This window comes from Streptomyces sp. NBRC 110611, from assembly GCF_001590865.1.
Taxonomy (GTDB): Bacteria; Actinomycetota; Actinomycetes; order Streptomycetales; family Streptomycetaceae; genus Streptomyces.
The window spans coordinates 1-52,174 of record NZ_BBUY01000019.1 but is presented as its reverse complement, the minus strand read 5'-3'; the positions used below and the strand labels follow the sequence as shown (position 1 = coordinate 52,174).

General features: G+C 71.7%; 50 protein-coding genes and 1 pseudogene. 27 read left to right on the top strand and 24 right to left on the bottom strand.

The window, feature by feature from the left end; genetic code table 11:
- Positions 1-77: 77 nt before the first annotated feature.
- Positions 78-593, bottom strand: a complete 516-nt coding sequence (locus AZE13_RS27895; RefSeq protein WP_066937881.1) for a mycothiol transferase — start codon at positions 591-593, stop codon at positions 78-80.
- 178 nt (positions 594-771) lie between these two features.
- Between AZE13_RS27895 and AZE13_RS27890 the strand changes: the two genes are divergently transcribed.
- On the top strand, positions 772-1,506 hold the full coding sequence (locus tag AZE13_RS27890) for a L,D-transpeptidase (RefSeq protein ID WP_066937879.1): 735 nt from the start codon (positions 772-774) through the stop codon (positions 1,504-1,506).
- 89 nt (positions 1,507-1,595) lie between these two features.
- On the opposite strand, the gene AZE13_RS27885 is transcribed toward AZE13_RS27890, so the two are convergent.
- Together AZE13_RS27885 and AZE13_RS27880 are read right to left on the bottom strand one after the other, a co-directional pair.
- A complete protein-coding gene (locus tag AZE13_RS27885; RefSeq protein WP_079124440.1) occupies positions 1,596-2,279 on the bottom strand; it encodes a hypothetical protein in 684 nt (227 codons plus the stop codon).
- Positions 2,280-2,558: 279 nt separating this feature from the next.
- The gene (locus AZE13_RS27880) at positions 2,559-3,101 is read right to left on the bottom strand and encodes a DoxX family protein (protein ID WP_079124450.1); all 543 of its coding nucleotides are present in this window, start codon (positions 3,099-3,101) and stop codon (positions 2,559-2,561) included.
- Positions 3,102-3,375: 274 nt separating this feature from the next.
- Between AZE13_RS27880 and AZE13_RS27875 the strand changes: the two genes are divergently transcribed.
- Both AZE13_RS27875 and AZE13_RS27870 read left to right on the top strand, forming a co-directional pair.
- Positions 3,376-4,053 carry an AIM24 family protein gene (locus tag AZE13_RS27875; RefSeq protein ID WP_066937876.1) on the top strand — a complete coding sequence of 226 codons (678 nt, stop codon included), beginning with the start codon at positions 3,376-3,378 and terminating at the stop codon, positions 4,051-4,053.
- Positions 4,054-4,144: 91 nt separating this feature from the next.
- A complete protein-coding gene (locus tag AZE13_RS27870) occupies positions 4,145-4,888 on the top strand; it encodes a ribonuclease H (RefSeq protein WP_066937874.1) in 744 nt (247 codons plus the stop codon).
- 49 nt (positions 4,889-4,937) lie between these two features.
- Here the strand turns inward: AZE13_RS27870 and AZE13_RS27865 are convergent, their stop codons facing one another.
- Complete coding sequence (locus AZE13_RS27865) at positions 4,938-5,843, bottom strand: helix-turn-helix transcriptional regulator (RefSeq protein ID WP_066937872.1); 906 nt, start codon at positions 5,841-5,843, stop codon at positions 4,938-4,940.
- Between the two features lie 279 nt (positions 5,844-6,122).
- Here AZE13_RS27865 and AZE13_RS27860 point away from each other — a divergent pair, with 279 nt between their 5' ends.
- Both AZE13_RS27860 and AZE13_RS27855 read left to right on the top strand, forming a co-directional pair.
- Positions 6,123-7,403 (top strand): MFS transporter, encoded by a 1,281-nt coding sequence (locus tag AZE13_RS27860; RefSeq protein WP_258528030.1) that lies wholly within the window; start codon positions 6,123-6,125, stop codon positions 7,401-7,403.
- 157 nt (positions 7,404-7,560) lie between these two features.
- Positions 7,561-8,958 carry a tetratricopeptide repeat protein gene (locus AZE13_RS27855; protein WP_066937871.1) on the top strand — a complete coding sequence of 466 codons (1,398 nt, stop codon included), beginning with the start codon at positions 7,561-7,563 and terminating at the stop codon, positions 8,956-8,958.
- 34 nt (positions 8,959-8,992) lie between these two features.
- On the opposite strand, the pseudogene AZE13_RS27850 reads toward AZE13_RS27855, so the two are convergent.
- Together AZE13_RS27850 and AZE13_RS27845 are read right to left on the bottom strand one after the other, a co-directional pair.
- Positions 8,993-9,613: pseudogene (locus tag AZE13_RS27850) on the bottom strand (class I SAM-dependent methyltransferase); the annotation flags it as partial.
- A gap of 205 nt (positions 9,614-9,818) precedes the next feature.
- A complete protein-coding gene (locus AZE13_RS27845) occupies positions 9,819-10,481 on the bottom strand; it encodes an NADPH-dependent FMN reductase (protein ID WP_066937869.1) in 663 nt (220 codons plus the stop codon).
- 226 nt (positions 10,482-10,707) lie between these two features.
- Between AZE13_RS27845 and AZE13_RS27840 the strand changes: the two genes are divergently transcribed.
- From AZE13_RS27840 to AZE13_RS27825, 4 genes are all read left to right on the top strand, one after another.
- Positions 10,708-11,697 carry an ornithine cyclodeaminase family protein gene (locus AZE13_RS27840; protein ID WP_066937867.1) on the top strand — a complete coding sequence of 330 codons (990 nt, stop codon included), beginning with the start codon at positions 10,708-10,710 and terminating at the stop codon, positions 11,695-11,697.
- Positions 11,698-11,829: 132 nt separating this feature from the next.
- Positions 11,830-12,471, top strand: coding sequence for an AAA family ATPase (locus AZE13_RS27835; RefSeq protein ID WP_066937865.1), 642 nt, complete (start codon positions 11,830-11,832; stop codon positions 12,469-12,471).
- A 33-nt stretch (positions 12,472-12,504) separates the two neighbouring features.
- Positions 12,505-13,131 carry an alpha-ketoglutarate-dependent dioxygenase AlkB gene (locus tag AZE13_RS27830; RefSeq protein ID WP_066937862.1) on the top strand — a complete coding sequence of 209 codons (627 nt, stop codon included), beginning with the start codon at positions 12,505-12,507 and terminating at the stop codon, positions 13,129-13,131.
- Between the two features lie 140 nt (positions 13,132-13,271).
- Entirely contained in the window at positions 13,272-13,850 is a 579-nt protein-coding gene (locus tag AZE13_RS27825) for a hypothetical protein (protein ID WP_066937860.1), read from the top strand.
- A 65-nt stretch (positions 13,851-13,915) separates the two neighbouring features.
- On the opposite strand, the gene AZE13_RS27820 is transcribed toward AZE13_RS27825, so the two are convergent.
- Genes AZE13_RS27820 through AZE13_RS27810 form a run of 3 tightly spaced genes read right to left on the bottom strand, consistent with a single transcriptional unit; the run spans position 13,916 to position 18,131 of the window.
- Positions 13,916-15,457, bottom strand: coding sequence for an aldehyde dehydrogenase family protein (locus tag AZE13_RS27820; protein ID WP_066937859.1), 1,542 nt, complete (start codon positions 15,455-15,457; stop codon positions 13,916-13,918).
- Between the two features lie 53 nt (positions 15,458-15,510).
- Positions 15,511-16,908, bottom strand: coding sequence for a VOC family protein (locus AZE13_RS27815; protein ID WP_066937857.1), 1,398 nt, complete (start codon positions 16,906-16,908; stop codon positions 15,511-15,513).
- A 47-nt stretch (positions 16,909-16,955) separates the two neighbouring features.
- Positions 16,956-18,131 (bottom strand): NAD(P)/FAD-dependent oxidoreductase, encoded by a 1,176-nt coding sequence (locus AZE13_RS27810; protein WP_066937856.1) that lies wholly within the window; start codon positions 18,129-18,131, stop codon positions 16,956-16,958.
- Between the two features lie 383 nt (positions 18,132-18,514).
- Here AZE13_RS27810 and AZE13_RS27805 point away from each other — a divergent pair, with 383 nt between their 5' ends.
- Together AZE13_RS27805 and AZE13_RS27800 are read left to right on the top strand one after the other, a co-directional pair.
- Positions 18,515-18,862 (top strand): Ig domain-containing protein, encoded by a 348-nt coding sequence (locus tag AZE13_RS27805; RefSeq protein WP_066937854.1) that lies wholly within the window; start codon positions 18,515-18,517, stop codon positions 18,860-18,862.
- A gap of 132 nt (positions 18,863-18,994) precedes the next feature.
- A complete protein-coding gene (locus AZE13_RS27800; protein ID WP_066938068.1) occupies positions 18,995-20,227 on the top strand; it encodes an FAD-dependent oxidoreductase in 1,233 nt (410 codons plus the stop codon).
- 39 nt (positions 20,228-20,266) lie between these two features.
- Here AZE13_RS27800 and AZE13_RS27795 read toward each other — a convergent pair whose 3' ends face one another.
- The 3 genes from AZE13_RS27795 to AZE13_RS27785 form a co-directional block, all read right to left on the bottom strand.
- Positions 20,267-20,860, bottom strand: a complete 594-nt coding sequence (locus tag AZE13_RS27795) for a CAP domain-containing protein (protein WP_066937851.1) — start codon at positions 20,858-20,860, stop codon at positions 20,267-20,269.
- Positions 20,861-21,239: 379 nt separating this feature from the next.
- Positions 21,240-22,784: a cysteine desulfurase gene (locus AZE13_RS27790; protein WP_079124438.1), complete on the bottom strand. Its 1,545-nt coding sequence runs from the start codon at positions 22,782-22,784 to the stop codon at positions 21,240-21,242.
- Positions 22,771-24,153 (bottom strand): family 2B encapsulin nanocompartment shell protein, encoded by a 1,383-nt coding sequence (locus tag AZE13_RS27785; RefSeq protein ID WP_079124437.1) that lies wholly within the window; start codon positions 24,151-24,153, stop codon positions 22,771-22,773. Before AZE13_RS27785 ends, AZE13_RS27790 begins: the two co-directional genes overlap by 14 nt.
- A 481-nt stretch (positions 24,154-24,634) precedes the next feature.
- On the opposite strand from AZE13_RS27785, the gene AZE13_RS27780 reads away from it, so the two are divergent.
- Positions 24,635-24,853: a hypothetical protein gene (locus AZE13_RS27780; RefSeq protein ID WP_258528029.1), complete on the top strand. Its 219-nt coding sequence runs from the start codon at positions 24,635-24,637 to the stop codon at positions 24,851-24,853.
- Between the two features lie 78 nt (positions 24,854-24,931).
- Here the strand turns inward: AZE13_RS27780 and AZE13_RS27775 are convergent, their stop codons facing one another.
- Together AZE13_RS27775 and AZE13_RS27770 are read right to left on the bottom strand one after the other, a co-directional pair.
- Positions 24,932-25,240: a hypothetical protein gene (locus AZE13_RS27775; RefSeq protein WP_066937845.1), complete on the bottom strand. Its 309-nt coding sequence runs from the start codon at positions 25,238-25,240 to the stop codon at positions 24,932-24,934.
- 156 nt (positions 25,241-25,396) lie between these two features.
- Positions 25,397-25,897, bottom strand: a complete 501-nt coding sequence (locus tag AZE13_RS27770) for an RICIN domain-containing protein (protein ID WP_066937843.1) — start codon at positions 25,895-25,897, stop codon at positions 25,397-25,399.
- Positions 25,898-26,549: 652 nt separating this feature from the next.
- Between AZE13_RS27770 and AZE13_RS27765 the strand changes: the two genes are divergently transcribed.
- From AZE13_RS27765 to AZE13_RS27755, 3 genes are all read left to right on the top strand, one after another.
- Complete coding sequence (locus tag AZE13_RS27765) at positions 26,550-27,548, top strand: DUF1259 domain-containing protein (RefSeq protein WP_066937841.1); 999 nt, start codon at positions 26,550-26,552, stop codon at positions 27,546-27,548.
- 97 nt (positions 27,549-27,645) lie between these two features.
- The gene (locus tag AZE13_RS27760) at positions 27,646-28,131 is read left to right on the top strand and encodes a GNAT family N-acetyltransferase (RefSeq protein WP_066937838.1); all 486 of its coding nucleotides are present in this window, start codon (positions 27,646-27,648) and stop codon (positions 28,129-28,131) included.
- Positions 28,132-28,510: 379 nt separating this feature from the next.
- Positions 28,511-28,897: a hypothetical protein gene (locus AZE13_RS27755; RefSeq protein WP_066937835.1), complete on the top strand. Its 387-nt coding sequence runs from the start codon at positions 28,511-28,513 to the stop codon at positions 28,895-28,897.
- Between the two features lie 103 nt (positions 28,898-29,000).
- Here AZE13_RS27755 and AZE13_RS27750 read toward each other — a convergent pair whose 3' ends face one another.
- Positions 29,001-29,651, bottom strand: coding sequence for a TetR/AcrR family transcriptional regulator (locus AZE13_RS27750; RefSeq protein WP_066937832.1), 651 nt, complete (start codon positions 29,649-29,651; stop codon positions 29,001-29,003).
- A 198-nt stretch (positions 29,652-29,849) separates the two neighbouring features.
- On the opposite strand from AZE13_RS27750, the gene AZE13_RS27745 reads away from it, so the two are divergent.
- A complete protein-coding gene (locus AZE13_RS27745) occupies positions 29,850-30,284 on the top strand; it encodes a DUF1707 domain-containing protein (RefSeq protein ID WP_258528027.1) in 435 nt (144 codons plus the stop codon).
- A gap of 56 nt (positions 30,285-30,340) precedes the next feature.
- On the opposite strand, the gene AZE13_RS27740 is transcribed toward AZE13_RS27745, so the two are convergent.
- The 5 genes from AZE13_RS27740 to AZE13_RS27720 all read right to left on the bottom strand — a co-directional run bounded on the left by AZE13_RS27740 (position 30,341) and on the right by AZE13_RS27720 (position 34,155).
- Positions 30,341-30,580 (bottom strand): hypothetical protein, encoded by a 240-nt coding sequence (locus AZE13_RS27740; RefSeq protein WP_181690464.1) that lies wholly within the window; start codon positions 30,578-30,580, stop codon positions 30,341-30,343.
- Between the two features lie 94 nt (positions 30,581-30,674).
- Positions 30,675-31,292, bottom strand: coding sequence for a class F sortase (locus AZE13_RS27735; protein WP_066937827.1), 618 nt, complete (start codon positions 31,290-31,292; stop codon positions 30,675-30,677).
- A 164-nt stretch (positions 31,293-31,456) separates the two neighbouring features.
- The gene (locus AZE13_RS36455; protein ID WP_066937825.1) at positions 31,457-32,260 is read right to left on the bottom strand and encodes a hypothetical protein; all 804 of its coding nucleotides are present in this window, start codon (positions 32,258-32,260) and stop codon (positions 31,457-31,459) included.
- A 348-nt stretch (positions 32,261-32,608) separates the two neighbouring features.
- Positions 32,609-33,646, bottom strand: coding sequence for a hypothetical protein (locus AZE13_RS27725; RefSeq protein WP_079124435.1), 1,038 nt, complete (start codon positions 33,644-33,646; stop codon positions 32,609-32,611).
- Between the two features lie 182 nt (positions 33,647-33,828).
- Positions 33,829-34,155, bottom strand: coding sequence for a TraR/DksA family transcriptional regulator (locus AZE13_RS27720; protein WP_079124434.1), 327 nt, complete (start codon positions 34,153-34,155; stop codon positions 33,829-33,831).
- Between the two features lie 361 nt (positions 34,156-34,516).
- On the opposite strand from AZE13_RS27720, the gene AZE13_RS27715 reads away from it, so the two are divergent.
- The 4 genes from AZE13_RS27715 to secD all read left to right on the top strand — a co-directional run bounded on the left by AZE13_RS27715 (position 34,517) and on the right by secD (position 39,095).
- Positions 34,517-35,470, top strand: coding sequence for a HAMP domain-containing sensor histidine kinase (locus tag AZE13_RS27715; RefSeq protein ID WP_066937823.1), 954 nt, complete (start codon positions 34,517-34,519; stop codon positions 35,468-35,470).
- Positions 35,467-36,114: a response regulator gene (locus AZE13_RS27710; RefSeq protein WP_066937820.1), complete on the top strand. Its 648-nt coding sequence runs from the start codon at positions 35,467-35,469 to the stop codon at positions 36,112-36,114. The genes AZE13_RS27715 and AZE13_RS27710 overlap by 4 nt, the downstream gene beginning before the upstream one ends.
- 91 nt (positions 36,115-36,205) lie before the next feature.
- Positions 36,206-36,679 carry a hypothetical protein gene (locus tag AZE13_RS38435; RefSeq protein WP_066937817.1) on the top strand — a complete coding sequence of 158 codons (474 nt, stop codon included), beginning with the start codon at positions 36,206-36,208 and terminating at the stop codon, positions 36,677-36,679.
- A gap of 67 nt (positions 36,680-36,746) precedes the next feature.
- Complete coding sequence (gene secD, locus AZE13_RS27700) at positions 36,747-39,095, top strand: protein translocase subunit SecD (protein ID WP_066937811.1); 2,349 nt, start codon at positions 36,747-36,749, stop codon at positions 39,093-39,095.
- 62 nt (positions 39,096-39,157) lie between these two features.
- Here the strand turns inward: secD and AZE13_RS27695 are convergent, their stop codons facing one another.
- A complete protein-coding gene (locus AZE13_RS27695) occupies positions 39,158-41,623 on the bottom strand; it encodes an Orn/Lys/Arg decarboxylase N-terminal domain-containing protein (RefSeq protein ID WP_066937807.1) in 2,466 nt (821 codons plus the stop codon).
- 361 nt (positions 41,624-41,984) lie between these two features.
- On the opposite strand from AZE13_RS27695, the gene AZE13_RS27690 reads away from it, so the two are divergent.
- The 5 genes from AZE13_RS27690 to AZE13_RS27670 are packed head-to-tail and all read left to right on the top strand — an operon-like array spanning position 41,985 to position 46,206.
- Positions 41,985-43,451 (top strand): sensor histidine kinase, encoded by a 1,467-nt coding sequence (locus AZE13_RS27690; RefSeq protein WP_107288469.1) that lies wholly within the window; start codon positions 41,985-41,987, stop codon positions 43,449-43,451.
- Positions 43,452-43,468: 17 nt separating this feature from the next.
- Positions 43,469-43,855, top strand: a complete 387-nt coding sequence (locus AZE13_RS27685) for a roadblock/LC7 domain-containing protein (RefSeq protein ID WP_181690470.1) — start codon at positions 43,469-43,471, stop codon at positions 43,853-43,855.
- Positions 43,856-43,875: 20 nt separating this feature from the next.
- The gene (locus AZE13_RS27680) at positions 43,876-44,205 is read left to right on the top strand and encodes a DUF742 domain-containing protein (protein WP_181690469.1); all 330 of its coding nucleotides are present in this window, start codon (positions 43,876-43,878) and stop codon (positions 44,203-44,205) included.
- The gene (locus tag AZE13_RS27675; protein ID WP_066937796.1) at positions 44,186-44,806 is read left to right on the top strand and encodes a GTP-binding protein; all 621 of its coding nucleotides are present in this window, start codon (positions 44,186-44,188) and stop codon (positions 44,804-44,806) included. The genes AZE13_RS27680 and AZE13_RS27675 overlap by 20 nt, the downstream gene beginning before the upstream one ends.
- Positions 44,803-46,206 carry a cytochrome P450 gene (locus tag AZE13_RS27670; RefSeq protein WP_066937793.1) on the top strand — a complete coding sequence of 468 codons (1,404 nt, stop codon included), beginning with the start codon at positions 44,803-44,805 and terminating at the stop codon, positions 46,204-46,206. Before AZE13_RS27675 ends, AZE13_RS27670 begins: the two co-directional genes overlap by 4 nt.
- 77 nt (positions 46,207-46,283) lie before the next feature.
- Here the strand turns inward: AZE13_RS27670 and AZE13_RS27665 are convergent, their stop codons facing one another.
- Positions 46,284-47,246 carry an SAM-dependent methyltransferase gene (locus AZE13_RS27665; RefSeq protein ID WP_181690463.1) on the bottom strand — a complete coding sequence of 321 codons (963 nt, stop codon included), beginning with the start codon at positions 47,244-47,246 and terminating at the stop codon, positions 46,284-46,286.
- Positions 47,239-48,258, bottom strand: coding sequence for a terpene synthase family protein (locus tag AZE13_RS27660; protein ID WP_066937790.1), 1,020 nt, complete (start codon positions 48,256-48,258; stop codon positions 47,239-47,241). The genes AZE13_RS27665 and AZE13_RS27660 overlap by 8 nt, the downstream gene beginning before the upstream one ends.
- 885 nt (positions 48,259-49,143) lie before the next feature.
- Between AZE13_RS27660 and AZE13_RS27655 the strand changes: the two genes are divergently transcribed.
- Positions 49,144-49,950: a hypothetical protein gene (locus AZE13_RS27655; RefSeq protein ID WP_066937787.1), complete on the top strand. Its 807-nt coding sequence runs from the start codon at positions 49,144-49,146 to the stop codon at positions 49,948-49,950.
- A gap of 93 nt (positions 49,951-50,043) precedes the next feature.
- On the opposite strand, the gene AZE13_RS27650 is transcribed toward AZE13_RS27655, so the two are convergent.
- Positions 50,044-51,018: a LysR family transcriptional regulator gene (locus AZE13_RS27650; RefSeq protein ID WP_066937784.1), complete on the bottom strand. Its 975-nt coding sequence runs from the start codon at positions 51,016-51,018 to the stop codon at positions 50,044-50,046.
- Between the two features lie 99 nt (positions 51,019-51,117).
- Between AZE13_RS27650 and AZE13_RS27645 the strand changes: the two genes are divergently transcribed.
- Positions 51,118-52,056, top strand: coding sequence for an EamA family transporter (locus AZE13_RS27645; RefSeq protein ID WP_066938053.1), 939 nt, complete (start codon positions 51,118-51,120; stop codon positions 52,054-52,056).
- Positions 52,057-52,174: the final 118 nt, after the last annotated feature.

Below are 52,174 nucleotides of genomic sequence, written 5' to 3'. Positions count from 1 at the left end.
GCGCAGCGGATTCCAGCCCGCCGCCAGGCGCCACGGCGGGAAAGCCAACAACGTGGGAGGCAGGCCAAGCGCAGCGATTAGCCAAGCGCAGCGGAAAGGCCACGGACATAAGCCGCCTGCCCCGCATGCTGCAGACCATCGGCGATCACGCTGATGAGCCGGACGCCCAAGGTGACGGGTGGCGACCAGGAGCGGTCGACGATGCGGGGGAATTCCTCGTCGGCGAGGCCGGCGACATAGCGGACCGTGCTGTCGTGGACGGCCTGGTGATACCCCATCAGCAGCTCGGCGGTCAGGTCGCGTACTTTCGCCACGTTCAGGCGGGAGTGGCCGTAGCCGGTGTCGTCGGCCGCGAACGGCAGCCCGAAGCGTCCGTACCAGCCGTCCGAGGTCCAGATCTGCTCGGTGCCGGCCGCATCGGCGAGATGGTCGTCCTGGACCCTGGTGAGGTGCCAGACCAGCCAGCCGATCGAGTTGGCACCGTCGTCGGGGCGGGCGCCCAGCTCCTCGGGCCCGAGTCCGGTGACCGCCTCCTCGACGACCTCCCGGATACGGCCGAAGGCGTCGATGAGCAGGTCCGTGCTGGTGGTCATGGAGGCTCCTTTGCGGCGGCGGTCGGGCCCTGCGGGGCGCGCGGACATCGGTCCGGCGGTACGTCCATGATCCCAAGCCGGAGCGGCGAATCGGGGGAAGCCGGCGACTCTGGCCGAGTTCGTATGCCGGGCCGGGCAGGCCCGCAACCGAGGGCGCGGGTCATGGGTCATACCGGTCATGAGACGACGACTGAACCTGTGCATACGGCGGCGGTCCGGCGTCGGCCGCCGGGCGGGCGCGGCGCTCGCCCTCACGGCGCTGACGGTGCCGCTGACCGTGGCCTTCGGTTCCACCGCCCAGGCCGCCACCGCGTCCCCCTGCTTCGCGGTCCGCGGCCCCTACCAGAAGCAGGCCGAGAAGTTCCTCGGGCGCACGGTCGACGGCCGGCAGTCGGCAGCCGACTGCCGGGCCATCCGCGCCTTCCAGACCAGCCATGGCATCACCCCGAACATCGGCTACGCCGGGCCCGTCACCTGGGGCGTGATGACCCTCGTCGCGCGGCAGCGGGCCGCCGGGAACAACCCCAACAAGGACCGCAGGTGCCCCACGGACAGGGGGCGCATCGCCTGCGTCGACCTGACCCGGCAGCTCAGCTGGATCCAGGACGGACGGAGGCTGGTGTTCGGACCGGTGCCGGTCCGCACCGGACGGGACGGCTACGAGACCCGTACCGGCGCCAAGAAGGTCTACTGGCGCAACCTGCACCATGTGTCGACCCTGTACCACGTCGCCATGCCGTACAGCCAGTTCTTCGACGGCGGGCAGGCCTTCCACGCCATCGGCGGCAGCGTCTGGTCCGCGCCCGGCTCCCACGGCTGCGTCAACATGCGGAGCAACGACGCCAGGAAGTACTGGTCGCTGCTCAGGACCGGCGACGACGTCCACGTCTACGGCCGGAAGCCGGGTACCTGACCCGGTGGCACGGGCCGGAGGCCCGGCCCGTGCCGCGGCTGTGCGGCGTCGGCCGCCGGCCGCCGTTCCTGGGGTCACCCCTCAGGTCGTCAGCGCTTCTTGACGAAGGTTCGGCCCTGCTTCGCCCCGGAGGAGCAGGAAGCCATCTCCTCGTCGGTCATCTTGCGGGTCTTGACCGTCACCGCATTGCTCTTCCCGTCCGTGCCGTTGGGCGCGGGGCCGGTGACGGTGTCCGGCACGTACCAGTAGTAGTGCCCCCACTTCGGGCTGTCGTAGTGCGTCTGCCAGGTGCCCGACACGGTCTGCATGACCTGTGCCCGCGAGATCCAGCCCACTTCGCCGGGCTTCACCGTCATGTTGAGGGAGCTGCTCTCGGTGTGCGAGCTCGACCAGGTGTGGCTGTAGGTCGCGGTCACGCTCAGGTCGATCAGACCGGCGATCTTGCCGCCGGCGGTGACCGAGACGCCCGCGGAGTCCGTCGAGCCCACGGTGTCCGACCAGGTCATCGACTGGGTGGCGTCAGAAGTGGTGCAGTTGTAGAGGGAGTTGGAGACCTGGCGGAAGTCGCCGAGGTACGCCTTGCCGAGGACCGGCTCGTTGAAGCTGCACTTCCCCTCGCCGGAGGCGCAGTCGGCCATGAGCTGCTGACGGGTCGGGCCGTCGTCCGCGGCGGCCGCCGGTACGGCCATCGCCGCGACCAGCCCCAGTGCGGCTGTGGACAGCCCTATCAGCCGGCTTCCGTAGCGGAGCGTTCTGTTGTTCCTGTGCGTCATCTTGCTGTTGCCTCTCGTGCCTCTCGGCAGTTCGCACGGCCACATGGAAGCGACGGTTCCGGCGTTGAGGAGAGTCCGGATTTCGCCCGTCGCTGTTGCGTTTGAGACTGCTGTGAAACCTGAGTCAACTACACCAAGAATCGGCAAAGTTGTAGTTGATGGCGAAACAGTGCGTTTCGCGTGGAGGAAAGCGGAGGCTCCGTCAGGCAGCGGCGGAGGCTCCGCCCCGGACCGTGTCGACGGCCCGGGGGGTACGAAGCCGGTGTCGGGGGCGGCGGCTCACACGAGCGTCACGATCGCGGCGCCCAGACCGCCCAGTCCCAGGGCGAAGGCCGCGCTCGCCAGTCCGCCGTCCCGCCATCGGAAGGGCCTGTCGAGGGCGAGGCGGCCGGGGCCGACGGCGGCGATGGCGAGTGCGGCGGCCCCGATGATCAGGGGCAGTTCCATACCGCCCTCGTTCACCCAGAGGCCGTGCGGCGCGGCGAGGACCATGGCGTTGATCATCACGCCGATCAGGGCGGCGGCCGCGAGCGGGGTGAACAGCCCGACCGCGAGGCCGAGGCCACCGAGCAGCTCCGAGGCGCCGGCGATCCCGGCGAAGAGCTCGCCGGGGTGGTAGCCGTAGTCCGCGAAGGCCTTGCCGGTCCCGGTGAGCCCCGGGCCGCCGAAGAGGCCGAAGAGTTTCTGGGCGCCATGGCCGGCCATGATCAGTCCTGTCGCCAGGCGGAGGAGGAGCAGGCCGAGATCGGCGCCGGGAGAGCGAGAACGGGAGGTGTCGGACCGGGCGCTGCCGTCCGGTCGCCGCCCAGCGAGCAGTTTCATGACGGTGTCGCTTCCCGCACCGGCGGAACCCGGGACCACGGTGTCGTACACCGGCGCCGGTGCGCTCGTGGGGACCCTTACCACTGATCGTGCTACGCGGGAAGCCGTCTGCCTAGGGTTCCGGGCGGAATCGCCCGCCCTTTTCCCGCGCCCGCCCTCTCCCCGGCCCGTCCTGTCGCGGTGAGTACGGGCCTACCGGCCGGTACGCCCGCGTGCCCGCGCTCGGTGCGCCGGATGCCCGCTGCTCCGCACCCCCGATCCGTAGGCTGGTCGCATGAACAGTGATCTTTTCGACTCCGAGAACATGGCTGTGCCGGCCACCGCGCCCGGCATGACGCTGCAGAACGCGAAGTCGATCAAGTACGCGGTGAACGGCGAGTGTTACGCGCGCCAGGGCGCCATGGTCGCCTACCGCGGTGAGCTGCAGTTCGAGAAGCAGGGGCAGGGCGTCGGGAAGTTCCTCAAGCGTGCGGTCACGGGGGAGGGGCTGGCGCTGATGGCCGTGCGGGGCCAGGGCGAGGTGTGGTTCGCGCACGAGGCCGCCAACTGCTTCATCGTCGACCTCGCCCCCGGCGACGGTCTCTCGATCAACGGCCGCAACGTGCTCTGCTTCGACCCGTCCCTCTCCTACGAGGTCGGCGTCGTCAAGGGCGCCGGTATGGCCGGCGGCGGGCTCTTCAACTCCGTCTTCACCGGTCAGGGCAGACTGGGCATCGTGTGCGAGGGCAGCCCCATCGTGATTCCCGTCGCCCCGCAGGCTCCGGTGTTCGTCGACACCGACGCCGTGGTGGGCTGGAGCAGCGGCCTCCGGACCACCCTGCACCGCTCACAGAGCTTCGGGTCGATGCTCCGGGGCGGTTCCGGCGAAGCCGTCCAGCTCCGGCTCGACGGCGAGGGCTTCGTGATCGTACGGCCGAGCGAGCTCCGTCCGGAGAAGGCGTCCGGCAACTGATCACGTTCGATGCGCGGCCGCGTCCGATCCCGCCCGCCCCGCCCGCCCCGCCCGACCCCGCTCGACTTCGCTCCGTGAGCCGCCGCCTGGCATGATCCCGCTCATGGCTGAACGCGTGATTGCCGCATGTGACGGCGCATCGAAAGGAAACCCCGGGCCTGCGGGCTGGGCCTGGGTCGTCGCCGACGCACGGGAGACCGTCATCCGCTGGGAGGCCGGTCCCCTGGGCAGCGCGACGAACAACGTGGCGGAGCTCACCGCGCTGGAGCGCCTGCTGGCGGCCACCGACCCGGCCGTGCCGATCGAGATCCGGATGGACTCCCAGTACGCGATGAAGGCCGTCACGACCTGGCTGCCCGGCTGGAAGCGCAAGGGATGGAAGACCGCCTCGGGCAAGCCCGTCGCCAACCAGGAGCTCGTCGTCCGTATCGACGGACTGCTGGCGGGCCGCACCGTGGAGTTCCGGTACGTGCCCGCACACCAGGTGGACGGCGACCGGCTGAACGACTTCGCCGACCGGGCCGCGAGCCAGGCCGCGGTCGTCCAGGAGCCGGCCGGCAGCGAGCTCGGTTCCCCGGAGCCGCCCGCCTCGGCCGATGCCGTCCGGGGAGCGGGTGGTACGCGCCGTCGCACCTCGGGTCCCGGAGGGAAGACGAGTCCGGGGGCGCAGACGAAGGCGGCGAGGACGAGGACGTCGTCGCGGACCCTCAACGCCAAGTTCCCCGGTCGCTGCCGCTGCGGCCGGCCGTACGCGGCAGGTGAGCCGATCGCCAGGAACCCGGACGGCTGGGGGCACCCGGCGTGCCGCTCCGGAGCGGCACCGGCCGAGGCCTGAGAGGAGTCCGGAGGAGCTGCTCACAGGTCCGAGGAGCTGCTCAGAGGTCTCAGGTGTCCTCGGTGAGCCGGCGCACCCCGGTCTCGGCCTCCGCGTCGTCGGGCAGGTAGCACAGGAAGTGGTGCCCCGGCTCGTCCAGAGCGGCCAGCTTCACATACCGCAGGCGCAGGTCACCCACCCTCGGGTGCCGGAAGTGCCGCACCGCGGGCTGGTAGGCCGCGGTCTCCCGCCGCTCGTACCAGCGGGCCGCGTCCGGGTCCCGGGTGATCTCGTCGGCGATCTCCGCGTACCTCCGGTCCTCGGGGTGCCGGGCGGCGTGGGCGCGGAACTGCCCCAGCAGACCGCGCGCCTCGGACTCCCAGTCGACGAGCAGGGAGCGGGCCGGCGACCAACGGAACACCAGCCACGGCAGGTTGCGCTGCTTCGGTGGGAGACGCGCGGGATCGGTCAGCAGCGCGGCGTAGCCCGCGTTCCAGGCCAGCAGGTCCCAGTGCGGGTCGATGACCACGGCCGGGTTCGGCGCCACCGACTCCACCAGGGACAACAGGTTCCGGGAGACCCAGCCGGGCGGGCGGGCGGCGGCCGCGGGGGTGTCCTCGACGAAGGAGAGGACGTGCGCGGTCTCCGCCTCGTCCAGGCACAGCGCCCGTGCCACCGCGCGCAGTACCTGTTCCGACGTACGGACGCGCCCCTGCTCCAGCCACGCGTACCAGGAGCTGCTGATGCCGGCCCGTCCGGCCACCTCGTCGCGCCGCAGCCCGCGGGCGCGACGGCGCGGGGCCACCGGCAGGCCCAGTGCGGTGGGGGAGAGCCGTTCCCGGCGTGAGCGGAGGAAGGCACCCAGCTCCCCGCGGCGGGTGGTGAAGGGTCCCCCGTGGCGGGCGGGGGCGGGTTCCCCGTGGTGGGGAGGGAGGGGGCGCGCCTCGTCGTCGGCCGGTGGTTCCGTGACGCTCATCGCGTCGTCCTCTCCCTCTCTCCCGCGGTGTGGTGCGGGGCGTGCCGCGGTGTGGTGCGGGGCGTGCCGCCCCCTCCAGGCGCGCCGGTGAGCGCCCGGTCGTCGCCCACACGGTCGACCGCCGTCCGCACAGTATGTCCCGCCTGGCCCGGACGGCAGCCCGCTCAAGGTATGAGTGATCGTCACCGTTTGGCGGGCGGGGCCGGCCGCGGCGGGTGATGGGCTGGAGGGGAACCGGGCCCGGGACCGCCGGCCCGGGCGGAAAGGAGCAACCCCTCCGTGCCCGAGCAGTCCACGCCGTCCATACCGTCCATACCGTCCATGCCCTCCAAGCTGTCCACTGCGTCCACCGGATCCGGCGGACCGGACCCGTCCGCGCCGTCGCGACCGCCGGCCGCCCCGGCTCCGCCCACCCGCGCCCTCCGTCTGCTGCGGGCCGCCGGCCTGGTCAGCAACTTCGACCGGTTCTGTATCGCCCCCATGCTCGTACTCATCGCCGGCCCACTCGGCACCGGCCTGTCGACGATGGCGCTGGCCGCCGGCGTCTACTACCTCACCTACGGGCTGATGCAGCCGGCATGGGGCCTCGCCAGCGACCGGATGGGACGGATCCGGGTACTGCGGCTCTCCCTCGCGGCCGGCTCCCTCGCCGCGGCGCTCTCGGCGCTCGCACCGAACGCCCCGCTGCTGATCGTGGCCCGTGCCCTCTCCGGAGCCTGCTTCGCGGCCTGCATCCCGGCCACCCTGAGCCACATCGGTGACGTCGTCCCCGCCGAGCGGCGGCAACGCCCGCTCACCGACCTCATGACCGCGTTCTCCCTGGGCACGGCGCTGGGCACGGTCACGGCCGGCGTGCTGGCGCACTACGCAGGCTGGCGGCTGGTCTTCGCCCTGCCGGCCCTGCTCGCCGGGTACCTCTGGCACGCCCTGCGGCACCTTCCCGAACCGGCCCGCCGGCCCTCCGGCTCCCCCCTCCTGGCCCCCTTCCGGGTCGTGCTCGCCACGCCGTGGATGTGGTATGTCATGGCCGTCGCCCTGCTCGAAGGCGCCGTACTGCTGGGCTTCTTGACGTACCTGGCGCCGGCGCTGGAGGCCCGGGGAGTGCCGGCCCCGGTGGCCGGGGCGGTGTCGGCGCTCTACGGTGTGGGCGCCATGGCGTGCGCACAGCTGGTCAAGAAGCTGGTGGGCCGGTGGAGTCCCACCGCGCTGATCGTGGCGGGCGGCGCGCAGGCAGGTGCGGCCTATGCGCTCGCGGCGGTGAGCCGGTCCGAACTCGCCCTGGCGGTCACCGCGTTGCTGCTCGGCACCGGCTGGTCGTTCCTGCACACCACGGTCCAGGCGTGGGCCACCGCCGTGACCCCGGCGGCGCGGGCGACCGGGGTCGCGATGTTCGGCGTCAGCCTGTACGGCGGCAGCGCGCTCGCCGGCGGCCTGACGGCCGGCGCGGCGGGACACCATGCCTACGGCGGCATCTTCCTCGCCGCCGCCCTGCTGACGATTCCGCTGACCCTCGCGGCCGCCATCGGGCGGGCCCGCTACCGGTGTTCGCCCGCCGCCTGACGTCCGCGACAGAGCAGGGAACGACGGAACAGGGCGGGGAATGCCGGACAGAGCAGGAAACCACAGGAGGCGGCGGGAGGCAGGAGGAAACAGCGGGGTTCGGCCAGTTGCGTGACAGTGCCTGGCATCCCTCTCCAGGCCCGGCCACGATGGCGTGATGACCACAGCGGACCGCCACGGACACACCCTGACCGACACCGGCGCCGAAGCTCTTGCCCGGTACGAACAGGCGCTGGACGACCTGCTCTTCTTCCGCCCCGAGGTCCTGGACCACGCGCGGGCGGTCCTCGCCGACTCGCCGCGTTCGGTGATGGGCCGGATTCTCGTCGCCTACCTGGGCGTCCTGGCGACCGAGGAGAAGGACGCGGCAGCCGCCCGCGAGGCCTTCCTCCGCTTCCGCTCCGGCCTCGACCCCACGCGGCTGACGCCCCGCGAGCGCGGGCACACCGCCGCCGTCACGGCCTGGCTGGACGGTGACCTCCACGGCGCCGGCCGCCTCCTCGGCGACCTCTCCCTCGCGTTCCCCCGCGATGCGCTGGCGCTCTTCGCCGGGCATCAGCACGACTTCCTCACCGGCGACGCCCAGCGCCTGCGCGACCGCATCGGCGGTGCCCTCGATGCCTGGGACGAGGACGACCCCCACCACGGTCCGCTGCTCGGCATGTACGCGTTCGGTCTGGAGGAGTCGGGCCACTACGAACACGCCGAACAGGTCGGCCTGGCGGCCCTCGCCCAGCACCCCGACGACGTCTGGGGCATCCACGGCGTGGTCCACACCTACGAGATGCGCGGACGGTTCGCCGACGGCATCCGCTTCCTCGACGCCCGTACCGACGACTGGGCGAGCGGCACCCTGCTCACCGGGCACAACTGGTGGCACTACGCCCTCTACGCCCTGGAGACCGGTGACACCTCCCGGGTCCTGGAGATCTACGACTCCGCCCTCCACCACGACGGGTCGGCCGGCGCGGCGATGGAACTGCTCGACGCCGCGGCGCTGTTGTGGCGGCTGTACCTGGCCGAGGACGTGCAGAGCGCCCGGTGGGCCAGGCTCGCCGACGCCTGGGAGAGCCGCCGGGACGGCCCGTACTACGCCTTCAACGACGCCCATGCGGTGATGGCCTACGTCGGAGCGGGCCGTATCGCGCAGGCCCAGCGCCTCGTCCAGGACCGGGAACGCTGGCTGGCGACGGCGCCCGGCGTGTGCAACCGCGCGATGACGGCGGACATCGGCCTGCCGGTCTGCCGCGCGCTGATCGCCTACGGGCAGCAGGACCACGACCGGGCGGCGGACCTGTTGTTGCCGGTCCGCCACCGGCTGAACGACTTCGGCGGCAGCCACGCCCAGCGCGACGCGATCCAGCGGACCCTCGTCGAAGCCGCCCTCCGCGCGGGCCGTACCGACCTCGCCCGCACCCTCCTCAGCGAACGTATCCAGCTGCGTCCGATCTGCCCGTACAACTGGTCGGCCAAGGCCCGCCTGGAAGAACGGCTGGGGGACCCGGCCCGGGCGGCGGCGGCCCGGGCACGCGCCGCCGCACAGGCGGGAGCGTGACGACGGCGGGCCGCCGACCGGCCGAGGAGGACGGTCAGTCGCCGGGGAACGGGGGAAGGGACCCGGAGCCGGGAGGAACTCCGGGAAGTGTGCGCCGGAACAGGCCCGTCCAGAGGAAGGATTCGCCGAAGAGCGGGGATTCCGGCGGCTCGTGGCGCATCCGGCGCAGCTCGACCTCCGTCAGGCCGGCGAAGATCCCGCGCAGGGACTCCGCGCTGTAGGCGAGGCCACCGTGGAGGCGGGCCTGGCGGTAGAGGTCGGCGTCGTCGAGTTCGCAGCCCGCCTCACCGCCGGCCGCAAAGCAGGCGAGGGCGAAGTGCCCGAGCGGGGCGAGGTGCCGCTCGAGGAGGGCGAGGTCGCTGATCCGGCGGTGCGGTGGCAGGTGGTGGAAGCAGCCGGAGTCGTAGATGAGGTCGTACGGGCCGCCGAGTTCGGTGCCGGCGAGGGCGAACACGTCGCCGCACCGGAACCGTACCCCGGCCCCTTCCGCGCGGGCGCGGTCCTCGGCCCAGGCGATCGCCGCCGGTGAGAGGTCGACGGCGTCCACCTCGAAGCCCAGCGACGCGAGATGGAGCGCGTTGCGGCCCGGGCCGCACCCCACGTCGAGGGCGCGGCCCGGGGATATCAGGCCGCGGTCGAGGTACGAGACCAGGTTCCTGCGATGCTAGGGCGCGACGGGATGAAAGCCCAGTTCAGCGGGTATGTCCCCAGGCTCCTGCCGGGCGTGGGAGGGGCTCGGGCGAGGCCGGGAAGGGGATGTTCGCGGGCCGGGAGGACGGGACGCGGGTGCCCCCGCCGAAGGGCGTCACGGGGGCGATATGCACCGGGCCGGACCGGCTTTCCGTCCGCTTCGAGTCCGCTCAGTCCTCGGCCCGCTGGGTGACCGGTGCTTCGGTACGGTCGCCCAGGAACTCGTACCAGCGGCGGCGCAGACACACGTAGCGGGTGTCCGCCTCGACGAGGGCGAGGAACGCGGTGACGGTCTCACCGAGGCGTTCCTGCAGCCCCGGATCGGTCAGCTGGCCGTCGTCGGTGAAGCCCTTGTGGGCCGCGGCGAGGCTGAACATGTCCGGGTAGACCCGGGTGCCCAGGTGCTCCAGCGGGATCCGCAGGGCCCACAGCCCCCGGTTGCCGCCGACCAGCGACGGAGAGGCCGACAGCAGGAGCGCGTGCTTGGTCTTGAACGGCTGCGGCCGGACCCGCGAGACCCAGTCGACGGCGTTCTTCACCACTCCCGGCACGGACGCGTTGTACTCGGGCGAGGAGAGGACGAACGCGTCGCACCGCTCCAGCCGCTCGCACAGCGCCAGGGCACCGTCCGGCAGTCCCTGCTCCGCCTCCATGTCGCCGTCGTACAGCGGCATGTCGAACTCCCGCATCGAGGCGAGGTCCACATCGGCGCCGGAGCGGGAGAGCATCCGGGCGGCGAGCGCGGCCAGTCGCGCGTTGGTCGACTCCGTCCGGAGCGCGGCGCCGAGGACGAGTACGCGCAGCGGTCCGGCTGCGGCGGCGGTGGCGGGCATCGTCGGATCACGTCCTTCCGTCCTGTACGTCCGTCTGTCCTGGACGTCCTGCGTCATGCACGTGCGCCCGGGCGCGTCCTTCTCGTGTGCCGCACGTCCGCCGGGCATGACATCCACGACATCCGGGGCAAGTGTGACGGCGTTTCCGCTCGCCACGCGTACGCCGCGCCCGGGGCAGGGAAGGAGGAGTGAACCGATGGTGAGTGAGTGAAGGACGGTGAGAGGGATGCTGGTCCTGGCGCGCGCGGAGGTCGAGGCGCTGCTCGACATGGACGCGCTGATCGACGCCCTGGCGTCGGCGATGACGGACCTCAGCGCGGGACGGGCCTCGGCCCCGGACCGGGTCGCCGCGCCGGTTCCCGGGCGGGACGGCTTCCTGGCGGCCATGCCGGGCTTCGTCCCGTCCGCCGGGGCGCTGACCAGCAAGCTGGTCTCCGTCTTCCCGCACAACTCCGGCACACCGCTGCCGACCCACCAGGCGCTGATCGCCGTCTTCGACCCGGACACCGGTGAGCCCACGGCGCTGCTGGACGGTACGGCGATCACCACGGCACGTACCGCCGCCTGCTCGGCGCTCTCGGCGCGGCTGCTGGCCCGCGAGGACGCCTCCGTACTGGCGGTCCTGGGGACGGGCGTCCAGGCCAGGGCCCATGCCGGGGCGATGTGCCGGGTCCGCCCGATCCGGCGGATCCGGGTGGCGGGCCGGGACGGCGCCAAGGCCGCCGCCCTGGCCGACGCGCTCTCGGCCGAACTCCGGCTTCCCGTCGAGGCGACGGCGACGTACGCCGAGGCGCTCGACGGCGCGGACATCGCGGCGGCGGCCACCCACGCCGTCGACCCGGTGATCCGCCGGCCCTGGCTGGCCCCCGGCGTGCATGTGACCTCGGTCGGCTTCCACCCGGGCGGCCGCGAGATCGACGACGCCACCGTCGCCGAGGCGCTCGTCTGCGTGGAATCGCGGCAGGCGGCACTGGCGCCCTTCCCCACGGGCAGCGGCGACCTGCTCGGCCCGATCCGCGACGGCGTCATCACGGAACACCATGTCCACGCCGAGCTCGGCGAACTGCTCGCCGGCCGCAGACCGGGCCGGTCCTCGGCGGACCAGATCACCCTGTACAAATCCGTCGGGGTGGCGGTGCAGGATGCCGCGGCCGCGGCGCTCGTGGTCGCGTCCGCCCGTGAGCGGTCGGCGGGTGCGGAGGTCCGGTTGTGGTGAGGGCACGGGCGTAGGGCGGTGCGGGCGTGCCCCGGCGCGTGTTTCCGTCACGGGTCCCGGCCGTTTCCGGCGGGGGCACCCTCGAACGCCGCTGTAACGTCCGCGACGCGGCTCCCGGCGTACCGTCTGGGCATGCTTCTATGGCTCAACGGACCATTCGGCGGCGGAAAGACGCAGACCGCGTACGAGATCCAGCGGCGGCTGCCGGGCAGCGTCGTCTGCGACCCCGAGCATGTCGGCTTCGGCCTGCACCGGACGCTGCGGATGCTGCCGCCGTCCCTGCGCCGCGACTTCCAGGACCTCCGGGCCTGGCGGCAGGGCGTGTTCGAGGTGCTCGACCTGGCCCTGACCCGGTACCACGGCACCGTCATCGCGCCGATGACGGTGGTGGAGCCGGTCTACTTCCGCGAGACCGTGGGCCGGCTCCGGGAGCACGGCCACGACGTCCGGCACTTCGCGCTGCTGGCCGACCGGGAGACCGTCCTCAGGCGCCTGCGGGAACGAGGCATCGGCCACCTGGTGGGTGCCCTCGCGGGCAAGCAGACGGCGCTGCGGCGGGAGAGCTTCGCGGTGTCGAAGCTCGACCTCTGCCTGGAGCGCCTCCGCGCGCCGGAGTTCGCGGAGCACATCCGGACCGACCGGATCTCCGTCCCGCAGGTCGCCGATCACATCGCCGCCTCGGCCGGGCTGACGCTCGCGCCGAACACGGACGGAGCCCTCCACGGGCGCCTCCGCCGGGCCTGGACGGGGGTCAAGCACATCCGCTTCGACTGAACATATATTCGAATTTACGGTTACGCTGGACGCATGGGCACGCATCTTCAGGGCTCGCTCTTCGACCAGACCGACGAGATCCGCCTCGGTCCGCTGCACGGGCTGCGCCGGACCGAACTCGGCGACGGGGCCTGGATCGATCTGCTGCCCGGGTGGCTGAGCGGGGCGGACGCCCTGTTCCTGCGGCTCGTCTCCGAGGTTCCCTGGCAAGCCGAGCGGCGGCACATGTACGACCACGTGGTGGACGTACCACGGCTGCTCGCCTTCTACCACGCCGGCGACCCGCTGCCGCACCCGGTGCTGACCCGGGCCCGGGACGCGCTCTCCGCCCACTACGCCGATGAGCTGGGGGAACCGTTCACCACGGCCGGCCTGTGCTACTATCGGGACGGCCGCGACAGCGTGGCCTGGCACGGTGACCGGTCCGGCCGCGGCGCCCGGGCGGACACGATGGTCGCCATCCTGTCGGTGGGAGCGCCGCGCGACCTGCTGCTCCGGCCACGGCACGGCCATGGCACCGTCCGGCGGCCGCTGGGGCACGGCGACCTGATCGTGATGGGCGGCTCCTGCCAGCGGACCTGGGAGCACGCCATCCCCAAGACGGCCCACGCGCCGGGACCGCGGATCAGCATCCAGTTCCGGCCCCACGACGTGCGATGAGCCGCCCGCCGATCCGATCGCGACAACTTCGCCCGGCGGCTGGCCGGAAGTCGACCGGAGGGCAACGCTCGACAGCCGGCCGGCCCTCTTACCGCATGTACGCCGGTTACCTTTGTTTCCTTCTTCTGTGGGGGTGGACGATGCGACGGTTGGGGACGACGGCAGCGGTGCTGTTGCTGACGGGAGCGGGCCTGCTGGGCACGGCCGGTACGGCCGGTGCCGCGGCCGTACCGACGGGTGCGCCCGGGCCGGCCCAGGACTGTCCGACGAACTGGGGCAGTACGGTCAAGGCGGTGACGGGCTCGTACGCCGAGCCACTGCGGAACATCAGGACCGGGCGGAACGCGTGTTACGACCGGATGGTCTTCGACATCGGCGGTGCGCCGGACGGCAGGGTCGGCTACCACGTCGGCTATGTCGACGCGTTCCACCAGGACGGGTCCGGCGAGCGGATCCCGGTCCGCGGCGGGGCCATTCTGCAGATCTACGTGTCGGCGCCGAGCTACGACCCCTCGACGGGCGAGCAGGCCTACGCGGGCGAGGCGGGCAAACCGCTGCCGGGCGTCGACGTCGGCGGCTACCGGACGTTCAGGGACACCAGGTTCGGCGCGAGCTTCGAGGGCCAGACCCAGGTCGGCCTGGGGGTACGCGCCAGGCTGCCGTTCCGGGTGACACAGTCCGGCGACCGGCTCATCGTGGACGTCGCGCACAGCTGGTGACCTGACCGCACCCGGGCCCTCGGCCCGGGGCTCCGGGCGCCGCCAGGTCACCGGGAAGCCGTCGGTCAGAGGAAGTCGACACCCTGCGCGAGCGGCAGGTCGTCCGAGTGGTTCACGGTGTTCGTCGCCCGGCGCATATACGCCCGCCAGGCATCCGAGCCGGACTCGCGGCCGCCGCCGGTCTCCTTCTCACCGCCGAACGCCCCGCCGACCTCGGCGCCCGAGGTGCCGATGTTGACGTTGGCGATACCGCAGTCCGAGCCGTCGGCGGCGAGGAAGCGCTCGGCCTCCCGCTGGTCCCGGGTGAAGATGCTGGAGGACAGGCCCTGCGGTACGCCGTTCTGCAGCGCGATGGCCTCGTCGAGGGTGCGGTAGGTCAGGACGTACAGGATGGGGGCGAAGGTCTCCTCGCGCACGACGGCCGTCTGGGCCGGCATCCGGACCACCGCCGGGCGGACATAGGCGGCCTCGGGGGCGCTCTCCCGGAGCCGGCGGTCGCCGCCGGTCAGCAGCTTCCCGCCGTCGGCCCGGGCGGCGGTCAGCGCGGCGTTCATCGCCGCCAGGGCCGAGGTGCTGATCAGCGGGCCGACGAGCGTCCCGTCCTCGAAGGGGTTGCCCACGGGCAGTTGCTCGTAGGCGTGCACGACCTTCTCCTGTAGCCGGTCCACGAGGTCTTCGTGGACGATCAGCCGGCGCAGGGTGGTGCAGCGCTGCCCGGCCGTACCGGCGGCGGCGAAGACGATGCCGCGCACGGCGAGGCCGAGGTCGGCCGAGGGGGTGACGATCGCCGCGTTGTTGCCGCCCAGTTCCAGCAGGCAGCGGCCGAAGCGGGCGGCGACGCGCGGGGCGACCGCGCGCCCCATGCGCACCGAGCCGGTGGCGCTGACCAGCGCGATGCGGGCATCGTCGACGAGGCGTTCACCGGTGCCCTGGTGACCCGGCACCAGACGGTGCACCGCGGCGGGCGCACCGGTCTCCGCCGCGGCCCGGGCGAGCAGCGCGTCGCAGGCCAGCGCGGTGAGCGGGGTCAGCTCCGACGGCTTCCAGACCACAGTGTCGCCGCACACCAGGGCGAGCGCGGTGTTCCAGGACCACACCGCGACCGGGAAGTTGAACGCGGAGATGACGCCGACCACACCGAGCGGGTGCCAGGTCTCACAGAGCCGGTGCCCGGGCCGTTCGGAGGCCATGGTGCGCCCGTAGAGCTGACGGGAGAGCCCCACGGCGAAGTCACAGATATCGATCATCTCCTGGACCTCGCCCAGGGCCTCGGAGCGGATCTTGCCGGCCTCGAGGGTGACCAGATCGGCCAGGTCGTCCCGGTGCGCGGTCAGCAGTTCACCGAGCCGCTTCACCAGAGCGCCGCGCCGCGGCGCGGGCACCGTGCGCCACTGCCGGAAGGCCGCATGGGCCTGGGCGACGGCCGCGTCCACGTCCTCGTCGGCGGCGGCCGGCAGCCGGAACAGGGTGCCGCCGGTCAGCGGCGTACGGGACACCAGCTCGCCTGTGTCGCCGGGGAGCGGGACCCCGCAGCGGTGCAGGCTCCGGGTGGCCAGGGCGCGCAGCGCGGCGGTGTCCGGAAGGTGCGTGCGGGCGGTCGTGGTCATGGTGCGGGCTCCTCGTCAGTCGCGGGTGCGGGGGACCGGCGCCGCGGTCCGGGTCAGGGCCGGCCGCCGGCCGGGGGCGCGATCGCCAGGGCACGGTGCGCCGCGTGCAGCGAGCGGTCCTGCTGGGCGGTGTAGAGGTCGTACGGGTCGTGCACCGTGCGCCCGATGGCCTCGGCGAGCCATCGCGCGTCGTAGGGGGTCGCCGTCCGGGAGGCGTCCCGGGTGCCCTCGTCGGTGAGGTTGGACTGGAAGATCCCGGCCGCGGAGCGGGGCAGGAAGTCCTCGTAGACGATGGGACGGGCGGTGAGCCAGCCGTCGGCGAGCAGCGCCGCACGGCCGGTGGGCGGCCGCCGCCCGTCGCGGGGGCGGCCGGTGACCGGGTGGTAGGTGAAGAACGCCAGCCCGTCGGCGGCCAGCCGGTGTTCCTCGCGGGGGAACCGCGCCTCCCACAGGCCGCGGGCCACCTCCTGTGCGGTGGCCCCGGGCCGCTCGGCGAGCCGCCGGTCGGTCTCCGCGGCGAGCTCGTCGTACCGGGCCCGGCCGGCGCGGGTGAGGGCGATACCGCGGGCCTCGACCTCGCCGAAGCGCACCCGCAGGGACGAGGTGGTGAGGCTGCCGTCGGGCTCGCGGAACGTCCGGGGTTCGGCGAGCGCACGGAACGAGGTCTGCCGCAGCAGCACATCGGGTCCCGCCCACCGCGGCGGGCCCTGGATCCGGTCGATCATGGCGATACCGCGCCCCGCCATCAGGGCGTAGAGCCGGTCGATGTCCAGGACGCGGGGAGTGAGGTGGTTGAGGTGCGTGCCGGCCACCCCGCCGATGTCGGCGGCCACCGCGGAGACCCGCTCCAGCTCGGCGTACCAGGCCCGGTCGACGGGCTCACGGGACAGCGCGAAGGCGGCGACGGCGAGACCGAGGAAGCGCTCGGCCCGCTCCTCGGGGAGCCCGCCCTCCCGTTCGGCGTGCCCTGCCAGTTCGATCAGCTCCGGCGGGAAGAGCCGGCGGCGGGCCAGGAACGCCTCCAGCCGGGCCTGCAGACCGGCGTCGAAGAAGCGCCGGTCGGCGGGGGTGAGCAGGGAGGTGAAGACCCGGAACGGGTTACGGGCCAGCTCCTCGGTGCCGAGGGGCCGGAAGGCGGTGGACACCACCGGAACCGCGCTGGACGCCGCCTCGCGCAGATCGTAGAAACCCACCGGGTGCATGCCCAGCGCGGCGAAGACCTGGGCCGCCTGGCGCAGCTCCCCCGGGGTGCCGACGCGGATGGCCCCATGGCGTTCCGCGGTGACCCGGTCGATACCGCCCAGGCGTCCGGCGTCCGGATCCCGGCGCACGACCTCGTCGTTGACCTGTCCCGCCACGTCGAGCAGCGTGGTGTATGCGGGGACCTCGGTCCCGTACATGTCCGACAGACGGCGGGCGAACGCGGCACGCAGCCGCCAGGTGGGGACCATGTGAACCTCCTGGAGCGAGGGGCGGTGACCACGGAGCCGGCCCGCCGTCAGATGACATGGGCCTCGGGCCGGCTCCGCTGCCCGCCGAACCGGGCCGCGGAGAGCGGGGCGACATCGACCGCCGGAGCGGTGCCGAGGTACAGATCGCGGACGGTCTCCCCGACCGCGGGCGCCTGGAGGAACCCGTGGCCGGAGAACCCGGTGGCGTACAGGAACCGGCTGACCCCGTCCGCCTCACCGATCAGCGCGTTGCGGTCCGGCGTCATCTCGTACAGGCCGGCCCAGCCGCCGGTGACGGGCAGTCCGCTCAGCGCGGGCGCGCGGCGCCGGGCGGCCGCCCGGAACGGCTCCAGCCATTCCCGGGTGAACTCACGGCCGAAACCCGGCTCCTGACGGGGATCCGACATGCCCAGCAGGAGCCCGTCCGCGCCGTCGTTGTGGAAGTAGAGCGTGGAGTCCGGATCGAGGGTGAACGGGATCCGCGGCGGAGCCGGGCGCAGCGGCCCGGTGAAGGCGACCTGCCGCCGCAGCGGAGTGACCGGCAGGCTCACCCCGGCCATCGCCCCGACGGCGGCGGACCAGGCTCCCGCACAGCAGATCACGGTCCCGGTGCGTACCGTGCCGTGCGGTGTGCGCACCGCCCGGACCGTCCCGTCGGCGGTGTCGATCGCGGTGACGGGGCAGCCGCCGCGTACGGTCGCCCCGTACCGGCGGGCCGCTGCCGGATAGCCGGTCACCGCCGGCCCGGGCAGCGCCCACCCGTCACCGGGCGAGTACGCGCCGGCGACGATACCGCCGGGGTCGACGAAGGGGCACAGCCCGTGCGCCTCGAGCGGGGTGACGAGGCGGCTCGGCACGCCCAGCCCGCGTTGTACGGCGATGCTCCGCTCGAAGACGGCCACCTGCTCGGCATCACCGAGGAGGAACAGGTACCCGGCACGCTCCAGCCCGATCTCGGCACCGGGCCGCCGGGTGAAGTCGCGCCAGGCCTCCAGACTGCGCCGGCCGAGCCGGATGTTGACCGGATCGGAGAACTGCGCCCGCACCCCGCCGATCGGCTTGCCGGACGAACCGGCTCCCGGCCGGTCGCGCTCCGGCAGGAGCACCCTCCCGGCACCGGCCTCGGCCAGGTGGAACGCGATGCTCGCCCCGATGACACCGCCGCCGACGACCACCACGTCGGCGGCCCCGGGGAGGGCGGCGGAAGCCGCGGTGAGAGCCATCCCAGGCCTTCCCGTCTGCTCGTCCGGAACGGACCACACGGCCGGCGGGCACCCCGCACCCGGGCGGCCTGCCGCGCACCCGCCGGTGCACAGATCGTCGCGCGCCGCGCCCCGGGGCGTCCACCACCGGGCCCCGCGGCGGATCCCCCAGGGGCCCGATACGGCCACGGTGCAGGGAGCCGTGCGGCCAGGGCCACGCGCCGGAGTGAGGGTCCCGTCGGGCCCGGCGGGCCGCCCCCGGTGTCACCCCACCGCAGGAACTCTCCACGAACCAGCCGGTCGCACCCGGGCCCGGGACGGCGCCCTGCTTACCATCACCGCAGCCCCGGACACCCGTCCGGGCACCCTGCCGTCACCACGATCATCGAGTCGGGAGAGGCCGTATGAACGCCAGAGCGGGCTCGGTCCAGGCGCTGACCCTCCAGCCGGCCGGGGGAGCCGGGCAGCACGCCGGACGCCTGGAAGCCTTCGCCGACCCGCTGAAGGCCCGGCTCGTCGACAGCAACTCGCTGCGCCCGGTGCCCGGTGCGGAGGTGACGTTCTGCTGGACGTCCACCAGCCAGCAGGCCCTCTTCGAGGGCGACGAGATCGCCGTCACCGTACGCACCGACGCCGGCGGATACGCCGAGACCCCGCCCCTCGTGGCGGGCGACGCGGCCGGTACGGCCCTGTTCACCGCGACCGCCGAAGGCGCCGCCCCGGAGGAGTTCGCGGTCACGGTCGACCCCTGAACCCGCCCCGCCGGGAGGGGAGCGAACGGAATCCGGGCGTGGTACGGCGTCCGGGGTGGTCCGGAGTCCGTGGGTATATGTGCCGTCGTGGCCGCGCCGGATGCCCCGGAGCGGCGGAAGGGAGCGGTGGCGATGGAGCGGACCACATGCTGTGTGGTGGGCGGCGGACCCGCCGGGATGGTGCTGGCGCTGCTGCTGGCCCGGGCCGGAGTGGCGGTCACGGTCCTGGAGAAGCACGGCGACTTCCTCCGCGACTTCCGCGGCGACACCGTCCACCCGTCCACCCTGGCGCTCCTGGACGACCTGGGGCTGACCGAGCGGTTCGCCCGTCTGCCGCAGCGGCGGGTGACGACGGTTCAGCTGCCGCTCGGCCGGGACGGTTCGCTGGTCACCGTCGGGGACATCGGCGCGCTGCGCGGCAGGTTCAACTACATCGCCATGGTGCCCCAGTGGGACCTCCTCGACCTGCTGGCGGACGAGGCCGGGCGGGAGCCGTCGTTCTCGCTGCGGATGAGCACCGAGGCGACCTCCTTCCTGACCGAACGGGGCCGGGTCACCGGTGTGCGGTACCGCACCGCCGACGGCCGCACCGGTGAGCTGCGGGCCACCCTCACCGTGGCCTGCGACGGCCGGGGCTCACTGGCCCGCTCCCTGCCGGAACTGCGCCTGCGGCGGTTCACCTGCCCCATGGACGCCTGGTGGTTCCGGCTGCCCCGGCGCGCGGACGACCCGCACGGCCTGGTGGGAGGCGTCGGCGACCGGCTGCTCGCCGCGATGATCGACCGCGGGGAGTACTGGCAGTGCGCCGCGCTGATCCCCAAGGGCACCGACGCCGAGCGCCGCGCCGCCGGCCTCGCGCCGTTCATGGCCAACTACGCGGTCGCCGCCCCCTGGCTCGCCGACCGGGTCCACGCGCTCGGCTCCTGGGACGAGGTGAAGCTGCTCGACGTACGGCTCGACCGCCTCCGGCGCTGGCACCGCCCGGGACTGCTGTGCATCGGCGACGCGGCGCACGCGATGTCACCGGTCTTCGGCATCGGCATCAACCTCGCCGTCGAGGACGCGGTGGCCGCCGCCCGGTACCTCGTCGAGCCGCTGCGCGCGGGTACGGTCGGCCTGCGCGACGTACGCGCCGTCCAGCGCCGCCGGTGGCCGACGACCGCACTGACGCAGGCGCTTCAGAGGTTCGCCCATGCCCGGGTCATCGGACCGGTACTGGCGGGGGAGGCGCCCTTCGGCAACCCCCGGCGGGCGCGGCGGATGGCCGAGTGGGTCACCACCTCACGCCGGCTGAACCGGGTACCGGCGTACTTCCTCGCCTACGGCGCCGTACGGGAACGCCCGCCGGCCGCGTCGGTGCGGTGAACGCCCGCACCTGGTCCGGGCCATGGCCTTTTCCGGGGCTTAGCCCGCCGTTCCGAAGTCCTGCGTCCAGTAATCACCGGGCTGGGCGAGACCCACGCCGATTTCCTTGAAGGAACAGTCGAGGATATTGCGCTTGTGGCCCGGGCTGGTCATCCAGCCCTCCATCACGCTCTCGGGAGTGGAGTAGCCGTAAGCGACATTCTCGCCGTAGGAACTCCAGCTGTAGCCGGCCCGGGAGAGCCGCTCCTCCGGAGCGGAACCGTCGGAGCCCGTATGGGACATAGCGCGGTGCTCCGCCATGTCTTCGCTGTGATCCTGCGCGGCCTTGGTCAGCTTCGCATTCAGCTTCAGCGGTGAGCATCCGGCCTTGCCGCGCTCACTGTTGACGAGTTCGAGCACGCGGGCCGCGGCCCCGGACGCCGGGGCGGCGGATTCCGAGGTGTTCGGGGACGGGGTGGCGGCCTTCGGCGTCTGCGCCGATGCCGCGCTCTGCCACCGGCCGGGGCCTCGGCTGTCGGTGTTCCCCTCCCCGTCCAGACACGCCGTCGCGACCGACGGCACGGCCACGGCGCTGATGGCGACGGCCGCGATCGTTATCTTCCGGTAGTGCCGCTTTCTGCGGTGCTTCGTCATCGATGACCTCACTGAGCTGGGGGTATGCCGTGAGGTCGTCATTCTTGGGACCGCTTGAGGAGAGGACAAGGGAGCTCTCTACTACTCCTGTTCGTAGGAGTTTCCGCTCCTTGTCACGGGCGTATCGACGTGCTGCCGGAAACCCGGATCTCGATGTGCAGGGATGGCGCGCCGTCAGAATCCCTTGAATGGTGAAGGAGCGGGCACAGGTAAAGGCTCGGGCGCATACCGGAAGGCTGCCTGCGGGCTATTCCTCGATCAAGACGGACAAATTCCCCTATGTCGCCGGGGCGGCTTTCTACTAACGGCATTAGTTGCCGCCCGGTCCCCTATGGCAGATGTCACAAGGGGACCGGGCGGCGCGTTCCGTACCGTGGCGTCACCCGCTCTGCTGCAGAGCCTGGAGCGACGCCACCAGCTTGTCCACCTCCTCACGTGTGTTGTACAACGCGAGTGAGGCACGGGCCGCGCTCTCGAGTCCGTAGTGGGCCAGCGCCGGCTGGGCACAGTGGTGGCCGGCCCGGACGGCGATGCCGTCGCGGTCCAGCCAGTCGGCGATCTCCATCGGAGTACGGCCCGCCAGGGTGAAGGTGAGCACGCCGATCCGGTCGGGCGCCGAGCCCAGCAGCCCGAATCCGGGCACGGCCGCGAGGGCCTGCTGGGCGTACGCCATCAACGAGGTCTCGTAGGCGGCGATGGCCTCCTGGTCGAACGAGGTCAGCCAGTTCAGGGCGGCCAGCAGGCCGACGACACCGGAGATGTGCCCGGTGCCGGCCTCCAGGAGATGAGGCGCCGGGGCATAGGTGGTACGGCCGAAGCCGACCGACTCGATCATGTTGCCGCCGCCCTGCCACGGCACCATCTTCTGCATGACCTCCGGCTTGGCGTACAGGGCGCCGATGCCCGTCGGGGCGAACAGCTTGTGACCGGAGAACACATAGAAGTCGGCGTCCAGGTCCTGTACGTCGACCGGGAAGTGCGCCACCGCCTGCGCCCCGTCGACCAGGACCTTGGCCCCGTAACGGTGCGCGAGCGCGGTCATCTCGCGCACCGGCGGAACAGTGCCCAGCACATTCGACGCATGACTGATCGCCACCAGCTGAGTGCGCATGGAGAGCAGGTCGTCGAACGCGTCGAGGTCGATCTGGCCGTCCGGTTGCAGGGGTACGGGGACGACCCGGGCCCGGGTCTCCTTCGCGATCATCTGCCAGGGGACGATGTTCGAGTGGTGCTCCAGCACCGGCACGAGGATGTCGTCCCCCGGACCGAGGTGGGCCCGCCCCCAGGTCTGCGCGACGAGGTTGATGGCTTCGGTGGTGCCGCGTACGAAGGCGATGGTGTCCGGGGACGGTGCGCCCAGGAACCGGGCGACCGCGGCCCGGCCCGCTTCGTACGCCTCGGTGGCCTCCCGGGCCATGGTGTGCGCGCCGCGGTGGATGTTGGAGTTGGCGGATCCGTAGAAGCCGGCCAGCGCCTCGATGACCTGCCGCGGCTTCTGGGTGGTGGCCCCGTTGTCCAGCCAGACCAGCGGGTGACCGTTGACCAGCCGGTGCAGGATCGGGACGTCCCGGCGCGCCAACTCGGGGGAGAAGGCGGCGGGTTGGCCGCCGAGTCCGGGGACCTGGCCCGGGATTCCCGTGGTCTGGCCGGGCAGTCCGGCCGGACCGGGCAGACCGGTCGACTGTACGGCCTGGTCGGCGGCGGGCCCGGCGGTGGCGGCGGACGGGCTCGGACCCCCGGCCGCGAGGGGGTCCGTGACCGGAACCGCGGTGGCCGGCGCACCGGGCACACCGGCGGCCGGCAGCTGAGCCGGGTCGGACGCCGCCACCGGATCGGACGCCGTCACCGGATCGGGCACGGGTTCCGGCGCGGATGCCGTCAGCGGATGCAGTGCCAGGCCCTGCGTGGCGTCAGGAGTAGTCATGGTAGTTGTTGACCTCGACGTTCTGGAGCACGGCGACCGCGTCTTCCACCAGCACCGCGGCGTTGAAGTACGCCGTCATCAGGAAAGAGGTGATGCCCTTCTGGTCCATGCCCATGTTCCGCATCGACAGGCCGGGTTCCATCTCGTCCTCGATCTTCGCGGGCCGCAGACCCACCACGCCCTGCTCGGCCTCGCCGACCCGCATCAGCAGGATCTCGGTGGTGCCGACCCCTGAGCCCTCGGAGAACCGCACCTTGTCGGAGGGCAGCAGCGGCACGCCGCGCCAGGACAGCAGCGGGCTGCCGAACCGGGTGTCGATGACCGGGGGGACACCCCGGCGCGTACACTCCCGCCCGAACGCGGCGATCGCCCTGGGGTGTGCGAGGAAGAACCCGGGCTGCTTCCACACCCGGGTCAGCAGCTCGTCCAGGTCGTCCGGCGTCGGTGATCCGGTCCGGGCCTGGACCCGCTGACCCGGCGCCACATTGTTGAACAGCCCGAACTCCGGGTGGTTGAGCAGCGAGGCCTCCTGGCGCTCGCGCAGTGCCTGCGCGGTGAGGGTGGCCTGGGCGCGGACCTGGTCGATGGGGCCGTTGTACAGGTCGGAGACCCTGGTGTGCACCCGCAGCACGGTCTGGGCGAGGTTCATGTGGTACTCGCGGGGCGTGGCCTCGTAGTCGACGAACGTCCCCGGAAGGTCCGGTTCACCGACGTGCCCGGTCGCGAGATCGACCGGGAACTCCGAACCCGCCAGGGCGGCGTCGCCCGCGAGGTAGGCGTCCATAGCTCCCCGCAGCGTCGCGTCCCGGTCGCGCAGTCCGTCGAGCACACCGCGTTCGACGCACAGCGCCACACCGGGGGTGAGGGCCCGGACGCGGTACGGAATGGGCTCCGCGCGGGTCCAGGCGTCGAGGTCGAAGAACTGGCCGTCGCCGATGACCTCGAGCACGCCGTCCTCGCCGTAGCGGCCGCTCACCCGCTTCTCGGCACGGCCCTGGACGATCACCCACAGCTGGTGGTGCGCGTCGCCGTCCTGGGCGAGCATCTGCCCCGCCTCGAAGCGCACTTCCGTGAAAGCGCCGGCGAGTTCGGTGAGCAGGGCGTCGTCCACCTGCCGGAGGTACGGAAGTTCCCGCAGGTCGCCGGGGATGACCTGGTGCGAGCCGCCGTCGCTGTGGGTGCTGATGCGGTCGTCCCCGAGGACGTAGGTACGGCGGCGGTTGACACGGAAGACGCCTGCTTCCACGTCCACCCACGGCAGGGCGCGCAGCAGATAGCGCGGAGTGATACCGCGCATCTGCGGGCTGGTCTTGGTGGTGGTCGCAAGCTGCCGTGCCGCATCCGGGCTGAGGCTCAACTGGTCGTTCACGGGACCCCTCCTCATCGCAGGCATGCCGATCGGCCGGCGCGGGGCCGAAAGAGCCGACGGCATGCGGGAACGGTCCGATCGTGTTGCCGGGGTCCGCCGCCCCGCAACCAACCGTTTGCCGGTGTGAGGCCGGAATCGCTCGCTGCCCTGAACGACCAATTCCGCAAACACGTGCGACCACCCGTGGCGACAACGCCGCCACCACGCACGGAAAACCCGGGAACAGGTGCTTCACGGACGCCCGGACGCGTCACTCCGCTCCTTTCAACACCCCCGCATCCGACCAGTTTTACTCTCATAACACTGCTTTGCATTTCCTAAAGGATGGCTTATCGGTCTCCTCCGCCCCTCCCCGCGCGCGGTGCCCCCCCCCGCCACCTGCCGCAGGTTGCGGCTGCCGTGCTGGTCAGGGCAGTCTTGCGGCATGTCGCAGGTAAGGCTCGAGGCCTGGATCGGTGGAGAGTGGCTGGAGGTGGACGCGGTGAGCGTCACCGTCGGCGATTCCGCACTGACGCTCTCTTTCGAACATCAGCGGACCGAAACCGGTTACCGGAGTCTCATTTGGGAGCCACTGGAGAAATTTCTGCGTGAGTACCGCGACGAGCCGCTCGTCGTGGTACCGCTCGGCCGCAGCCTGCCGGTGATGTTCGGCCCGGGCGCCGCCGGGCCCTTCCGGCTGGCGGAGACGCCGGGCGGCTGACCGCTGCGCGGCGGTGACCCGCGGGCGGGGTACGGCGGGGCGTGGGGCGTGGCCCGGAGAGCCGGGAAGCCGGAGAGGCTATCGGAGTCCGGTCTCCGCCTTGCTGAACAGCACGCCGTCGGAGTAGAAGAACACCGCGTTGCTGGTCCCGTCGGCGCCGTAGCACGTCCAGGTGACGGGGTAGCCGTCGGCGGGTGACGCCTCATGTTCCTGCTGACACGTACTGGCGTAGCGGAACAGGGTCTTCTCGTCGCTGCCGGCCTTGATCTGCTGGTACTCGGCGAGGGTCAGCGGATCGCCGGCGGCGGCGAAGCCCTCGTAGGCGCCGATGGCCACGAGGAGGCCGAGGCCGAGGCCGCAGAGGCCGGCTATCGCGCTCTTCGTCATGGGGGTCCTTCGTCACGTGCAGGGGGGCAGGCCGAAGGAAGAGTCTATGCGCCAATCCGGAGTGCGCCTGGTGGGGCGGCGGGGCCGGCCGGGGAGTGCCGCCCCACCAGGGCTCACGTTTCCTTCCGTGGATTCCTTCCGTGGGCCCGGAGGGTGTCAGCCGATCAGCGGGATCCACCGCTGATCGGCGGCTCCGGTGCACCGCGCGAGAGCCACCGAGCTGCGGTTGCCGGCGTCGGTGATGCAGCCCCGGGCGAACTTCCGGCTGATAAGGGCGGAGCCCGCGTCTCTGCTCGCGTAGTCCCAATACTGGGCCTGGACACCGGAATTACAGTCCGCCAGCGCAATCTGCTGCCCTATGCCCTTGGCCGTGATGCACCGGCCGGGGTGGTGTGCGCTCTCCAGCTGGTATCCCTGGAACCGTCCGGACTTCAGATAGAAATCCTGGGTTCCGGAGGTGTCCGGAGACCAGGACTTCACGGTGTCGTTTCCGAAGGCGTCGAGGTTACGGTCGCTGTCGACGTTCTGGAGTGTGTACCGGACGTCCGGCTGAATCGTGGAAACGGTCGCCGCTTGCGCGCTTCCGGTGGTCAGCAGCCCCGCACTGAACAGGGCCGACGCGGACAGAACGGCGGCGATGGCCTTGCGACTTGCCACGATCTCCTCCTGTGCCTCGCGACTTCCGAACGTCGGATATGACGCCGACGTTTCGAAGTCACCTGAAAAGGTTGAGTGTGCAGTTCCTGGGCATGTGCCCCGGAAAGGAACATACGGTTGGCCGGTCTTTTCCCGGAAGGCGCATTCCGGACGTCAAGAAGATGTGATGATTGCGGCGTCAATTTCTTTTCATTCCCGCACAGATCGCCGGCCGGCAAGTGAGAATTCGGGCCATTCGCGGGCTGTCCGCGAGCGACAGGGAGGGTTCGGCCGAACCTCGGGAATGTTCCGGCCACTACCCGGACGTCAGTATCCGGGCCCGGCCGGGGGCCGATAAAGGGGGCCGGGCCGGCGCACCGTGCGAGCGGGCCGGCGAGCCCCGCGGCGGCGGCACCTCCGACGTCACCCCTCGGGCCTGAGCATGTGCGCAGGCCCTGTTCGCCCCCGTGCCGTGGCGTGATCCTGGGGGCCCTCGACCGGTGGCCGACTGGCTGAATCCATGCAAAGCCCGACATGATGGCCTATGCAGCCAGTTTGCCTGCACGGGCTGATCGCTTAGTCCACTTGGCTCTCACTTATGCCAGTTATGGCGCTGATATGACGTTTATCTCGGTCTGCCGTGCTTCCATCTCGTCATGGAGGTGCTCATGTGATGGCTGGAGACCACAAGCAGGACGTCCGCCCGCACGCGGGTGCGCCGCGGCGCCGTGTGCTGGCTGCGGCCGCGCTGGCTCCGATGCTGGCCGGAGTCTCGGCCCCCGCCCGGGCCCTGGCCACGGGGAAGTCCGGGGCCAGGAGCACCGGACCGGTCGAGCCGGTTGCCACAACGCTGGCGCGCTGGCAGGACGTGGCCGGCACGCTGGGGCGGCCGGGCGACATGAAGCGGAATCTGATGTACCACACGGCGCTGCCACGCCGGGACCTCCCCGTGCGCACCCGCAACGTCCTCGTCAAGCCGGCGCTGGCGCTCGGCTCGCATGTGTCGTTCGTCCGCTACGCGGATGACAGTACGCTGGTGATGGGCGACGTGGTGGTCGCCGAGCACGAACTGCAGCCGTTCACGGACGCCATGCACGAGTACGGGATCGGGCTGACCGCGATCCACAAGCACCTGCTGTCCCAGACCCCGGACATCTGGTGGGTCCACATCCACGCACACGGTCACGACCCCTTGACCATGGCCCGCGGCCTGCGCGCGGGGTTCGACCGCACGAGCACGCCGCCGCCGCTGCCGCCGGCCCCGCCGCAGCCACTCGACCTGGACACTGCCGGCATCGACGCCGCGATGGGCGCCGAAGGCTCGTATGACGACGGCATCCACAAGTGCATCTTCGTCCGCCGTGAGACCGTCACCGACGGGGACCGGGTGCTGCCGCCGGGCCTGGGATCGACCAGCGCGTTCAACTTCCAGCCGCTGGGCGGCGGCCTCGCCGCGCTCAGCGGGGACTGCGCCATGATCGCCGAGGAGGTCCACGACGTCCTGGTGGCCCTGCGCCGTGCCGGGGTGGAGCTCGTCGAGCTGCACAACCACGGCCTGACGGACGAACCCCGCCTGTTCTTCGTCCACTTCTGGGCCGTCGGTGACGGCGTCGCCCTCGCCCGGGCCCTGCGCCCCGCGGTGGCCGCCACCAACGTCGTACCGATCGGCTGAACCCCGGCGCGGCCGCCCGGAGTTCCGCTCACTCCCTCCACGCGCCGTTCGGGAAAAGCCCTCGCCCGCCGCCCCCGTCCTGGGGCAGTCTCCTCGCATGATCGAGTTGCGGGTACTGACAGCGGACGACTGGCCCAGGTGGCGCGAGTTGCGGCTGGCCGCGCTCGCCGAGGCGCCCTATGCCTTCGGGTCCAGGCTCGCGGACTGGCAGGGGGAGGGCGACCGGGAGGAGCGATGGCGTTCCCGCCTGGGCATCCCCGGCTCGTGGCACGTTGTCGCCGCACTCGACGGCAAGCCCGCCGGGATGGCCGGCGGCGTCCCGGGCCCGCGCGACGGTGTCGTGGAGCTGATTTCCCTGTGGGTCGGCAAGGAGGCCCGGGGGAGGGGCGTGGGGGACCGCCTGGTCCAGGCGGTGGAGCAGTGGGCCGCGCAGGGGCGGGCGGAGGTCCTGCAGCTCGCGGTCACGCCCGGCAACACACACGCGAGGGCGCTCTACCGGCGCCATGGATTCGAGGACATCGGCCCACTCGGTGACGTGCTGCCCGACGGACGGAGAGAACACCTCATGACGAAGCGGCTCTGAGCGGCTCTCTCCTGACCCGGCATCTCCCCCTGCAGGCCCGGCGGCCGCGCTCCGCCCCGCAACGTCCCGGCCAAGTTCCCGGCGCGTGGGCGGGACCGAGCCTCCCGCGGACCCGGTCCGAACAGCGGTCGGCTCAGGCATGGAGGCGCCCCAACAGGGCTGCCTTCGCAGGGCAGTTGGACGCGGCGGACCTCGCGCCGACCCGCACCGGCCCGCTCCGGTGTGCCGCCGTCCATGACCGGTGACCGGCTGGATCCGTGCACGCACGGGTGACGAACCACCCGAAATGATCTTCCATCCCGGGTGCGGGACGATCAGCTCCCGCTGCTCGGCATCACTCGGCACAACTCGGCAGGAATCAACGTAGGGAGTCACGTTGTTGCAGCGCACCATTCGGACCGGCCTCGTCACCACCCTCGCGGCACTGGGAATCGCGGCAACCACCGCTCTGCCCGCTCAGGCTGCACCCGTGACCTGTCGCAAGGGCGACTTCTGCCTGTTCAGCGGTCATCACCAGACCGGCGAGGTGCTCTACCGCCTCCCCGTGAAGGTGACCCGGACCGGCTTCACCTTCCCCGAAGTCGACGAACTGTCCCTGCCGGCGGCCCCGCTGTCGGCACGCAATCCGATACCGGACGACTTCGGCTGCATCGTGAGGCTGAACGACAAGCCGCACTTCGCCGGGAGCGAACAGGAGATCGACGGCTTCGGCGCAGCGGAGCTGACCGGTGCGCCGGTGGCGTCGATCACCCCCGACTGCGGCTGAGGAGCAAGGCGGCCGCCGCCTCCGTTCGCGCTCCGTCCGCCTGACTGCGGCTGCGCGGAGTGCGTCGTTCACTCGTCGGCCCACCCGTCAGGGGCGGCGCGGATCACCGTGCTTCAGCCGGCGGGAGACCGGTGCTGCGGAGGTGCGGCGCCGCCCCGGGTACGGGGGCGGGCGGGATCAGTGCGTCCAGGGCGCGGTCGAGGGCGTGCAGCAGCGTGTCCCGGTCGCCGGGCGCGTACAACAGCCGCAGTGCCAGTCCGTCGGAGAGCGCGATCACGGCATCGGCGAGGGCCAGGCAGTCGGCTGCCGCATCCGGGCCACTGCCGTGCCCGGTGGACGCCAGCCAGTCGCCCAGGGCCGCGCGGACGTCCTCGTCGATCTGCCGGCGGATCGCGCCGAGCCCGGGGTGATGGGCCGCACGGGTGGCGAAGGCCAGCTGGGCGGCGGCCTCGGCCCGGCGCTCCGCGTCCACGGGGAGGGTGGTGAGGACGAGTGCGCGGAGCGCCTCGCGCGGGGGGAGGCCGGAGTCGACGGTGGCCATCCGCCGCTCGATGCGTTCGCCGACCAGCTCGGCGGCGAAGGCCAGCATCTCGTCCTTGGTGCGGAAGTACTTCTGAACGGCGCCCGGGGAGCGGCCGCTGGCGGCGGCCACCGTGCGCACACTGACCTCGTCCAGTCCCCGCTCGGAGGCGAGGCGCAGTACGGCTGCACCGATCTGCCGCCGCTGTTCGTCGCGGTCCACGGTCTTCGGCACGCTGTGCGGCTCCTCGTTTCGCGTTCGGTCTGCGGTGTCCCCACCCTCGGTCAGGATACGCTCGTATCCTCTTTGGGATACAGTCGTATCTCGAACGCCCGGGTAGCGCCGAACCGGCGGCCGAACAGCGAAGGACCGAAAGTCGAGTCGCATGGTGAAGGGCGAACGGTGAGCGGCGAAAGGTGAATGGGGACGCCGATGGACGACCGAAGTGAGTCCGCCATGCGGATCGCGGACCGCGAGCGTGACGGCGCGCTCGACCTGCTGGCCGCCGCACTCGCCGAGGGGCGGCTGGACGTGCACGAGCACGGGCAGCGTGTGCGGCAGGCGCTCCAGGCGCGCACCGGTGCGGAACTCGCCGCGCTGACGGCGGACTTGCCCGCACCGGAGCCGTCCGCACGGGAACGGGACCGCAAGGACCTGCGGGACTGGCTGGAGGAGTGGCGCTACTGGCTCGGCGGCGCGGTGATCATGTCGGCGGTCTGGGGCGTGAACTGCTTCCGCAAGCACGAGTTGACGTACTTCTGGCCCTTGCCGCCGCTCGGGATTTGGGCGGCCGTGCTGATCGCGATCGCGGTGTGGCCGCGCGGCGAGGAGAAGCCGCGAGACGAGGAGAAGAAGAACGGCTCGTAACGGCCCCGGCTGCCCCGCCCGGATTCTTGGCCTGCCCCGGCTCATGGCGGCGGCGGTCATGACCCGGCCTCTCCCGGCTCCCATGCCAGCTGCTTCAGCGCCATACGGGCCGCCGGCGCCCGGCCCGGGATGCTCGCCCAGTACGGATGCGTGGTGATCCGCACGGACAGCCGTTGCAGCGTGCGCCGCAGCACCGTCGTCCGGGCGGGATTCTCTGTCGTCGCGAGCTGTTGATACGCGGTGTACCAGTCGCGTTGGGCCTGGAGGAGGTCGTCGGGGAAGGCGTAAGGCATCACGCGGATATTGCATCACGTGTTCGAATTACGGTGCAGCCACACGCAAGGGTCAATCTGAGTCCACGTCACAAGCGCGGGCGGGCCGCGCCGCGGGTCACTTCACGAGGTCGGCGTAGAAGATGATGTTGGCCGATCGGTGGCCGTCGACGATCTCGCCGCCGCAGGTGAGCAGGCGCAGCTCCGGGCGGTCGGTGTCGCCGTAGACCTTCTGGGTGGGGAAGGCGTCCTTCTTGACCTGCTGGCGTTCGCGGATCTTGAAGGTCGCGGTGGAGCCGTCCTCGCGCAGCACCTTGATCACATCGCCGACCTTGATGTTCTTGACGTTCTTCATCAGGGCCGGGCCGTTCTTGGTGTCGTAGTGGGCGACGATGATCGACGCACCCTTCGCGCCGGGGGTGGGGCTCTTGGTCCACCAGCCGGGCTGTTCGGCCTTGCTCACCGGCGGTACGCCGAGTTCCCCGCTGCCGTCCACCTCCAGCGGCACGAACGGACCGGCGTCCACGTCCGCGGAGGGGATCTGCAGGCGCTTGGGCGGGGAGGCCGTCATGGGCGGCGCGGTCTCCTTGGCCGGGGCGGTCGCCGCGTTCTTGATGTTGACGTCGGGGCCGGGGGTGTCGCCGCTGCCGCAGCCCGTCAGCCCGCCCGCGACAGCGAGGGTGAGCGCGGCACAGGTCGCGAAACGGCCGAGACGGGGCGTACGAGTGGTGGTCACGGCGACTCCAGGTGCGTAGCGGGTGACGGTGGTACGGGAACGGCAGGGGTACGGGCCGGCCGGGCGCCGGTACGCACAAGGGCCGGGGTGCGGGCAGAAGCGGGCGGTCCGCTCCGGTGAGGGAGGGAGCGGACCGCCTCAACCCCTGTGTGTCACAAGGGGGATCAGGCGTTGTCGCCGGACTCGTCGGCCTTGCGGCGGCGCAGCACGGTGAAGCCGAGAGCCGCGGCGGCGGTGGCGGCACCACCGCCGGCGAGCAGCATGGTGTGGTCGCCGCCCGTCTCGACGCCTTCAGCACCGGCCTTGACGCCGCCCTTGGGGATGACCTTGCCCTGCCCCTTGGTGCTGTCGCCGGGCACGGCCTTGTGCTGGTCCTGCTTCTTGTTCTTGTTGTCCTTGCCGCCCTTGTCGTCGGGCTTCTTGTTGCCGCCCTCGGTCCAGGAGGTCATGGTGCCGTCGGGCTGCAGGACGAAGTGGGCGCCGTTGTGCTGGCCGTAGGCGGGCTTGCCGCCCTTGGTCTCCAGCGTGTCGTACTTGACGAGCTTGCCGGTGTCGGGGGCCTTGGCGTACATGTCGGCCTGGTAGTGGTTCTGGCCGAGCTTGTAGACCTTGGCGGTGAAGCCGCCGGCCAGGCTCTGGCTGCGGATGAACTTGCGCTCCCCGCTCTTGTCCTTCTTCTCCTTGTCCTTGTCCGCCTTCTGGTCGTCGCCCTTCTTCTGCTCCTCCTTCTGCTGGTTGCCCTTTTCCTGGTTGTTCTTGTCCTGGCCGTCCTTCTGCTGGTCCTGGCCCTGGGTGCCGTCCTGCTTCTTGTCCTGCTCGGCGGTCGGGCTCGCCGAGTCGGCGGAGGGGGCAGGGCTGTCGGCGAACGCGGCGGCGGCCGGCAGCAGCAGCGCCGAGCTGGCGACGGCGGCGATCGCGGACGTACGGACGAGGTTGCGGCGGGTGGCCGTGCGGCGGGAGGAAGCCATGGAGAGTTCCTTTACGAGTCCGAGTCGGTCGTCGTCAACCGCTCCGTTCGGCGGCGACACCAAGGAAGTTATTCATCGCACATCACGGCAATTCTTCGGCTTTGTAACAGCGGGCCGAAGACAAGAGCACGGTGAGGCAACTGTGGCCTGATGCGGGTCTTTGGTCCCGAAGCCGCCACGAAATACCTCGGCCGAAAGGCGGAGAAGGGACGACCGGCCATCCGGCCTTTCGGCCAAGTACCGGCACCCTTTTGACGTTCTGGTTTACCATTCATTCAATTGCATTCGGTGCCCCGCAAGGCGCGGGGCACCTTTATGCGCTGCGGCCCATGACGGCAGCGCACCCTGTCATGCGGCCACGTCGCGGTCTTCGGTCCAGGGAAGACGGCGGAGGACGAAGCCGTCCGTCGGGGCGCCGGCGAAGAGTTGGGGCAGGCGGCCGTCGACCACGTAGGTGCCGTGCGGGGTGGCCGCGGCGGTGGTGGGGGTGGCGTCGGGCCAGGGGGTGTGGCGGGCGGTGGCGGTGGCCGAGGTCCAGTCATCGGTGGAGCGCAGAATCGTCACGGCCGTGGGGCCGTCGGAGGCGAGGCGGTTGGTGACCACGGCCAGCGAACCGTCGGCACGCAGGGCGAGGCCGTCGGCGCCGATGAGCGGCTGCCGCAGGCTGACGGGGCGGGCGCGGTCCGGGGCGTGGACCGGGACGCGCAACAGGGTTCCGGTGTCGTAGCGGGCCACGAGCAGGTGCCCGGTCGGACACCACACGATGCCGTTGGGGCCGACTCCTCGGCGGCCCAGCAGGTCCGGGTTGCGCAGGAGCAGCGACGGCTGCCCGGCGGGGTCCACTCGGTAGAGCTCTCCGGTCACGATGTCCGTGACGTACGCGTTCCCGTGGGCGTCCACGGCGACGTCGTCGGCGCCGTGGACACCGGTCGCGGAACCGGGCACCGTGCTCAGGTCGACCCGGTGCAGCGGCGCTCCGGTGGTGAGGTCGAAGATGCCGAGTCCCGACTGTTTGCCGCGGGTCCGGCAGCTGGTCCGGGTCCCGAATCCCGGGTCCTGGTAGGTGGCGAGGACGCGGCGGCGTACGGGGTCGACGGTGATGCCGAGGGTGGAGACCATCAGCCGGTCGTCGACGAGTGTGCGGACGGTGCCGTCCGGCCGTACGACGGAGACGGTGCCGTGGCGGACGGAACCGACCAGGAACGCCTGCCGGGTGGGGTCCCAGGTGACGCCTTCGGGGTGGAGCGTCGGCGCCCGGCTGGTGATCACGGGGGAGTGGACGGGAGTGCGGGCGGCAGCCGGGCGGGGCGGCGCGGCCACTGCCACGGCGCCGCCCAGCGCGGCGGCGAGCACGGCACGTCGGGTCGGCGGATGAGCCGTGCTCATATGGCAACTCCCCTGCGGATACCCGGTGTTCGGGTGGGCTGACGGCCTGGCGGCTATCAGGCTACCCGGCCGCCCGACGGGCATGGAGGGGCGGGTGCGGAGGACGGATACGGAGGGGAGAGTACGGGGGGAGAGGTTGCCGGGGGCGGCCATCCTCCCGGCCGGTGCGCGGGGCTGCGCCGTCAGCCGGTGCGCTCCTGGCAGCCGACGCAGCAGCGGGCGTACGGCAGGATTTCCAGGCGCTCGGCGGGGATCGGCCGGTCGCAGGCCTGGCAGGTTCCGTACGTGTCGGAGGTCAGCCGGGACTGGGCGGCCTCGATCTCGGCCAGCACCCGGCGTATCGCGTTCATCTGTACCGCGAGCTGGGTGTCGGTGCCGGTCGGTGCGCTCTCCTTGAGCGCGGCGAGCTGCGCGAGGCGCGAGGTGCGCTCGTGCTCCAGACGCTGGTGCATCTCGTGTGCGAGGGTCCAGCGGTGGTGGGAGGCGGGGCGGAGCATTTCGGACGGCATGGGGGAGCGGGTTCCTTTCCGTACGCCCAGAGGGCGCGGGCCGGCCGCGAGGCGACTCTGACGGCCGCGAGCCGGCGCACTGCGTTACTCACTCCCACCATGGCCGCTCGCCGATGCGCCGGCCATGGGGCCTGACACCCATTTCCGGGCCGTCGACGCTGTAGCTCTCCGGTGGGGGCGGGCTGCTGCCGTGGAGGGGATGGGGGGCGCCCCCGATCGACCTGGCGGCGAACGTCGAGGAGGCTGGAAGTCACCCCCTCGGGCGCTGGAGCCGACTCCGGCGCTGGAGCCGGATCCTGACCTGCCCGGCAGTGCATCCCGTACGGATGGGAGAGTGGCAGCCAAGGAGGATTTGCGAACTGTGTCTTTGTTCTGGCGGATTTTTGGGCTCAATGCGGTGGTGCTCTGCGCGGCCACGGCACTCCTGCTGTGGGCCCCGGTGACCGTTTCCGTACCCGTGGTCCTGACCGAGGCCGTCGTCCTGGTGGGCGGCCTGGTGGTCATGCTCATCGCCAATGCCGCTCTGCTGCGCATCGGCCTGGCCCCGCTGGACCGGCTGACCCAGCGGATGACCACGGTCGATCTGCTCAAACCGGGCCAGCGGCTGCCGGTCGGCGGCCACGGCGGTGTGGCAGAACTGCTGCGCACCTTCAACGAGATGCTCGGCCGGCTGGAGGCCGAGCGCGCGAGCAGCAGCGCCCGGGCGCTGTCCGCGCAGGAGTCGGAGCGCCGCCGGATCGCCCAGGAACTGCACGACGAGGTGGGGCAGAGCATGACCGCGGTCCTGCTGGAGCTGAAGCGGGCCGCGGACCGGGCCCCCGAACCGCTGCGCACGGATCTGCAGCAGGCGCAGGAGACCACCCGCGAGAGCTTGGGGGAGGTCCGCAGGCTCGCCCGCCGGCTGCGCCCCGGCGTCCTGGACGACCTGGGCCTGACCAGCGCCCTGACCTCACTGGCCAACGACTTCACCACCCACACCGACCTCACGGTGCGGCGCCGCTTCGACCCACGTCTGCCGGCCCTGGAACCGGATACGGAGCTGGTGCTCTACCGCGTCGCCCAGGAAGGACTGACGAACGCGGCCCGGCACGCCGAGGCGCGGAGCGTCTGCCTGACGCTCCGCCATACCCCGGCGACGGTCGTGCTGGAGGTCTCGGACGACGGGCACGGTATCGGCCATGCCCACGAAGGCGCCGGCATCCGCGGCATGCGGGAGCGCGCCGTGCTCATCGGCGCCGACCTGGACATCGGCCCGGGTCCGTCCGGCGGCGCCCGGATACGTCTGACCGTGCCGCGGGACGGAGGCGTGGCATGACGACCCGTATCCTCCTCGCCGACGACCACGCCCTCGTACGGCGCGGGGTCCGGCTGATCCTCGACGCCGAACCGGGCCTGAAGGTCGTGGCCGAGGCCGGCGACGGTGCCGAGGCGCTGGAGCTGGCCCGTACCTGCGAGCCCGAGCTCGCGATCCTGGACGTGGCGATGCCACGGATGACCGGCCTGCAGGCGGCCCGCGAACTCTCCGCCCGCCACCCGGAACTGCGCATCCTGATCCTGACGATGTACGACAACGAGCAGTACTTCTTCGAGGCGCTCAAGGCCGGTGCCTGTGGCTACGTACTGAAGTCGGTCGCAGACCGGGATCTGGTCGAGGCCTGCCGGGCCGCGATGCGCGGCGAGCCCTTCCTCTATCCGGGCGCGGTGACCGCGCTGATCCGGCACTACCTCGACCGCGCACGGCAGGGAGACACGGTCTCCGACCGGTTGCTGACCTCCCGTGAGGAGGAGGTCCTCAAGCTGATCGCGGAGAGCCATTCGTCGAAGGCGATCGCGGAGATCCTGGTGATCAGCGTGAAGACGGTGGAGCGGCATCGGGCGAACCTGTTGCACAAGCTCGGGATGCGCGACCGGCTGGAGCTGACGCGTTACGCGATCCGGGTGGGCCTGATCGAGCCGTGAGGGCAGGCCGCCGCGGAGGACCGGGGCGGGACGGGCCGGGGCTCGTCAACGACGCAACGACGCAGGGACGCAACGACGCGGGGGAGGGGAGGTGGAGCAGGTGCCGGTGTCCGGGCGGGGGCCGCTGTCGCGGGTCTTCCTGACGCTGCTGACTCTCCTGACCGTCCTGACTGCCCTGGCCCTCCTGCCCGCCAGAGCTCCTGCCGTCGCGGGCCTGCTGCCGACCGCGTCGCCTTCCGCCTACGTCAATGCGTCGCCTTCCGCTTCCGTCGACGCGTCGGCTTCCGCCTCCGTCAACACCTCCGGAGCCACCTGCTCGGCCCGTGCCGCCGCGCCGGGTCCTCCCGACTCGCACCACGCCACTGTTCAGCCGGTCTGCGCTGCCGCCCAGCAGCTCAGGAACCTGCCTCTGCCGCCGCCCCTCCCGCCCGCGCACCTTGCCGGCCGGCTGGGCGAGGTACGCCTCCACCCCGGCCGCCTCCTGCGCCCGCGCGTCCCGCCCGCCGATCGCCTCGCCTGTCCGGGGTGCCGTCCGGGCCGTGCGCCGCCGCCCTCCCTCAGGTAATCGACGCCGACTGTTCACCGTCCTCCGCGGCCGCGCGCGCGGCCCGCGTACACCTGTGGGAATCCCCTTGACCCGTGCTGCCAGAGTGCGGGCGCTGCTCGCGCTCGCCGTCCTCGCCCTGTCCGCCTATCTCGCGCTGACCCAGCCCCTACGGCTCGGTCTCGACCTGCGCGGCGGTACTCAGATCGTCCTGGAGACCCGTGATTCGCCGACCGCGAAGGCCGACGGGGACGCCACCGACCGTACGCTGGAGGTGCTGCGCCGCCGGGTGGACGCGCTGGGTGTCGCCGAGCCGAGCATCGCCCGCTCCGGGGAGAACCGCATCGTGGTGGAACTCCCCGGCCTGCAGGCCCCGGAGGAAGCCGCCAAGGTACTGGGCCGCACCGCCCAGCTGACCATCCACCCGGTTCTGCCCGGCCCGGCCGGCGCCCCGGCCGAAGCTCCGTCCGAGGCGGGAGCCCAGCCCAAGGCCGAAGGCCCGGGCCAACCCCACAAGACCCTGCCCGATGCCTCGGGCACGCCCCTCCCGCTGGGCCCCCCATCCCTCACCGGAGCCGAAGTCGCCCGTGCCGAGGCCCGGTTCGACAGCCACGACGGAACCGGCTGGTTCGTCGCGCTCGACCTGCACGGCCGTGGTGAGCGGGCCTGGGCCGAGCTGACCGGCGAGGCGGCGTGTGCCCGGCCCGGTGATCCGGCCCGCCGGGCGGCCATCGTCCTCGACGGCGAGATCATCTCCTCACCGCAGGTCGATACGTCCGTGCCGTGCGGCACCGGCATCACCGGCGGTGCGACCCGCATCACCGGCTCCTTCGGCCACGAGGAGGCGCGCGAGCTGGCCCTGCTCGTCAACGGCGGTGCACTGCCCGTACCGGTGGAGACCGTCGAACAGCGCACCGTGGGCCCGGCCCTGGGCGCGGCCGCCATCACCGCCAGCGCCCAGGCGGCAGTCGTCGGCCTCGCGCTGACGGCCGTCTTCATCACCGTCGTCTACCGCCTGCTCGGCGCGCTCGCCACGCTCGCGCTGGCCTGCTACGCCCTCATCTCCTACGCCGCCCTGCTCGCCCTCGGCGCCACCCTCACCCTCCCCGGCCTGGCCGGCTTCGTCCTCGCCATCGGTATGGCCGTCGACGCCAACGTCCTGGTCTTCGAACGCGCCCGGGAGGAGTACCACGCCCCACGGCCCTCCGGCAGTCGCCCCCGGACCCTCCGCACCGCCCTGGTCAGCGGTTTCCGCCGGGCCTTCAGCGCCATCGCGGACTCCAACATCACCACCCTCCTCGCCGCCGCCCTGCTGTTCTTCTTCGCCTCGGGCCCGGTACGAGGTTTCGGTGTCACCCTGGCCGTCGGTGTCCTGGCGTCGATGGTCAGCGCGCTCCTCATCACCAGGGTCCTCGCCGAATTCGCCGTCTCCCGGCGGGCCGTGCAGCGTCGCCCCCGTCTCACCGGCCTGGCGGGTGAAGGCCGCGTCCGCACCTGGCTCATGAGGCGCCGCCCGGACCTGATGCGCCACCGCCGGCGCTGGCTGGCACTCTCCGCCGCCGCCCTGGTCCTCGCCGTGTCCGGTATCGCCGTACGCGGCCTCGACTACGGCGTCGAATTCACCGGCGGCCGTCTCATCGAGTACACCACCCGCACCCCCGTCGACCCCGACCGCGCGCGGACCGCCCTGCAGGACGCCGGACTGCCCCGCACCCAGGTCAACACCTCCGGCACCAGTGAACTGACCCTCCGCACCCCCCAGCTCTCCCAGGCCCAGGCCGCCACCGTGACGACGCTCGTCGAACGCCTCGGCCACGGGGCGGAGAAGCAACGCGACGAGCACATCGGCCCCACCCTCGGCGCCGAACTCCGCCGAGGCGCCCTGATCGCCCTCTCCGTGGCCCTCGCCGCCCAACTGGCCTACCTGGCCGTCCGCTTCCGTTGGACCTTCGCGCTCGCCGCGGTCGCCGCCCTGGCCCACGACGTCCTCATCCTCACCGGTGTCTTCGCCTGGCTCGGGAAACCCGTCGACGGCGTCTTCCTCGCCGCCCTCCTCACCGTCATCGGCTACTCCGTCAACGACTGCGTCGTCGTCTTCGACCGCGTCCGCGAACTGCGGACCGCCACCGGACGCCGAACCCCCTTCCCCACGATCGCCAACACCGCCCTGCTCCAGACCGTTCCCCGCACTCTCAACACCGGACTCGGCGCCGCCTTCATCCTCACCGCGCTGGCCGTCCTGGGCGGTGACACCCTCACCGACTTCGCTCTGGCCCTCCTCGTCGGCATCACCGTCGGCACCTACTCCTCCCTGTTCACCGCGACCCCGCTGGCCATCGCCTGGGAGGCCCGCGGCTCCGCACCACCGCCGCAGCCGGCCGGCCGCCGGAAACGCGACGGCATACGGACACCCGGCGACACCGGCGCCCGCGTCTGACCCGACGAGTCGGCCCCTCTCCTGCAGAGGGGCCGACTCGTGGGTCTGTATTCCTCTCCGTCTCAGCTGTCGGCCGGGTGGCGCTGCGAGGTGAGGTGCCGTGCTGCCTGGTGTCCGTCCGCGGACGGCGGGGCGGCGGGGGAGGCCGGCGCCGGCACGGTCTGCCGCTCTCCGGTGACGGTGGCGGTGGCGGCGGCGTCGCCGGTGTGCTGGGCCGGGGCCCGGTGTACGCATTCGATGAGGTAGTCGCCGGTGTCCGCGTCGAGCGTGACGCCGTGGGTCTCGCTGTGGAAGCCGGGGAAGCGCCGGTCGAAGGATTCCAGGGCGGTCAGGTAGCGCAGCAGCGGACCGTCCGGGGCACCGGTGTTCTCGCCGGGCATCAGGACGGGGATACCGGGCGGGGTGACGGTGACCATCGCGGCGGCGATCCGGTCGGCCGCGTCGGCCAGCCGTACCCGTTCGGTGCCGCCGCGGATCAGGCGCTGGTAGCAGTGCTGGGGCGGGGTGACCGGTTCGGGCAGCTCCTGGAAGGCGGTGTCGAGCAGCTCGACCAGGCGGGCCTCGCGCAGGTGGTCGTGCATCTCCTGGCACAGCCCGCGCAGGGTCCGGCCGGTGTAGCGCTGGGGATGGGTGGCGACCAGACCGGGCAGCAGCTGCTCCAGCGGCGCGTCCTGGTCGTAGAGCGCCTTGAAGTCCATCAGGGCGTCCATCAGGGTTCCCCACTTGCCCTTGGTGATCCCCATGGAGAACAGGATGAGGGTGGTGTAGCTGTCGGTCTTCTCCACCACGATGTTCCTGGTGGCCAGGTAGGCGGTGAGGACACGGGCGGGGATCCCCCAGTCGGCCATCCGCCCGCTCGCGTCGATGCCAGGGCAGGTGAGGGTGACCTTGACGGGGTCCAGCAGGCAGTAGCCCTCGGCCAGGCCGGTGAAGCCGTGCCAGTCGGCTCCCGGCTCCAGCTGCCAGCAGGACGGTTCGGTGCGCAGCAGCTCGGCCGGGGCATCGGCGAAGGGCAGCCGCTCGCCGGAGGCGGGGTCGGCCACGGTCTCCGGCTGCCAGACACCGAAGAACCAGCCGGGGCGGTCGCCGGCCTCCGCGACGCGCCGGCCGATGCGTACGACGGTCTGGCGGAAGCGGATCGCCTCGGACACCGCCTCGTCGATCAGCCAGCGGCCCTGGGGCCCGTCCATCATCCCGGCGGCCACGTCCAGGGAGGCGATCATCGGGTACAGCGGTGAGGTGGTGCCGTGCATCATGAACGCCTCGTTGAACCGGTCGTGCTCCACCGGTGCCCGGGGCGCGGGCTTGACGTGCACCATGGCGCTCTGCGACAGCGCGGCCAGCAGCTTGTGGGTCGACTGGGTGGAGAAGACGGTGGGACGGTCGGGGCCGGGGAAGGTGCCGGGCCCCACCGCCATGCCGTAGCGCCCGGCGTAGAGGGGGTGGAAGCGGGCGTAGGCGAACCATGCCTCGTCGAAGTGCAGCCGCGGTGTGCTGGGGGCGAGGGCCCGGGCGACCTGGAGGGCGTCATAACACAGGCCGTCATAGGTGGAGTTGGTGAGGACCGCGTACTGCGCCTCGCGGGAGACCGCGCCCTGGGCGAGCGGGTGACGGCCGATCCGGGCGGCGACCGCCTGCGCCTGGATCTCGGCGGGCGGCAGCGGGCCCGCCAGTCCGTAGCCGTTGCGTGTGGGGACCAGATAGACCGGCCGGGCTCCGGAGAGCACCAGACCGTGCAGGACCGACTTGTGGCAGTTGCGGTCCACCAGCGCGATCTCGTCGCGGGTGACGCTGAAGTGACCGACCATACGGTCGCAGGTCGAGTCGCCGTGGAGGACGAAGTAGGTGCGGTCGGCGCCGAAGATACGGGCCGCGTTGCGCTCCGCCGCACCGACCGGGCCGGTGTGCTCGAACAGCGAGCCGAGCTCCTCGACCGAGATGGACAGGTCGCTGCGCAGCAGCCGTTCCCCGAAGTAGTCGTGGAAGGCCCGGCCGACCGGGGACTTGAGGAAGGCGACACCGCCCGAGTGGGCCGGGGTGTGCCAGGAGTACTCGTGCGCGTCGTCGAAGCGGCGCAGTGCCGCGAAGAACGGCGGCAGCAGCTCTTCCTGGTAGCCGCGGGCGGCGCCGGCGATCCGCCCGGCGATGAAGCCCGCGGTGTCCTCCAGCGGCCAGATGTAGCCGATCACGGACTCCGCCACCCACAGCGGCAGGTGTTCGAGATCCTCGCCGGCCGTGACCAGGAAGACCGGGAGGTTCTGGAAGCGCCGGTCCACCTGGCGCAGCACCTGGGCACCGCCCGGTTCGCCGGCGGCCTCGCCGCCCTCCGGGAGGCCCCAGTCCACCACCGCGGCGGCCAGGCCCGCCTCCGTACGCAGGACCGCCTGGGCGTCCTCGTACGTGGGAGCCCAGCGCACCTCGAAACCCTGGCTCTCCAACTCCTTGCCGATTCGGCGCAGTTGCTCGGCCCCGGCGCCTCCGCTCTCCGGGAACTCCGGTACCGCGAACAGGACTGTCCCGTCTGCCATGGTGCCCTCCGTGTGTATCGGCGTATGGCCTGCTGGTACGCACAACGCGCGGCCTCCCGAAGTGAACGGGAAGACCACCGGCCGCGCACCGCGGACGGACCGAAACCACCCCGAAGAGCGAAAACGGGACGCCGTGCCCCTCGTCGAGGGCCTCACCGCATCTCCGCCCCCCGCCCCCCCCCGGGCCTCTTCCCGCTCTGGGCGGCGGGAAGTGTCCCACGTACCGGCCCGTCCGGCAGCGGTACGGCCAAGGTCCGCCCGTCCCGGTGACAAGCCGACGGAGCGGCAACTTCCCTGTGCACATGCCGATACTCTCCGGCAGGTAGTCATACGATCTTCTATTCCCTGGTTGAGGATGCCCATGGTCCGGAAGAGAGCGCTGTCCAGGCTGCCTTCTACAGCGGTGTATGCGTGGCTCATACCCGTGGTGGCCTCCGCGGCGGCGGTAGGTGTGGTGTCGCCTTCCGGGCCCACGGCGGCCGCCTGGGTCGGGGGGACGGCCGTGGTCGCCGTTTCCGCCACGGCGAGAGCAGCCACGCGCGGGAGCCGGCAGGCCGTGACGTCGCAGGAGTCCGCCGAGGCGCAGACCACCACGGTGGCGTGCCAGCAGGAGGCGACCGCGCGGCTGGCCGACAAGCTCGTACCGGACATGCTGACGCGCCTGCGCCTGGACAGCGGCCCCGAGGAGGTCCTCAACTGGCTGACGGCGCGGTGGGCGGACTCCTACCAGGGCCTGCCTCCGGAGTTCCAGGCGGCCCACTGGGCGGTCCTGCGCACCGTGATCGACGCCGTGGACGCGGAGGAGGCGCTGAGGGATTCCGCTCAGCGGTCCCTGGTGAACCTGTCCCGCCGCGTGCAGGCGATCGTGCATCAACAGGCCCAGGAACTGCGGGAGATGGAGGACCGTCACGGACAGTTCCCCGCGGTGTTCGGTGACTTGCTGCGGATCGACCACAACACCGCGCTCATCGGCAGGCTCGCCGACTCTATCGCCGTCCTCGGTGGTGCCCGGCCCGGCCGCCAGTGGAACCGGCCGGTGCCGCTGTACAGCGTGCTGCGTGGCGCGATGTCCCGGGTCGTCGGTTACGAGCGGGTCGATCTGAGCGCCGCCATGGACGTCGCCGTGGTCGGCACCGGAGTGGAGCCGCTCATCCACGCGCTGGCGGAGCTGCTGGACAACGCCACCCGTTACTCACCGCCGCACACCCGCGTCCACCTGACCGCGGCAGAGGTGCAGTCGGGTATCGCGGTGGAGATCGAGGACGGCGGTGTGGGGATGAGCGAGCCGGCCCGCCGGCGTGCCGAGCAGATGCTCGAGCAGGCTCAGCACGGCATCGACCTGAGTGACCTGGGGGAGTCCCCCCGGCTCGGACTGGCGGTGGTGGGCAGGCTCGCCCAGGCCTACGGCTTCCAGGTATCGCTCCGCAAGTCGGCCTACGGCGGCGTGCGGGCGGTGCTCGTCGTCCCTCAGCAGTTGATCACCACCGCGGCGGAGGCGTCCGGCGTGGCGCACGGCATCGGTACCTTCTCCGGTCCCCGGGTGGCCGCCGAATCGCGGCCGGTCATTCCTCGTCAGGCTGCGGCGCCGCAGGCCGCGCCGTCCCACGCCGACGACCGGCCGGTGGGGCGGACGGCGAACGGTCTGCCGCAGCGACGCCGCAGGTCCCGCGCGGCCAGGGCGGACGACGCCCCGGCCGGCGGCCCGCGCCGGCAGGAGCCCGGTCCGCAGCGGACTCCGGGTGAGTGGCTGGTCGCGTTCAAGGACGGTCTGACCGGCGGCGGCAACAGCACGGGCGACGATGCCGCCGCGCCGAGAGGAGAACAGTGATTCAGCAGCGGGCCAGTATGGACTGGATGCTCAAGGATCTGGCGGAGAGTGTGCCGCAGACCCGCCATGTCGTGGTGTTGTCCGCGGACGGGCTGCGCATGGGGCAGCACGGCGGGGACACCGACACGGCCGACCGGCTGGCCGCGGCCTGCTCGGGACTGCAGAGCCTCGCGGCCGCCGTCGGGGCCGAACTCCCCCATGAGGCAGGCGGAATGAAGGTGGTGGTCATCGAAATGGAAGGCGGCTTCTTCTATCTGATGGCGGCCGGTTCGGGGGCGTACCTCGCGGTACTCGCCGATGACGGAGTGGACGCCGGCTTGATGGGACAGAGCATGCGGGACCTGATCATCCGGCTCGGGGACCACATCACGAGCCCGCCCCGCAGCGACGGGCAGGAGAGGTGAACGACGCGGACCAGGAGGGAATGGACGACGGCCCGGAGCGTCTCTACGTCATCACGGGTGGCCGCTCCTCCGCCTCCAACACCCTTGACCTGGTCACGCTGATCGTGGCCAGGAACGGCCCCACCGCCGGGATGCCGCCCGAACACGCGGCGATCCTGCAGTTATGCCAATCGCCTCTCTCGGTGGCGGAGATATCCGCATACACCGGTCTGCCGGTGAGCGTCGTCAGCGTTCTGATCAGCGATCTCCTGGACGAGCAGCGGGTGCTCACCCGCGCACCGGTGCCGGCCGCCGAGCTCCCCGACCGCGCACTTATCGAGGCAGTGATCGATGGACTTCAAAGACTGTGAACCCGCCCTCATGGAGCCGCTCAGCGAGGAGCGGCTGCCGCACACGGCTTCCGCCGCGGTCAAGATCGTGGTGGTGGGCGGCTTCGGGGTCGGCAAGACCACCCTGGTCGGCTCGGTGAGTGAGATCCGCCCGCTCACCACCGAGGAGACGATGACCCAGGCCGGGGTCGGCGTCGACGACCGCGCGTGGGTGGAGCGCAAGACGGCGACCACGGTCGCGATGGACTTCGGACGGATCAGCATCAGCGACGAGCTGATCCTGTATCTGTTCGGCACCCCCGGCCAGCAGCGGTTCTGGTTCCTGTGGAACGGACTGTTCGAAGGCGCTCTGGGCGCTGTGGTGCTGGTGGACACCCGTCGCCTGGAGGTCAGCTTCGATGTGATGGGCCGTCTCGAGGAACGCGGCGTCCCCTTCGTCGTCGCGGTCAACGCCTTTCCGGGAGCGCCGGTGTACGCGCTGCAGGAGCTGCGTACCGCTCTCGACCTGCCCAAGGCGGTGCCCCTGCTGTCCTGTGACGCCCGGCGCCGTGATTCCAGCCGCGACGTCCTGATGACCCTGATGCACTATCTGCACTCGCTTGTTGTTACGGAGACCTCATGAACATGCCTTCCCCGCCACCGGAGTGCCCGGCCCACGGCCTGGGCCCGGACGGCCGGCAACGCCTCCACGGCCCGGAAGCCCGGCGCGATCCCATGGCCCTGTACGAGAAACTGCGCGCGGAACACGGCCCGGTGGCCCCCGTGCTCGTGCACGGAGACCTGCCGGCCTGGCTGGTGCTCGGCCACAACGAGAACCTGGAGGTGGCCCGTAACCCCAGCCGCTTCTCCCGCGACCCCCGCACCTGGCGCGCCGCGCGGGAGGGGACGGTGATCCCCGCCGACCATCCGCTGGGCCCGATGGTGACGTGGTGGCCCGTGATCAACTTCAACGACGGCCCGGTCTTCGAGCGGCTGCGCGGTGCGGTGCTGGACTCCCTGCAGCGCTTCGACCGGCGCGGGGTACGCCGCTATGTCACACGCTTCGCCCACCAGCTGATCGACGGTTTCGTGGCGCAGGGCCGGGCCGATCTCGTGGCGGACTTCTCCAGTCAGCTGCCGATGCTGGTCGCGACCCAGCTGGTCGGGGCACCGGAGGAGCACGGCCCCAAGCTCGTCCGGGCGGTCCGCGACATGATCCAGGGCACGGAGAGCGCGCTCGCCAGCGACGAGTACGTCACCACCACGCTGTACCAGCTCGTGGAGAACAAGAAGGCCGCCCGTGGCCATGACCTGACGTCCTGGCTGCTCGACCACCACGCCGACCTGACGGACGTCGAGGTCCTGGCGCATGTCCGGGTCGTTCTGGTCGCGGCCTACGAGACCACCGCCAACCTGATCGCGAACACGCTGCGGATGGTGCTCACCGACCACCGGTTCCGCGCGAGTCTCTCGGGTGGCCGTATGACGCTGCCCGACGCACTGGAACAGGTCCTGTGGGACCAGCCGCCCCTCAACACGATCCTGGGCCGCTGGGCGACGGCCGACACGGTGCTGGGCGGTCAGCAGATCAAGGGCGGCGACATGCTGCTGCTCGGCCTGGTCGCGGGCAATGTCGACCCGGAGATCCGGCCGGACCTGTCCCAGCCGGTGCACGGCAACCGCTCGCATCTGGCGTTCAGCGCCGGGCCGCACGAGTGCCCCGGCCAGGACATCGGCCGTGCCATCGCCGACACCGGCATCGAGGCGCTGTTGTCCCGTCTGCCCGACATCGAGCTGTCCGTCGACGACTCCGCGCTCAAGCGCCGGGGCACACTCATGTCCCAGCACCTCGAGGAACTCCCGGTGACCTTCACCCCCCAGCGCCCTGTCGGTGTGCCCGCCGGAGGTACCGGGCCCGGTCCGGAGCAGCCCCCCGCCGCGTCCCACGCGCCGGATGGTGTGCCCGCCGCAGCCCGGCCCCGGTCACCGGCCGGGCTGCAGAATCTGTGGCCGTGGCTGGGCCGCCTGTTCCGCCGCCGCTGACCGCGCTCCGCAGGGGCCCGCGCCTCGTCGGACGAGAATCCCGGCATCTGCGGCGCGGGTTCTCGGGCCGGGCCCTGTCACCCGCGGCGCTGGAACCGCAGCAGCCGTACCTCGATGGCGTGATCGCGCCAGGCCCGGTGGAAGCCCGCGTGCCAGCGTAGGGATTCGACGAGGCGATGATGCAGCTGCGCGTCCCGTTCCCACTGCGCTTCGAGCTGGACGATCCTCGCTTCGGCCCATGCCATGCTCTGCACCCAGAACTCGCTCGTCCAGCGGCTCACGTCCTCGTCACGGTCGAGGACGAAGCCGGCGTCGCGGGCTGCGGCGACGTATTCGTCCTTCGTCCCGATGGACGTCTTCCAGTACGCGTCGAAGGCCGGCTGCCATCGCGGGCGCCGCAGGAACACGTCCTGGACGCACAGCCAGCCGCCCGGCCTGACCAGCTCGGCCAGCCGGCCGAACACCAGGCGGCGAGGCATGTAGCACAGGCTCTCCATGGCGACGGCCGCGTCGATCGTGCGTCCGGGGGCCGGGATGTCCCGTGCGTCGGACAGTACCGGCCGCACCAGGTCGCCGACGCCGGCCTCGGCCGCGAAGCGCTCGATGTGCGCGATGTGCGAGGCGACGTTGGTGACCGCCCACACGATGACGCCGTACCGCTCGGCCCAGTGGATGGCGCCTCCGCCGAGGCCGGTGCCCACGTCGATGACCTCGGCGCCGGGCCGCAGGATCTCCTCGGCCGACCATGCCCGCGCGGCACGGCGTACCAGGGCGTGCTGCGCCCGGGTGATGCGCAGGCGGATCCCTTCGATGCCGGCCTCGGTGGTGCCGAGGGCGTTGCTGCTGGTGGCGTCGGGCTCGTCGCCGTCGCCGTCGAACAGTCCGATGTGGTAGTGGACCCGCGGGCCGGGACCGTATTTCTCCACTATGTGGGAGGCCTTGGCATCGAGATGGTCCCGTGCGGTGGATATCTGGTCCTCACGCGCGGTCCCGGTGACTCCCCTTACGTTTCCCCTGATGACTCCCCTGGTGTCACTCATGGCCCTGCCGGCCTCCCTCCGGACGGAACGCATCGTCGGCTCGCAGCCGTTCGGGCTCGGAGAAGCGTTCGGGGCAGATCTGGAGGTACCAGTCCAGATGGCCGCGCATCCAGTACGTGAGGCCGAGGACACAGCGGCTGACGGATTCCCGGTCCGCCGGGCTCAGCCCGGCGGCGGACTCGTCCGCCGACAGCGCCGCCGCGGCGTCGAGGAACTCATGTACCCGGGAATTGATCATCCGGGCCACTTCGTCCCTGGCCGCTGCCACGTCCATGCCGGCCGTCTCGACGAAGTGGTTCACGAGGTTGTGACGTTCGCCTTCGCTGTGCTCTCTCCCGTAGGAGTAGTAGCAGTTGGTCCAGGCGATCACGTCCGCACAGCAGGCCTTGACCGTCTGCCAGCTCCGCGCGGCCCGTACCGAGTCGGGCAGTCGTACGCCCGCCGACGCCTCCACGAGATCGACCGTGGGCTTGGTGCCGGACAGGTCACGCCGGAAGGCTATGAACTCCTCCAGCGACGGCAGAGGTTCCCGGGCGAGTTCGGTCGCCGACCGCACCGCGGTGGTCAGGTACGCGTGCAGGTCCTCCAGGAACTCCTGCTGCCAGGCGTCGCTCATGACGGCCCGGGCGGCCAGCCACATCTCCCGCATACCGCGGCCGACGGGCTCCGAAGGCGGCGCATCAGCCGTCATGGACGCGAAGATGTGCTCCACGAACCGCATCCCCTCGGCCGAGGAACGGGCGAGCTTCTCGCAGTACTCGTCCAGGGGGTAGACCCAGAGCAGCCATTCCGCCGGTGCCTTCACGTGCTCGGTGTCCGCCAGGGGATAGACGATCTCGGTGAGGTCGGCGCAGGCCCTGACGCTGGAGGCGAGGTGCCGGTACGGGGTGCCGCGCAGCAGCCGAACCACCTGTTCGGCGCGTTCCTGCACCCACCCCCGGGACACCGTGTCCAGGCGGGAGACGGGAAAATCGATCTGAATCGGAGTCGGCACGGTGATGTTGCGGACCATGGTTGCGCTCCTCGTGATCGGATCTGGCGGATTCGCCTCGGCGTCTTGGCCTGCGGGGGCGACGTCGCCGGGGCGGCCGGTGCGGGAATCCGTGGGACGGGGACCGGGTTTGGGGGTGTGGAGAGGTGGAGGCGGCGGCCTCGCAGCCGTTGTGCACCAGCGGTATGTACGTAATCCGGACATCGAGAACTCGGGCGGAATACGTGGGCCGACGGACACGGAACGAGTGCGGATCAATACCACGTGCAACGAGGTGTGGTCACGGCGCCTGGCCGCGGCGAGCGCGCGTAGCCGGCACCGTCATGGCTGCGGAGCAGCTCGGGTGCCATGTCCGGAGCAGCCGGGAAGACCTGCCTGACCGTCGGTGCGTATCACGTGGTTCCTCTCACCTCGCCAAGGGCGCGACGTGGGGCACGCTAGAAGCCGGGACGGCCGGCGGATAGTCATCGTTGTTTTCTTGGCCGGAAGACGTGTTCTCGACAGCGGCCGCCGTGCCGTGTAGGAGGGGCGGCGCGGCAGGAGAGGCCGGCCTGTCGTGCGAACGCCAAAGTTGACGCAAAACCTGCGCTTTGCCAATTCTTGACTGCCTCATGACTCTTCATTGCCGGTAGTGTCCGAACCTGATCGGGGCTCTCGAATTCGACACTCCCGTTTCGACGCTCCTGATTCGGTGTTCTCGATTCGGTGCTCTCGATCAGGAGCGGTCCGCACCCGGGACGGTCCGCCGGAACGTTCCGGAACGTTTACGCGCTCAGCCCGCACCGCCCGCCCGCGCCGCCCTGCCCGCCTGCCGCCCGCGCGCCGGCGCCGGGTGGGGCTCCCGTCAACCACAGAGCCGCATCAACCCCACAGCCGCATCAACCGCAAGATGTCATCGGAGGCCGCATGCTGTCCCGTACCACCGCCCGAATCGCTGTATGTGCCCTGAGCCTCGCGGCTCTCGCCTCGGGCGCCGCCGTGGCCACAGCGGCTCCGCCGGCCCCCGCCGCCGCTCCGGCCCTCACCTCCACCGCCGGACCGGCGCGCAGCGCGCCCGCGCACCGGTCGGCGGTCGACGCGCGCGCCGCGGCCGTGGACCGGTGCAGCTATCAGGTGGTCCGCTCCCACGACTCGCGCTACGCCTACTCCGTGAGCGGAATCTTCGACGGTGACGCCCGCGAGCTGAAGCTCCAGAAGGAGGCCGACGTCAGGGTGTCCGGCGGCTGGCGCAAGGCCACCCAGGTCGACGCGTGCACGGGCGGCCGGACCGGGCAGTCCCGGGCCCCTGCGGCCCTTCGCGTCACGGGCGAGCTGCAGAACCCGGAAGGCTACGACCCCTCAGTGCCCCGTACGATCCACAGCGGCATCCTCACACCCGCCGCCCCCTCCGCGATCCCGAAGGCACCGGAACTCACCTCGGTCGAACGCCTCGACGGGGCCACCGTGCGCGTCAACTGGCAGCCGCCACAGGGAAATCCGGACCAGGTCATGCTGATGGAACGCAAGCCCTTCTACATCAGCGAACTCGGCCTGTGGGATCCCTACACGTTCCAGCGGGACGTCAAGGGCGGCGCTACCTCCATGAACCGCGAACTGGAGCGGGACGCCGCCATTCCCGCCGCGGTCCGCACACACTCCTACTGGATGCGCGCGGTCGACAACGGCTTCGTCAGTGACCTCCGCACCGAGCAGCCGGTCGACGTCCAGCCCTGACGGCCCGCACGTGACGCGACAGGGGAAGCGACGACGACACATCACCGTGCGTCACTCGCTGCCGCGTGATGGCCCGTCATGGCGCGCGTCACGTCACCGCAGTCGTCCGCCGTCGTCCGGTGGTGGTCCGTCGGGGCGGTCCGCCGGGGTGGTGAGGGGCGTGGTGTGGGGGCGCAGTGCGCGTACGGTTTCGGTGATCGCCGGGCGGCGCGCCGCTCCCGGGCGCCAGACCGCATACAGCCGTCGCATCGGGGCCGGTTCGAGCGGCAGTGTCACCACGTTGTCCGGTAGGGGGCCCCGGCCGAGGCGGGGTATCAGGGCGATGCCGAGTCCGGCGGCGACCAGCGCCAGTTGCGTCTGGTACTCCGTCACTTGGTAGGCGAGGAAGGGCTCGTGGCCGGAGGCGCGCAGCGTCCGGACCAGCCAGTCGTGGCACACCGATCCCGGGGGCTGGCAGATCCAGCGTTCGCCCGCCAGGTCCGCCCGCTCCAGGGTGCCGCCCAGTCTCTCCGCGGCCAGCCTGGCCAGCGGATGCCCGGCCGTCACGGCGACCTCCGAGGGGTCGTCGCCGAGCGCCGCCCGCTCGACCCCTTCCGGGGCGGGCAGCGGTGCGATGTCCCAGTCGTGGGTGACGGCCAGGTCCACCGCGCCGCGGGCGACCAGGTCCACCGACTGGTGCGGTTCCGCTTCGACGAGCCGGGCGTCGAGGTCGTCGTGGAGCGCGGCGAGCCGGGCGAGGACCGGTGGCAGCAGGCCGCGGGCCGCTGTGGGGAAGGCGGCTATCAGCAGTCGTCCCGCCGGCCGCCCGCGCCGTTCCTCCAGCGCCGTCTCGGCCTGCTCCACGAGGGCGAGCAACTCCTCTGCCGTACCGGCCAGTTGCCGTGCCGCGTCGGTGAGTACCACCCCGCGGCCCTGCCGCTCCAGCAGCGTCGTGCGGGTCTCCCGCTCCAGCTTCGCGATCTGCTGCGACACCGCGGACGGCGTGTATCCGAGCGCCGTGGCGGCCGCTCCCACGGAGCCGTGCACCGAGACCGCGTGCAGTGCCCGCAGCCGGGCCAGATCCAGCATCGAACCCCCTCGACGAGACGAAACCCTTCAGTATTGCTGCATCCAACCATGAAGTGATCTGTGCTGGTCTTCACGGTCCGCTGCCGGGATGCTCGGCCCATGCGTCCTGTGCACATAGCTCTCGCCGTTGTCGTCGCCGCCGTCTGGGGTGTCAACTTCGTCGTCATCGAGGTCGGCCTCGGCCACTTCCCTCCGCTGCTCTTCTCCGCTCTGCGGTTCCTCGCCGCCGCGCTGCCCGCGGTCTTCTTCGTCGGCCGCCCCTGCGTTCCCTGGCGGTGGATCGTCACCGTCGGGCTGGCGCTCGGCGTCGGCAAGTTCGGCCTGCTGTTCGTCGGCATGCACGAAGGGATGCCGGCGGGCCTGTCCTCACTCGTCCTTCAGGTGCAGTCGGTGTTCACCGCCGTGCTCGCGGCCGCCGTACTGGGCGAACGCCCCGGCCGCACACGCCTGCTGGGCATGGTCATCGCCCTGGCCGGCATCGCGCTCGCCGCGGTCGACGAGGGCACTTCCGGTCCGCTGCTCGGCTTCGTGCTGGTCGTGACGGCCGCCGCTTTTTGGGGTGTGGCCAACGTGGCCACCCGCAAGGCCTCACCGCCCCGGGCCCTGAACTTCATCGTGTGGACTTGTGTGGTGCCGGTGGCTCCGCTGACGGCTCTCTCGCTGCTCTTCGAGGGCCCCGCCGCCGACCTCGCCGCACTGCGCGCCCTGGACCTCAGCGGAGCCGGAGCGCTCCTCTACGTGGCCTGGGGCTCGACCGTCTTCGGCTTCGTGGTCTGGAGCCGCCTGCTCCGTACATACGACGCCTCCGCCGTCGCCCCGTACTCGCTCCTGGTGCCTGTCTTCGGGATGTCCTCGGCGGCGTTGCTGCTCGGCGAGGGCGTGAGCGCCTTGCGCTGGTGCGCGGCGGCTCTCCTGGTGGGCGGGGTGGCCGTCACGCTGCTGAGCGGGGCCCGGCGCGGCCCCGGGCCGGCGGACGAAGACCGGGATCCGGGCGCGGTCCACGGCCCCAAGGTGGCAGCGGGAGCTGGACCGGGCTGAGCTGGGCCGATATGAGCCGGGCCGTGGCGCCCGCGGACGAGGAGGCTCACCGGCCGGGCCCGGCCGGGCCCGGCCTGAACCGGCCCGGCTGCGCCGGTGTGTGTCGGGCGGGCTTCGT

What these genes read in the sequence shown, in the direction of transcription:
- AZE13_RS27895 (WP_066937881.1), bottom strand. Translation starts at nt 593, where the DNA reads ATGACCACCAGCACGGACCTGCTCATCGACGCCTTCGGCCGTATCCGG.
- AZE13_RS27890 (WP_066937879.1), top strand. Translation starts at nt 772, where the DNA reads ATGAGACGACGACTGAACCTGTGCATACGGCGGCGGTCCGGCGTCGGC.
- AZE13_RS27885 (WP_079124440.1), bottom strand. Translation starts at nt 2,279, where the DNA reads ATGACGCACAGGAACAACAGAACGCTCCGCTACGGAAGCCGGCTGATA.
- AZE13_RS27880 (WP_079124450.1), bottom strand. Translation starts at nt 3,101, where the DNA reads ATGAAACTGCTCGCTGGGCGGCGACCGGACGGCAGCGCCCGGTCCGAC.
- AZE13_RS27875 (WP_066937876.1), top strand. Translation starts at nt 3,376, where the DNA reads ATGAACAGTGATCTTTTCGACTCCGAGAACATGGCTGTGCCGGCCACC.
- AZE13_RS27870 (WP_066937874.1), top strand. Translation starts at nt 4,145, where the DNA reads ATGATCCCGCTCATGGCTGAACGCGTGATTGCCGCATGTGACGGCGCA.
- AZE13_RS27865 (WP_066937872.1), bottom strand. Translation starts at nt 5,843, where the DNA reads ATGAGCGTCACGGAACCACCGGCCGACGACGAGGCGCGCCCCCTCCCT.
- AZE13_RS27855 (WP_066937871.1), top strand. Translation starts at nt 7,561, where the DNA reads ATGACCACAGCGGACCGCCACGGACACACCCTGACCGACACCGGCGCC.
- AZE13_RS27845 (WP_066937869.1), bottom strand. Translation starts at nt 10,481, where the DNA reads ATGCCCGCCACCGCCGCCGCAGCCGGACCGCTGCGCGTACTCGTCCTC.
- AZE13_RS27840 (WP_066937867.1), top strand. Translation starts at nt 10,708, where the DNA reads ATGCTGGTCCTGGCGCGCGCGGAGGTCGAGGCGCTGCTCGACATGGAC.
- AZE13_RS27835 (WP_066937865.1), top strand. Translation starts at nt 11,830, where the DNA reads ATGCTTCTATGGCTCAACGGACCATTCGGCGGCGGAAAGACGCAGACC.
- AZE13_RS27830 (WP_066937862.1), top strand. Translation starts at nt 12,505, where the DNA reads ATGGGCACGCATCTTCAGGGCTCGCTCTTCGACCAGACCGACGAGATC.
- AZE13_RS27825 (WP_066937860.1), top strand. Translation starts at nt 13,272, where the DNA reads ATGCGACGGTTGGGGACGACGGCAGCGGTGCTGTTGCTGACGGGAGCG.
- AZE13_RS27820 (WP_066937859.1), bottom strand. Translation starts at nt 15,457, where the DNA reads ATGACCACGACCGCCCGCACGCACCTTCCGGACACCGCCGCGCTGCGC.
- AZE13_RS27815 (WP_066937857.1), bottom strand. Translation starts at nt 16,908, where the DNA reads ATGGTCCCCACCTGGCGGCTGCGTGCCGCGTTCGCCCGCCGTCTGTCG.
- AZE13_RS27810 (WP_066937856.1), bottom strand. Translation starts at nt 18,131, where the DNA reads ATGGCTCTCACCGCGGCTTCCGCCGCCCTCCCCGGGGCCGCCGACGTG.
- AZE13_RS27805 (WP_066937854.1), top strand. Translation starts at nt 18,515, where the DNA reads ATGAACGCCAGAGCGGGCTCGGTCCAGGCGCTGACCCTCCAGCCGGCC.
- AZE13_RS27800 (WP_066938068.1), top strand. Translation starts at nt 18,995, where the DNA reads ATGGAGCGGACCACATGCTGTGTGGTGGGCGGCGGACCCGCCGGGATG.
- AZE13_RS27795 (WP_066937851.1), bottom strand. Translation starts at nt 20,860, where the DNA reads ATGACGAAGCACCGCAGAAAGCGGCACTACCGGAAGATAACGATCGCG.
- AZE13_RS27790 (WP_079124438.1), bottom strand. Translation starts at nt 22,784, where the DNA reads ATGACTACTCCTGACGCCACGCAGGGCCTGGCACTGCATCCGCTGACG.
- AZE13_RS27775 (WP_066937845.1), bottom strand. Translation starts at nt 25,240, where the DNA reads ATGACGAAGAGCGCGATAGCCGGCCTCTGCGGCCTCGGCCTCGGCCTC.
- AZE13_RS27765 (WP_066937841.1), top strand. Translation starts at nt 26,550, where the DNA reads ATGGCTGGAGACCACAAGCAGGACGTCCGCCCGCACGCGGGTGCGCCG.
- AZE13_RS27760 (WP_066937838.1), top strand. Translation starts at nt 27,646, where the DNA reads ATGATCGAGTTGCGGGTACTGACAGCGGACGACTGGCCCAGGTGGCGC.
- AZE13_RS27745 (WP_258528027.1), top strand. Translation starts at nt 29,850, where the DNA reads ATGGACGACCGAAGTGAGTCCGCCATGCGGATCGCGGACCGCGAGCGT.
- AZE13_RS36455 (WP_066937825.1), bottom strand. Translation starts at nt 32,260, where the DNA reads ATGGCTTCCTCCCGCCGCACGGCCACCCGCCGCAACCTCGTCCGTACG.
- AZE13_RS27725 (WP_079124435.1), bottom strand. Translation starts at nt 33,646, where the DNA reads ATGAGCACGGCTCATCCGCCGACCCGACGTGCCGTGCTCGCCGCCGCG.
- AZE13_RS27720 (WP_079124434.1), bottom strand. Translation starts at nt 34,155, where the DNA reads ATGCCGTCCGAAATGCTCCGCCCCGCCTCCCACCACCGCTGGACCCTC.
- AZE13_RS27710 (WP_066937820.1), top strand. Translation starts at nt 35,467, where the DNA reads ATGACGACCCGTATCCTCCTCGCCGACGACCACGCCCTCGTACGGCGC.
- AZE13_RS27695 (WP_066937807.1), bottom strand. Translation starts at nt 41,623, where the DNA reads ATGGCAGACGGGACAGTCCTGTTCGCGGTACCGGAGTTCCCGGAGAGC.
- AZE13_RS27690 (WP_107288469.1), top strand. Translation starts at nt 41,985, where the DNA reads ATGGTCCGGAAGAGAGCGCTGTCCAGGCTGCCTTCTACAGCGGTGTAT.
- AZE13_RS27685 (WP_181690470.1), top strand. Translation starts at nt 43,469, where the DNA reads ATGGACTGGATGCTCAAGGATCTGGCGGAGAGTGTGCCGCAGACCCGC.
- AZE13_RS27680 (WP_181690469.1), top strand. Translation starts at nt 43,876, where the DNA reads ATGGACGACGGCCCGGAGCGTCTCTACGTCATCACGGGTGGCCGCTCC.
- AZE13_RS27675 (WP_066937796.1), top strand. Translation starts at nt 44,186, where the DNA reads ATGGACTTCAAAGACTGTGAACCCGCCCTCATGGAGCCGCTCAGCGAG.
- AZE13_RS27670 (WP_066937793.1), top strand. Translation starts at nt 44,803, where the DNA reads ATGAACATGCCTTCCCCGCCACCGGAGTGCCCGGCCCACGGCCTGGGC.
- AZE13_RS27665 (WP_181690463.1), bottom strand. Translation starts at nt 47,246, where the DNA reads ATGAGTGACACCAGGGGAGTCATCAGGGGAAACGTAAGGGGAGTCACC.
- AZE13_RS27660 (WP_066937790.1), bottom strand. Translation starts at nt 48,258, where the DNA reads ATGGTCCGCAACATCACCGTGCCGACTCCGATTCAGATCGATTTTCCC.
- AZE13_RS27655 (WP_066937787.1), top strand. Translation starts at nt 49,144, where the DNA reads ATGCTGTCCCGTACCACCGCCCGAATCGCTGTATGTGCCCTGAGCCTC.
- AZE13_RS27650 (WP_066937784.1), bottom strand. Translation starts at nt 51,018, where the DNA reads ATGCTGGATCTGGCCCGGCTGCGGGCACTGCACGCGGTCTCGGTGCAC.
- AZE13_RS27645 (WP_066938053.1), top strand. Translation starts at nt 51,118, where the DNA reads ATGCGTCCTGTGCACATAGCTCTCGCCGTTGTCGTCGCCGCCGTCTGG.